The 57,671-nt window shown below is 71.7% G+C and carries 38 protein-coding genes (1 of these 38 running past the window's edge); 23 read left to right on the top strand and 15 right to left on the bottom strand.

The annotated features are described in order from the left end of the window. From ACIPN7_RS14060 to ACIPN7_RS14050, 3 genes are all read left to right on the top strand, one after another. Window positions 1-8,592 carry the 3' portion of a DNRLRE domain-containing protein gene (locus ACIPN7_RS14060; RefSeq protein WP_400542897.1) on the top strand. Its footprint begins 567 nt before the window's first position, so the window shows 8,592 of its 9,159 coding nt (coding positions 568-9,159); its start codon lies beyond the left edge, outside the window; it ends in the stop codon at window positions 8,590-8,592. Between the two features lie 56 nt (window positions 8,593-8,648). After that, window positions 8,649-9,029 (top strand): DUF5959 family protein, encoded by a 381-nt coding sequence (locus ACIPN7_RS14055; RefSeq protein WP_400542894.1) that lies wholly within the window; start codon window positions 8,649-8,651, stop codon window positions 9,027-9,029. Window positions 9,030-9,500: 471 nt separating this feature from the next. Beyond that, complete coding sequence (locus ACIPN7_RS14050; protein ID WP_400542891.1) at window positions 9,501-10,976, top strand: M15 family metallopeptidase; 1,476 nt, start codon at window positions 9,501-9,503, stop codon at window positions 10,974-10,976. A 105-nt stretch (window positions 10,977-11,081) separates the two neighbouring features. On the opposite strand, the gene ACIPN7_RS14045 is transcribed toward ACIPN7_RS14050, so the two are convergent. Both ACIPN7_RS14045 and ACIPN7_RS14040 read right to left on the bottom strand, forming a co-directional pair. Beyond that, window positions 11,082-11,705: a hypothetical protein gene (locus tag ACIPN7_RS14045; RefSeq protein ID WP_400542888.1), complete on the bottom strand. Its 624-nt coding sequence runs from the start codon at window positions 11,703-11,705 to the stop codon at window positions 11,082-11,084. Between the two features lie 79 nt (window positions 11,706-11,784). Next, window positions 11,785-13,041 carry a DUF4241 domain-containing protein gene (locus ACIPN7_RS14040; RefSeq protein ID WP_400542885.1) on the bottom strand — a complete coding sequence of 419 codons (1,257 nt, stop codon included), beginning with the start codon at window positions 13,039-13,041 and terminating at the stop codon, window positions 11,785-11,787. Between the two features lie 294 nt (window positions 13,042-13,335). Here ACIPN7_RS14040 and ACIPN7_RS14035 point away from each other — a divergent pair, with 294 nt between their 5' ends. Beyond that, window positions 13,336-13,686 (top strand): hypothetical protein, encoded by a 351-nt coding sequence (locus ACIPN7_RS14035; protein ID WP_400542882.1) that lies wholly within the window; start codon window positions 13,336-13,338, stop codon window positions 13,684-13,686. A gap of 7 nt (window positions 13,687-13,693) precedes the next feature. Here the strand turns inward: ACIPN7_RS14035 and ACIPN7_RS14030 are convergent, their stop codons facing one another. Next, window positions 13,694-14,296 carry a VOC family protein gene (locus tag ACIPN7_RS14030; protein ID WP_400542879.1) on the bottom strand — a complete coding sequence of 201 codons (603 nt, stop codon included), beginning with the start codon at window positions 14,294-14,296 and terminating at the stop codon, window positions 13,694-13,696. A 10-nt stretch (window positions 14,297-14,306) separates the two neighbouring features. Further along, window positions 14,307-15,038 (bottom strand): TMEM175 family protein, encoded by a 732-nt coding sequence (locus tag ACIPN7_RS14025; RefSeq protein ID WP_400542876.1) that lies wholly within the window; start codon window positions 15,036-15,038, stop codon window positions 14,307-14,309. Between the two features lie 161 nt (window positions 15,039-15,199). On the opposite strand from ACIPN7_RS14025, the gene ACIPN7_RS14020 reads away from it, so the two are divergent. The 4 genes from ACIPN7_RS14020 to ACIPN7_RS14005 all read left to right on the top strand — a co-directional run bounded on the left by ACIPN7_RS14020 (window position 15,200) and on the right by ACIPN7_RS14005 (window position 20,799). Then, window positions 15,200-16,492, top strand: coding sequence for an ABC transporter substrate-binding protein (locus ACIPN7_RS14020; protein ID WP_400542873.1), 1,293 nt, complete (start codon window positions 15,200-15,202; stop codon window positions 16,490-16,492). Further along, window positions 16,489-17,412 (top strand): carbohydrate ABC transporter permease, encoded by a 924-nt coding sequence (locus ACIPN7_RS14015; RefSeq protein ID WP_400542870.1) that lies wholly within the window; start codon window positions 16,489-16,491, stop codon window positions 17,410-17,412. The genes ACIPN7_RS14020 and ACIPN7_RS14015 overlap by 4 nt, the downstream gene beginning before the upstream one ends. Before the next feature lie 65 nt (window positions 17,413-17,477). Beyond that, complete coding sequence (locus ACIPN7_RS14010) at window positions 17,478-18,308, top strand: carbohydrate ABC transporter permease (RefSeq protein WP_400543264.1); 831 nt, start codon at window positions 17,478-17,480, stop codon at window positions 18,306-18,308. 25 nt (window positions 18,309-18,333) lie between these two features. After that, entirely contained in the window at window positions 18,334-20,799 is a 2,466-nt protein-coding gene (locus tag ACIPN7_RS14005) for a TIM-barrel domain-containing protein (protein WP_400542867.1), read from the top strand. A gap of 551 nt (window positions 20,800-21,350) precedes the next feature. On the opposite strand, the gene ACIPN7_RS14000 is transcribed toward ACIPN7_RS14005, so the two are convergent. From ACIPN7_RS14000 to ACIPN7_RS13980, 5 genes are all read right to left on the bottom strand, one after another. After that, window positions 21,351-22,370, bottom strand: a complete 1,020-nt coding sequence (locus ACIPN7_RS14000; protein WP_400542864.1) for a LacI family DNA-binding transcriptional regulator — start codon at window positions 22,368-22,370, stop codon at window positions 21,351-21,353. 82 nt (window positions 22,371-22,452) lie between these two features. Further along, window positions 22,453-24,480 carry a glycogen debranching N-terminal domain-containing protein gene (locus tag ACIPN7_RS13995; protein WP_400542861.1) on the bottom strand — a complete coding sequence of 676 codons (2,028 nt, stop codon included), beginning with the start codon at window positions 24,478-24,480 and terminating at the stop codon, window positions 22,453-22,455. Continuing rightward, entirely contained in the window at window positions 24,477-25,355 is an 879-nt protein-coding gene (locus ACIPN7_RS13990) for a carbohydrate ABC transporter permease (RefSeq protein WP_400542858.1), read from the bottom strand. The genes ACIPN7_RS13995 and ACIPN7_RS13990 overlap by 4 nt, the downstream gene beginning before the upstream one ends. Continuing rightward, window positions 25,352-26,497, bottom strand: a complete 1,146-nt coding sequence (locus ACIPN7_RS13985; protein WP_400542855.1) for a carbohydrate ABC transporter permease — start codon at window positions 26,495-26,497, stop codon at window positions 25,352-25,354. Before ACIPN7_RS13985 ends, ACIPN7_RS13990 begins: the two co-directional genes overlap by 4 nt. Window positions 26,498-26,503: 6 nt before the next feature. After that, complete coding sequence (locus ACIPN7_RS13980) at window positions 26,504-27,763, bottom strand: extracellular solute-binding protein (RefSeq protein WP_400542852.1); 1,260 nt, start codon at window positions 27,761-27,763, stop codon at window positions 26,504-26,506. Between the two features lie 289 nt (window positions 27,764-28,052). Here ACIPN7_RS13980 and ACIPN7_RS13975 point away from each other — a divergent pair, with 289 nt between their 5' ends. Next, entirely contained in the window at window positions 28,053-29,111 is a 1,059-nt protein-coding gene (locus tag ACIPN7_RS13975) for a LacI family DNA-binding transcriptional regulator (RefSeq protein ID WP_400542849.1), read from the top strand. 24 nt (window positions 29,112-29,135) lie between these two features. Here ACIPN7_RS13975 and ACIPN7_RS13970 read toward each other — a convergent pair whose 3' ends face one another. Together ACIPN7_RS13970 and ACIPN7_RS13965 are read right to left on the bottom strand one after the other, a co-directional pair. Further along, a complete protein-coding gene (locus ACIPN7_RS13970) occupies window positions 29,136-30,170 on the bottom strand; it encodes a zf-HC2 domain-containing protein (protein ID WP_400542846.1) in 1,035 nt (344 codons plus the stop codon). Then, window positions 30,167-30,730: an RNA polymerase sigma factor gene (locus tag ACIPN7_RS13965; protein ID WP_285104148.1), complete on the bottom strand. Its 564-nt coding sequence runs from the start codon at window positions 30,728-30,730 to the stop codon at window positions 30,167-30,169. Before ACIPN7_RS13965 ends, ACIPN7_RS13970 begins: the two co-directional genes overlap by 4 nt. Window positions 30,731-31,030: 300 nt before the next feature. Here ACIPN7_RS13965 and ACIPN7_RS13960 point away from each other — a divergent pair, with 300 nt between their 5' ends. Together ACIPN7_RS13960 and ACIPN7_RS13955 are read left to right on the top strand one after the other, a co-directional pair. Continuing rightward, a complete protein-coding gene (locus ACIPN7_RS13960) occupies window positions 31,031-31,507 on the top strand; it encodes a hypothetical protein (protein WP_400542843.1) in 477 nt (158 codons plus the stop codon). Next, window positions 31,494-32,210, top strand: a complete 717-nt coding sequence (locus ACIPN7_RS13955) for a cytochrome b/b6 domain-containing protein (protein ID WP_400542840.1) — start codon at window positions 31,494-31,496, stop codon at window positions 32,208-32,210. Before ACIPN7_RS13960 ends, ACIPN7_RS13955 begins: the two co-directional genes overlap by 14 nt. Before the next feature lie 115 nt (window positions 32,211-32,325). Here the strand turns inward: ACIPN7_RS13955 and ACIPN7_RS13950 are convergent, their stop codons facing one another. Next, window positions 32,326-34,062, bottom strand: coding sequence for an L-aspartate oxidase (locus ACIPN7_RS13950; RefSeq protein WP_400542837.1), 1,737 nt, complete (start codon window positions 34,060-34,062; stop codon window positions 32,326-32,328). Window positions 34,063-34,188: 126 nt separating this feature from the next. Continuing rightward, on the bottom strand, window positions 34,189-34,845 hold the full coding sequence (locus tag ACIPN7_RS13945; RefSeq protein WP_400542834.1) for a heme oxygenase (biliverdin-producing): 657 nt from the start codon (window positions 34,843-34,845) through the stop codon (window positions 34,189-34,191). Window positions 34,846-35,007: 162 nt separating this feature from the next. Here ACIPN7_RS13945 and ACIPN7_RS13940 point away from each other — a divergent pair, with 162 nt between their 5' ends. The 3 genes from ACIPN7_RS13940 to aspS all read left to right on the top strand — a co-directional run bounded on the left by ACIPN7_RS13940 (window position 35,008) and on the right by aspS (window position 38,339). Then, window positions 35,008-35,982 (top strand): alpha/beta fold hydrolase, encoded by a 975-nt coding sequence (locus ACIPN7_RS13940; protein ID WP_400542831.1) that lies wholly within the window; start codon window positions 35,008-35,010, stop codon window positions 35,980-35,982. Window positions 35,983-36,014: 32 nt separating this feature from the next. Next, a complete protein-coding gene (locus ACIPN7_RS13935; protein ID WP_400542828.1) occupies window positions 36,015-36,680 on the top strand; it encodes a phosphotransferase in 666 nt (221 codons plus the stop codon). 234 nt (window positions 36,681-36,914) lie between these two features. Beyond that, window positions 36,915-38,339 (top strand): aspartate--tRNA(Asn) ligase, encoded by a 1,425-nt coding sequence (aspS, locus tag ACIPN7_RS13930; protein WP_400542825.1) that lies wholly within the window; start codon window positions 36,915-36,917, stop codon window positions 38,337-38,339. Between the two features lie 116 nt (window positions 38,340-38,455). Here the strand turns inward: aspS and ACIPN7_RS13925 are convergent, their stop codons facing one another. Further along, entirely contained in the window at window positions 38,456-38,962 is a 507-nt protein-coding gene (locus ACIPN7_RS13925) for a GNAT family N-acetyltransferase (protein WP_400542822.1), read from the bottom strand. Window positions 38,963-39,160: 198 nt separating this feature from the next. Between ACIPN7_RS13925 and ACIPN7_RS13920 the strand changes: the two genes are divergently transcribed. The 9 genes from ACIPN7_RS13920 (at window position 39,161) to ACIPN7_RS13880 (ending at window position 56,647) form a co-directional block, all read left to right on the top strand. Continuing rightward, window positions 39,161-43,018 (top strand): DUF4132 domain-containing protein, encoded by a 3,858-nt coding sequence (locus ACIPN7_RS13920; RefSeq protein WP_400542819.1) that lies wholly within the window; start codon window positions 39,161-39,163, stop codon window positions 43,016-43,018. 195 nt (window positions 43,019-43,213) lie between these two features. Continuing rightward, window positions 43,214-43,636, top strand: a complete 423-nt coding sequence (locus ACIPN7_RS13915) for an ArsR/SmtB family transcription factor (RefSeq protein ID WP_400542816.1) — start codon at window positions 43,214-43,216, stop codon at window positions 43,634-43,636. Next, window positions 43,633-44,136, top strand: a complete 504-nt coding sequence (locus tag ACIPN7_RS13910) for an SRPBCC family protein (RefSeq protein ID WP_400542813.1) — start codon at window positions 43,633-43,635, stop codon at window positions 44,134-44,136. The genes ACIPN7_RS13915 and ACIPN7_RS13910 overlap by 4 nt, the downstream gene beginning before the upstream one ends. Further along, window positions 44,133-44,759 carry a dihydrofolate reductase family protein gene (locus tag ACIPN7_RS13905; protein ID WP_400542810.1) on the top strand — a complete coding sequence of 209 codons (627 nt, stop codon included), beginning with the start codon at window positions 44,133-44,135 and terminating at the stop codon, window positions 44,757-44,759. Before ACIPN7_RS13910 ends, ACIPN7_RS13905 begins: the two co-directional genes overlap by 4 nt. A gap of 162 nt (window positions 44,760-44,921) precedes the next feature. After that, window positions 44,922-48,770, top strand: a complete 3,849-nt coding sequence (locus ACIPN7_RS13900) for a DUF4132 domain-containing protein (RefSeq protein WP_400542807.1) — start codon at window positions 44,922-44,924, stop codon at window positions 48,768-48,770. Between the two features lie 140 nt (window positions 48,771-48,910). Beyond that, window positions 48,911-50,059 (top strand): AAA family ATPase, encoded by a 1,149-nt coding sequence (locus ACIPN7_RS13895; protein ID WP_400542804.1) that lies wholly within the window; start codon window positions 48,911-48,913, stop codon window positions 50,057-50,059. Window positions 50,060-50,175: 116 nt separating this feature from the next. Next, window positions 50,176-53,316: a DUF5682 family protein gene (locus ACIPN7_RS13890; protein ID WP_400542801.1), complete on the top strand. Its 3,141-nt coding sequence runs from the start codon at window positions 50,176-50,178 to the stop codon at window positions 53,314-53,316. Beyond that, window positions 53,313-54,584, top strand: a complete 1,272-nt coding sequence (locus ACIPN7_RS13885) for a VWA domain-containing protein (RefSeq protein WP_400542798.1) — start codon at window positions 53,313-53,315, stop codon at window positions 54,582-54,584. The genes ACIPN7_RS13890 and ACIPN7_RS13885 overlap by 4 nt, the downstream gene beginning before the upstream one ends. Beyond that, on the top strand, window positions 54,581-56,647 hold the full coding sequence (locus ACIPN7_RS13880; protein ID WP_400542795.1) for a hypothetical protein: 2,067 nt from the start codon (window positions 54,581-54,583) through the stop codon (window positions 56,645-56,647). Before ACIPN7_RS13885 ends, ACIPN7_RS13880 begins: the two co-directional genes overlap by 4 nt. 95 nt (window positions 56,648-56,742) lie before the next feature. On the opposite strand, the gene ACIPN7_RS13875 is transcribed toward ACIPN7_RS13880, so the two are convergent. Further along, on the bottom strand, window positions 56,743-57,671 hold a 929-nt coding region (locus tag ACIPN7_RS13875), incomplete at its 5' end, for a DUF222 domain-containing protein (protein ID WP_400542793.1).

The following is a 57,671-nucleotide window of genomic DNA, read 5'->3' as shown; positions in this document are numbered from 1 at the left end:
CTGTCCGCGAAGGCGGGCAAGGCCGCCACCTCCGAGGGTTGGTCCCACGCGAGCGTGGCGAACACGGCCCGCGCGTACTTCGGCCAGCGGCCGGACCGGGTGGTGCGGGTGGAGGACGCCGCCGGCCGTGGTGTGACCGTCGGGCTGCCCGACGCCGAGGCGGGCGATCTGTCCTCGCCGCGGGTCGACGGTGACACGGTGACCCACTCCGAGGTGGCGGCGCTGGGTGGCGCGGACCTGTCGTACGAGGTGCTGCCCGGCCGCGTCAAGGAGTCGATCGTCCTGGCCGAGGCCCCGGACGGCGCCGACCCCGCCGAGTTCACGTTCACGCTGTCCGACCTGGGCGACCTGACGCCACAGGTCGAGGACGACGGCTCGATCGGCTTCTACAGCGAGCTGAACCCGGAGCCGGTGGCGTCGATCCCCGCGGGCGTGATGTGGGACTCGCGCGAGGCCGAGACCACGCAGGACGGCAAGCTGTCCGCGCCGGACGATCAGGGCGCGGCCGTCTCGACGGACGTGGCCTACGAGCTGGAGCGTGCGGGCAAGGGTGCCTGGACGCTGACCGTGACGCCGGACCAGGAGTGGCTCGGCGACGAGGCGCGGGTGTGGCCGGTGACGGTGGACCCGACGATCATCATCTCGCCGACGCAGAACTTCTCGAAGGACACGATGATCCTGTCGGAGGCGCCGACCACCAACTACTACACGTCGTCGCGGCTCTCGGTCGGTCGTACCGAGGGCGGGGTCGCGCGTTCGATGGTGCAGTTCCCGGAGCTGATCGGTGACGACGGCGTGGTGCCGGAGGGTTCCAACGTCACGCACGCCGACCTGCAGCTCTACTTCGACCAGGCGCACACCGACTGGGCGACGCGCGTGCCGCTGGAGGTGCGCGAGGTCACCGCACCGTGGACGTCGTCGACCGCCACGTGGAACAGCGCGAACGGCCTGATGGGCGCGGTCGCGGGTACGCGCCGCACCCTGAACAACGTCTCGCCGTACGCGTCGTCGACGGGCGCCTGGCCCGCCTCGGCGACGGGCGCGGACGGCTTTGGCGGCGACTACCAGTTCAACCGGGACACGGTCGCGGGCGACATCTTCACCTGGACCCCCGACCTCCCGGCCTCGGGCCTGTGGCAGGTGTGGCTGCACAACGTGACCGGGAGCAACCGGTCCACGCAGGTGCCGGTGCGGATCACGCACGCCACCAGCAACCCGGTGCACACGTACATGGTGAACCAGCAGGCGGCGACCGGATGGAGCCAGGTCGCCGCGCACACCTTCGACGCCGGCACCGGCGGCAAGGTGGAGATCCTGGACACGCCCGCTACGTCGACGACCGCGGTGATCGCGGACGGGGTGCGGTTCATCAAGGACGCCACCGAGGTCCGGACGGCCGGCGAGATCGGCAAGTGGCACACCTACGACGTGAGCGGCACGGTCGGCGAGTGGGCCAAGAACCCCGCGCTCGACAACGGGTTCATGATCAAGGCGACCGACGAGACCAGTGCTGGTCCGCTGGGCGGTCCGCGGTATGAGGCGGGCGAGGAGGATGCGTACAACGGCGAGACGCGCAACTTGCCGCGGCTGACGGTCACCTACGGCCAGCCCGGTGTGGTCATGGACATCCCGGACACGATCCACGCGACGGGTGCGGAGCTGTCCTGGTCGGCGTACAAGGACCCGTCGACGAGCACGAGCGACAACCTGGTCGAGTACCAGGTGCACCGCTCGGTCTCGCAGACTTTCCAGCCGTCGGCCACCACGCTGGTGTCGCCGGTGGCCCCGGGCACGACGTCGTTCACCGACACGACGGCGGTGCCAACCGCTGCCGACGCGACCGGGCTGGGCAAGGTGTACTACTACCAGGTCGCGGTCAAGCGCAAGGACGGGACGATCGTGCCGTCCTCGACGCAGATCGTGCGGTTGCCCAAGGCGGGACACACCACGAAGATCCTGGTGGCTTCGGGGGATACGTCGCTGTCCTCGGGGGAGCCGACCACGTCGCACGACACGGTGCAGGACATCAATACCCAGTACTGGGACCTGGTCGGTAACGCGTCTCCGAGGTACGGGGATACGCGGACGGTGATGGAGTGGGACGCCGCCGCGTGGGACATCCCCGCGGGCGCGGTGGTGACCGACTCGAAGCTGCACATGTGGCAGGAGACCACCGAGACAACCCGGTTGGACGGGAACGGGGACATGGTTTACCCGACGCAGGGCGTGTACAACCTGCACCGGGCGACGGTGGACTTCAACGAGACGACCGCGACGTGGAACGACCCGGACGGTTCGGGGACCGGGACGTGGAACCCGGGTGGCACCTACTCGAGCGTGGCCCAGTCGGCGGTATCCAGCGTGGGCGAGGGCCCGTCTCGGCTGTCCTGGGACGCGAAGGCGGTGACTCAGGCGTTCGTGGACAACCCGGCCTGGCACAAGTCGCTGCTGGTGAAGATGTCTGACGAGTCCGCGTCGCAGGACCGGTCGCTGTTCGCGTCGGGCGAGGCCGAGGACCACAACGGCCTGGAGCGTTCCGGCCCGCGTCTGGCGGTGACGTACCTGTCCACGGCTCCGGAGGACACGTTCTACGCGCCGGACACCCCGGAGCGGATGACGCCGGGCACGAGCTACCAGGTGCCGGTGACGGTCTCGAACACGACCCAGACCACCTGGGTCAAGGGCGCCCAGGCGCTGGTCGCGTCCTGGACGCTGCCGGACGGTTCGGTGGCGCCGGGCTCGACCTCGACGACGACGGCGCTGCCGCAGGACCTGTCCTCCGGCGAAGTCGCGGACATGACGGCGTCGGTGGTCGCGCCGCCGGTGAGCGACGGGAACCTGCGCTCGGACTACTCGCTGTCGTGGGCGATCGCGAACACCGCCTCGGCGGCGCAGGCGAAGACTGCCCGCCAGGACGCGCAGGCGGCGGGTGAGGACTCGGTCGAGGCCGCGGCGTCGGCGCAGGGCCTGGACACCACCGCGACCAGGGATGCTGCCGAGCAGACCGAGGCGGGCGTGCTGGCCGAGGCCGGCATCGCGGCGCTGCCCGCGGGCCAGCTCAAGCAGAACGTCGCGGTCGAGGACCCGACGTCCGACCAGCTCGGCCTGGAGAGCTTCTACACCTACGCCGGGAAGAACACCGGCGCCGGGGCCACGGTGATGAACAACGTGGCGGCGGGCAACGCCGTCTGGTCGTACGACGCGTTCAGCAACCCGGGCCGCGGGCTGTCGACGTTCGCGCGGTTCTCGTACAACTCGCAGGACACCTCCGACACCGTCTCCGGCTTCGGCTGGTCGGCACAGGTGTCCGGGCCGATCCGGCTCGGCGCCCCGCTCGAGTTCCACCCGAACAACTCGCCGCGTGAGGTCATGTTGCCCGACGGCGACGGCACGACCCACGTCTTCCGGCTGAACACCACCACCGGCGCGTGGGACGCGCCCGCGGGCGTCAACTACCGGCTGACGCAGAAGGCCGGTGTGGACTGCCGCGCGTCGAACAAGGACCCGGACCCGGACGCCTGGACGATGCTGCGCCCGGACGGCACGAAGTTCGTGTTCGGCTGCGACGGCTACCTGAACCAGGTGATCGACAAGAACGGCAACACGCAGCAGTTCACCTACGCCGAGCGGCAGTCGAACAACCAGCCGCGTAAGTTTCTGCAGTACGTCACCGACCCCACGGGCCGGCAGACCCTGACGGTGAACTACTGGAACAAGGGCCAGACCGGCTGGCAGTACGTGGACGAAGCCACCGGCAACCTGGTGAGCGGGTCGGGTGGGCTGAACAACTCGAAGATCTACGACCACGTGCGGTCGATCACCGACGTCTCCGGCCGGAAGATCGAGTTCTACTACACGGTCAAGGGCCTGATGGGCCGGATGATCGACGGTGCGGGCGCGACGGACGCGTCGGGGGCGTCGATCGCCAAGACGTTCAAGTTCACCTACGACGCCGACCAGGGCAACAAGAACGCGAAGCTGACGCGGATCACGGACCCGCGGGGCAACGACACGGAGCTGTCGTACTTCTACCCGTCCGAGGGCGACGACCCGAAGGACCACTGGTCGGTGCAGACCATCACCGACCGTAACGACGGGGTGACGACGTTCGACTACGCGCCGCACACCACGCAGGGGTGGTGGAACTCGACCGTCACGGACGCCGAGGACCACGTCACGAAGTACGTCTCGGACGACTTCGGCCGCCCGCGGTCGGTGACGAACGCGAAGGACGAGACCGTCGCCCTGACCTGGGACACGGACAACAACGTCCGGACGCTGACCGAGGCGAACGGCGCGGTGACCGCGTACTGCTACGACCCGAAGACCGGGTACCCGCTGTGGCAGCGGGACGCGGAGCAGAACGCGGCGCGGGGTGGTGCGCCTGCGGCGTCGGAGTGTGTGCCCGGTGAGACCGCGGAGCAGGCACCGGCGGGTGCGCAGGTCATGGAGTACCAGCCGTGGGAGGGCGGGTATGTCGCGCAGATCGCGAAGACGACCTCGCCGCAGGGGCGGAAGAACCAGTTCACGTATGACACCAAGGGCAACCTGCTGACCGTCACGGACGGTAAGGGCATCGCGACGACGACGGCGGGTGACTACACGACGTCGTACACGTATGACACGTTCGGGCAGCTGCTGACGGCCAAGGACGCGAACGAGAACGTGACCGAGTACCGCGAGTACACCGACGTGGGCTACCCCGTGGTGACCGAGGACGCGCTGGGCAACGTCTCGCGGACCACGTACTCGAACGACGGGCGCGGCCTGGTGACGCAGGTCGAGGACCCGCTGGACGGGCTGGTCACGCAGGCGTACGACGCGTTCGGACGGCCGCTCGCTTCGACGGTACGCAAGTCGGCGGACGAGACGATCACGACGCCCGCGCCGGTGTACGACGCGAACGACAACGTGACGACCGCCACGGCGCCGAACGGGGCGGTGTCCACGGCGACGTACGACAAGACCGACCAGGTCACGAAGTCGACGATGCCGAAGGACACGCCCACCGGTCCGGAGCGCGCGAGCGTGTACGCCTATGACACGGTCGGCAACCTCGCCACGGTCACCGAGCCCAAGGGCGTGGCCACCACCGGCGACGCCACGGACTTCGTCACGACCTACGGGTACGACGCGATCTACCAGCAGACGTCGGTGACCAACGCCGACGGCGACGTCATCAGGTACAGCTACGACGAGGTCGGCAACCTGGTCAAGACGGTCGACCCGAAAAAGGACGCCACGGCGGACCCGGACGATTTCACGTCCACGACTGAGTACGACCTGAACCACCGGCCGGTCTCGGCGACGGACGCGGCCGGTAACTCGAGCGCGACGGAGTACGACGCGGACGGCCTGACGGTCTCCTCGACGGACCCGGACGGCAACACCTCGTACGTCACCTATGACGAGCGTGGCGCCCAGGTGGAGACCAAGTCCCCGCACGAGACCGTCGGCGGCGTGGTGCAGTACCGGACCACGAAGGTGGAGTACGACGAGGTCGGCAACACCACGCGGGTGATCACGCCGCGAGGTGTGGCGACGGCCAACGCGGACGACTTCGCGTCGCGGACCGAGTACGACGCATTGAACCGGCCGGTGCGGTCTTTCCAGCCGTATGACCCGGCCGATGCCCGGTACAACGACGCGAACGTGTTCACGGAGACGACGTACGACGCGGCGGGGCGCGTGGTGAAGACGTCCATGCCGGCGTCGGAGGGTCAGACGGCGCGCAACGAGTCGACCACGGAGTACTTCGACAACGGGTGGATCAAGAAGTCCGATGACGCTTGGGACATCTCGACGACGTACGAGTACGACGACCTGGGTGCGCAGACGGCGCGCACGCTGACGTCGGCGGACGGTTCGGCGAACCGGACGATGACCTGGTCGTACTTCCCGGACGGGAAGCTGAAGACCAAGGCCGACGACGGTGTGCCGGTGGGGTCGCACTCGGTGGTGACGGACAACGACACGGCCGGGCTGGCCACGGCGACGGGTACGTGGGCGACCGGGTCGGTGGCGGGCGAGCAGGGGACCAACCACCGCACGCACGCGGCGGCGACGTCGAGCACGGACAAGTTCACGTGGACCCTGGACGCGCCGGCGGACGGGACGTACAAGGTGGCGGTGACGTACCCGCAGGTGACGGGCGCGGCCACGGACGCGAAGTTCGAACTGACGCACGGGAAGGACGGCGACGGTCACGGCGGTGTGGTGACCGAGCCGGCCTACACGGTGAACCAGACCACGGGCGCGGCCGGGTGGAAGGACGTCGGCCAGGTCGTGCTGCGCAAGGGCGACCCGGTGACGGTGAGCCTGAAGCCGTCGGCGACGGGCAAGGTGATCGCCGACGGGGTGCGGCTGGTGCGGGACAACGCCGCCGACAACGACACGGAGGCGCGGGCGTTCGCGTACTCGTACGACGTCAACGGGAACCTCACGGGGATCAACGACACCTCGTCGGGTGCGCGGGCGGATGACTACCAGGTCACCTACACCGGGCTGAACCAGGTGGCGAGCGTCAAGGAGGCGCTGGCGGGTCAGGACACGGCGACGACGTCGTACACGTACGACGTGCTGGGGCAGCCGCTGACGGTGGCGCACCCGGACCAGCGGTCGGAGTACACCTACGACCTCGCGCTCGACGCGCGCGGACCGCTGACGTCCCTGTCGGTGGATGATCTGAACGACACGGCTGCGGCGAAGGTGACTCGGTATACCTACGACGCTCTCGGTCGTCAGGCTACGGAGACCAAGGCCAACGGGAACGTCGTCACCAACGGCTACTTCCTGGACGGTGCGCTCAAGTCGCTGCGTGAGGAGAAGTCGGGCGGTGCGCTGGTCGCGTCGCACGCCTACACGTACGACAACAACGGCAACAAGGCCACCGACGTCGCCTCCAAGGCGAACGCCGATGTGGCGGGTGCGTTCCTGAACAGCACCACGACGTACTCGTATGACCCGGTGGACCGGCTCTCTCAGTCGGTGAAGACCGGCAACGGGGCGGGGACCGAGACGTACGTGCATGACGACAACGCGAACGTCATCAACCAGGACGTGGGCGGGACCGCGACGACGTACGCGTATGACCGTAACCGGCTGCTGACGGCAACGGCTGACGGTGCGACGGCGTCCTACCGGTACGACCCGTTCGGCCGGCAGACGTCGGTGGTCTCGGCGGGGTTGACGATCAGCCGGACGACGTACGACGGGTTCGACCACATCGCCGCGTCGGAGAAGCTGAACGAGTCCGGTGGGATGGACTCGACGACCTACGCATACGACCCGCTGGACCGGACCGCGTCCAAGACTGCCGACGGCGAGACGACCGACTACACCTACCTCGGGTTGACGTCGGAGGTGCTGGGCGAGGAGGTCGCTGGTGAGCTGACGAAGTCGTACCAGTACTCACCGTGGGGTCAGCGGCTGTCGCAGATCACGCACCAGGCCGACCCGGAGGCGGGTGTCGAGGCGGGGGAGAGCGCGTACTACGGGTACAACGCACACACCGATGTCGAGACGTTGACCGACGATGCCGGTGACGCGGTCGCGACCTACGGGTACACCGCTTATGGCAACGCCGACGAGTCCGAGTACTCGGGGATCGACAAGCCCGAGGCCGGCGCGCCCGAGGATGCGGAGCCGTATAACTCCTACCGGTACAACTCCAAGCGGTGGGACGCGGGCTCCGGGACGTACGACATGGGGTTCCGTGACTACGCGCCCGGTTTGAACAGGTTCACGACCCGGGACATGTACAACGGGGCCCTCTCGGATATGGGCCTGGGTTCCGATCCGTACACCAGCAACAGGTACGCGTTCGGAGCTGGCAACCCCGTCTCTATGGTCGAAGTAGACGGCCATGAGCCTCGGCCGATTCACGCTGATGCACAAGGAGGGCCATACGAGGGCTCCGCGCCGACACCCTGCTGGAGTTCAGCCTGCATTCCCCAGCCCGTGGAATCGTCGGTTGTCGAGGATTCGAACGGGGATTCAGGCTTGCCTCCGGGGATGGCATCGTGTGCTAGCAGGCCAAACCTTATGCTCTGTGGCCTGTCGACAGTCTTGAGCCAAACCGGAAGTACGCCGCAGTCGGTGGAGCGGGAGCTGGACAATGAGGCACTTGCAGCAGACTGCTTCGCAAATTCCTCTTCGGCAACTTCAATTAGCTACTACAATTGGGACGATCAGTTCCGCGCGACGGGCGCCTCGGCTTGTCTTAGCCCCGTTCACACGGCGAAAATCGACTGGCAGGACGCGGAGGACCCGGTTGGCTATGTGAGCAACATGGGCTGGGACCGCTCACACCTCATTGCTAGAGAATTTGGCGGAACGTCGGAGGCTGCGCTGAATATCGTCCCTCTCTCGTCATCTGCGAACAAGGGTAGGACTCCTAATGGAATGCGATACTATGAGAACCTGATCGAGGACATGGTCTGGCCGAAGTCGGGTTCTGGCACTACTGTCTATTACTCATCGGTGCCGGTATACTATCCAGGCGAAGTTTTGCCGCTGGGTGTCCGAATGTATGTTCGGTCCGAGAATGGTCTGATTGTTGACGACGCATTTATCAGCAGCGGGCTTAGTTGAGGTAGCGCTCATGAGGCCCTGCAGAGAGGTGGCTACCAATGGTTGGTTCGGCCGACGTGCCCGTCGACATCTTCCGGGTGCCGTTCGGCGCTGGGGGTGTGGCGGCTCGGTTTGCAGGTCATCCACGGAGAATGGTTGGCGAAATTTCCATCGACGTCGGTGGGCTCGTGGGTAGGATTCCGACCGAGATCACCCGGGACGATTTGGAAGAATGGCAAGGTGTTCTTGATAGCCTGGACGGAGGGTATGAAGCGCGCTGGCGGTCGGATGAAGACGCTCCCGCGGTTTCGTTTCATCGCGCAGATTGGGGTAAGTGGCGCGTGACGGTCAGGGCTTCTGAGTTCTCCTTAGCCTTCACAACCTCGCTTTCCGACGAGTGGTTCGAAACTTCATATCGGCAGATCGCAAAGGTCTTCGAGCTGTTCGAGACGAGTTGATCCCGGCTCGTCCTGGTTGGGCTTTGGGCGTAGTGTGTCAGTGGATCCTCAGATATTGTCTGCTGGGACATCTCGAACGACGGCTCCGATTCGTGGGCGACGATCGTGTGGGACCGGACCGCGTCTGAGTGGGCCCGCGCCTTTCGTCGGCGGCAATCCGGAATTAATTCGGCGCGGTCGTGCCTGCCGCCCGGCCGCGAGTGTAGTGGTCGCTCATCCGCTCCATGCCACAGATAGCGGGCACGGCGTCTGACGGCGTCGACTTCATCGAGATCTGCCATGATCTTGCAGAGGATCTGCTCGGTGAGCTCCGATCGCACAACCAACCGCTGGCTGTTCCGATGCTTGAGGGAGCTTCCGAGCGAGTGAAGCTCTTTGGTCCTGGCATATAGCCGAAGCTGGTGAGGTAGGAACAAGAATTCACCCCAAACGACCTGAGCGCCGGCCCCGGATCGGCGGTAGATTCCGTCGGTGCTGACCCAGACCCCCCTCTGGCCCGAGCCGCCGGCGCCTCCAACGTCGCCGCGGCCCCGGCGGGGCACGCGCGCCTCGGAGCGGAGGCGCAAGCGGTGGACGATCGGCATCGTCGCGGCCGTGACAAGCCTGGTCGTCGCTGCCGGAAGCGCCTACGCGTTGGACGTGTTCGAACCAGAGGCGGCCAAGCCGTCGTCCGTGGTGGCCGAAGTGCAGGCGGCGATCGCCGAGAGCGTGTCGCTCCAGAGCGCCCTCACCACTGACCTGGACGACGCCCGGGCCGTGCTGAAGAGCCCGGACGGCAAGGCCGCGGCCAAGTCCACACGTCGTGCGCTCAACACCGCGATCGAGGACGCCGAGCGGGCGGTGACATCCCTGAAGTCGGTGACCACACTGGCATCGGGTGCAGAGGTCGATGCCACCGCGGTGCTGAAGGCGAGCGACGCGCTCGACGACGACGTGCCCGCCGTGACGGCCGCGCTGCGTGAGGCAACCGGTGCGGTCGTCGCCTCGGGGCGGCAGGCCCGGTTGGCCCGCGCCGTATCTGGGCTGGAGACGGCCCGGGATGCTCTGAAGGCGGCGGTGGTGGACGGCGAGCAGGTTTACGCGGAGTCGGCTGCGGACGGCGTCGGGCGGGATGCGCTGCGTGCCGCGCTGGACGACACGGGCGATCTGACCACCCAGGCGGACAAGCTGATCGCACGGGCGGCGGAAGCCCAGACCACGGCGAATGCCCAGGCGGACGCATCTCCCGCTGCGACGGCCCAGGCCGGCAGCGCTCAAGCCGGCAGTGCCGAGGCCAGCGCGGCATCGGAGGCGAGCGCCGACGTGCTCGGCGACGCCGGCCGGCTGACCAAGGCCCTGGCCGAGGCGACGGCCGGTATCGAGGAGGCCGCCGCCGTGGTGTCGGCGGCGGCCGCAGACGACGCGGCAGAGGTCGAGGCCGACGCCACCGACGCGGGTGCGGACGACACCGGCGCCGACCCCGGCGACGACACGGGCACCACCGACGACACCGACACCGCTCCGGCCGGCACGTGCCCCGAGCCCGACCAGGTGTGGTCCGCCGAGAACGGGCACCTGTCGTCGTCCGAGCTGGCTCAGATCCCGTTCTCCTCGGGGCACTACGTGCGCTCCGACGTCGTCGGCGGCCTGGCCGAGCTGAACGCCGCCTACGCGGCGGAGTTCGGCGTGAACATGACCATCAATTCCTCTTACCGCACCTACGCGGACCAGGAGGCGCTGTACGACCCGTCGTCCAAGACCGCCGCGCCGCCGGGCTGCTCCAACCACGGCACGGGCCTGGCGATCGACATCGGCGGCGGTGTGGCCGCGTTCGGGTCGGCGCAGTACGACTGGCTGAAGGCAAACGCGGAGGCCTACGGCTGGGTGCACCCGCCGTTCGCCGAGCCGTCCGGGCGCAACCCGGAGCCGTGGCACTGGCAGTCGGTCAAGGCGCCGAACAGCTACTGACGCGCTCAGGGTCCCTTCGATGGTCACGGCGATGAGGTCTCTGTGGGCGCGGGTCCGGATCAGGCGGTCGTGGACGACAACGAGCCCACACCGGCCGCTGTCTCGTCAGCTCTCCGCCACGTCCCAGCGCCAGCTGACTTCGCCGTCGTCGAAGACGATGATCCGGTAGGCGGGCACACTGGCGCCGGTGTGGTCGTGCATCGTGAGCCCGGGAACGGAATCGATCCGTCGCTTGTCAGTTAGGTGTTCGCTCCATCGGCTGAACAGGTGCGTCGGATCCATCTGACCAGCTAGACCGGGGTAGTCCAGCTCCGTCGCGATCAGTCGCGCGACCACACCGTCGTTGTCCCGCAGAGTCCACACCACAGATTCAACCGTTCTGTGCGGCAGGTTGTCGAGCTCGTCGCAGATGATCGCGAGCGCCTCGTCGTCGGTCTCGGCGGTGTGCCAAGGACCCCACGGCCCCCACGGGTCATACAGCTCGTCCGGGGCCGGGACGAGAACCTGAGTGCGGCCCGTCGGTTCGCTTGCGGAATACTCGCGCCGGACCAGAACCACGTCGCGTGCTCCGCGGCCGTCATGGGACCAGAAACGGATGACGCCCATGCTGCATCCCGGTGAGAGGTCTTTCGTTCGCGGTTCAACGCAGAGCAGGTCGAGCAGAGAGGCCGCCCAGACGGCGCGCTCGTCGCTCCTCGTCCGGTTCCATGACTGCTCATAGCGGACCATGCGCGGACCCTAGCCGAACTGTCCTGGTCAAGACCGACGCCAAGGCTTAGGGGGTCTGCGCAGACGTGCCGGCAGCCGATCAGGGTCCTGCGGTCGACCCGTCCGGTCCGTCGAGGATGAGCATGTCGGCGACGAAGGCCGCAACTGCGCCGTCGCTGTCGCGGCCCACCCACACGGGGTACGACCCGTCGCCGTACCCTGCGTGCCACATCACCAGGTCGCCGTCGTCGACGGTTCGGTACCCGTCGTCCAGGGAGCCCAAGACCTCCTGGGCAGCGTCCGCGACGGCGGGGATTGCCTCGACATCGGTGAACGATGCGGTTCCTGTGTCGACGCCGAATCCGAAGAACTCCTCGTCGCGGAGATCGGCTTCGCTCTCGCCCTCGCGAAGTCCGAGCTCCCAGGACACCACGGGTTCGTCGGACACGACGACCCGCGCCCCGGCGACCGTGCCCCAGTCGTTCTCCAGGTACTGAGCGATGCTCAGCTCCACCGGGTAGGAGCCCGGCGCGACCCGCGCCGCGAGCGGTCCTTCGTCGGGCCGGAGATCCCGTGTCAGGTACCCGGGGTCGGTGGCCAGGAGCCGGCCCGACGGGAGGCTGACCTCGCCCGCGTCGACCACCTTGATCTCCACGGGGTCGCCCGACTCGCGGGCGCGCGCGCCCGGAGTGAACATCGCCTCAAGGTCGCCGGGGCGCAACGGGTGACCCGGTGCCCACCGGTCGCCGTCGTCGTTGACCGGGAGCGGAGGTGGTCCGGTTGTGCCGGACAGGTCGGCGCCCTCGATACCTGCGATCGCGAGAACCTCCTGCCAGGTGCCGAAGGCCGGACGATCGGTATGCGGGCGGTCGATCTCGGCCGACGTCTGGAGAAAGCCCCCGTCATCCAGCCCGCAGACTGCCTGGCCGTCCCGCCCGTAGCTCACCGTCCGCACTACATGCTCCTCGGAGGGCGCGACCGAGATCGGCTCACCGTCGGTGTGGTGCAGCAGGAAGAGCGACCCGTCGTCGTCGACCCGGAACTCGTCCATGGACGTCGGCTCACCGGCGTCGTCGAGCACGTCGATCTCCGCCCGGCGCTCCGCCCAGGCCACGCGGACCACGGCGCGCGCGTCCCCCTCCGCGTGCAGCACCGCCACGTACGGGAGCCCGGTCTCGTCGCGGTGGCTCGCCTGTTCGGGACTCAGCGGGCCGACCAGCCCGTCGTCCCAGCCCAGGGCGTACGTCGCGGACAGCCCGGCGGGTACCGGATCCCGCTCTGCCGCGCAGGGGTCGCCGGCGGGACTCTCAGGCAGCTCTATGAAGGCCGGTGGCAGAGGGTCTTCACCAGGAACCACGGTGCTGGCAGTACCGAACCTGGCTCGGACGGCGTCAATGCCTGCGGGAAGGAAGGCCGCCAGCAAGATCGCACCTGCGACGACAGAGGTCATCACAACGATTGTCGCCGTCCGCGGCCCGTTCCCGTCCATGAGCCGAAACTGTACATCTCGGGCATTCACCGGCGACCATGGCGGTCGCCTGCGCGCGCGAGAGCGTGGGTGCTGGGAACGCTGCTGGCGCCAGGCATGAAGTGAGGCACCTGCCCTGCCGTCGGTAGCCGCATGTTTCAGAGGATGATCGAGGAGGACGCAATGGGGTATGACCTGCACATCACGCGAAGCAGCGCTCCGGACGGCGGCGGCCCGCGGATCGGCGCCGACGAGTGGCGTGCTCTCGTCGAGACCGATGCGGAGCTCCGCCTCCATGACGGGATCACCGCCGCGCTTCCCGGTGGGCACGTGCTCACGATCCCCAGCCCGGACCTCGCGGCGTGGAGCGGGCACCCGCAGCACGCCGAGGTCCCGTTCCGCTTCCACGACGGTCGCGTGACAGTACGGAACCCCGATGAAGCGGTTCTGGCGAAGATGATCGATCTCGCCGGCGCGCTCGACGCCAGGGTCCAGGGTGACGACGGCGAGTTCTACCCGCCGACGCCGGCGTAGCCGTCGCTCACGCCCACCCGAACCCGTCCGGGTCCGTGACCTCACCGAGGTCGCCGCCCACCGTGAGCCGGTGCGAGCCCGTGCCCTCCGGCGGCACCCCGGCGTCCTTGGCCAGCGCGGCGCGCTTGTAGAGGCCGAAGCCGATGGGGCTGGAACCCATCTTGAAGTCGACGTAGGAGCCGAAGCTCTTGCCGACCGTCAGGCCGTGCCCCACGTAGAACTTCTTGCTGGCCGAGACGTCCTCGGCGCCGATCAGGAGCACGATCTCGTCGAACCGCCGCTCGGCCGGGCGCGTGTCCTTCTTGGCGGACGTCGCCATCTTCCAGATCGTGCCGTCCGGCGCCTGGACCACGCCGCCGTGACCCCACATGGACTTGGCCAGGGGCTTGAGCACCGTGGCGCCCGCGGCGACCGCGGAGTCGAACAGCGCGTGGACGTCGCCGGGCTGGTCGGAGACCAGCGAGATGTGGAAGCCGCGGAACCCGGTGCTGGGCGTCTCGCCGGCGCGCAGGTCGAGGCGGTCCTCGCCCAGGCCGAAGGCGGCGTCGTAGAAGGAACGGGCGGTGCTGGGGTCGGCCACCTCGAGGGTGACGGAGTCGATGTTTGCCATGCCCACCACGTTAGGGAGCGGACGGCGGGGGGCGCTTCTCGATTCCTGACGGGTGCTCGGCGGCGGCGCCGGCCGGGTCGTCGGCTGCGTCGTTGCCCACCCCGTCGGCCGGCCGCTCCCGCCCCACGACGCCGAGCCGCACCAGCACGGCACGGACCAGACCCGACAGCGCCATGAGGAACAGCCACGAGTACGACGGGACGAGCAGCGCCAGCAGCAGGGTCACCGTGAACAGCAGCGCGACGGCCAGCGGCGTCGCCGGGAGCGTCGCGGCCACGGGCAGCCCCGCCGCCGTCCGGTCACGGCGCTCGACGAGGGCGATCACGAACAGCAGCCACGCGCTCACGGCCAGGTTGCCGATGTACGACGCCACCAGCGGCCGGTCCGCGTCCAGGCCGCCCGTCAGCGCCGTGACCACGGGCATCACCGTGATGGTGAACAGCCACGCGAGCTGCAGCGTCAGGTGCGGCTGGGTCAGGGGAGTGTTGGGCGCCTGGATCCCGTGGTGCATGCGCCAGAACATCGCGATGATCACGAAGCTGAGCGCGAACGCCAGCAGCTGCCAGCTGTGCTCGGCGGCGTAGTCGCCCAGGGTCTGCTGCTCGTCGACCGCCTCCGACACGCTCTCCATCAGCGGCAGGATCAGCAGGGTCAGTGCGATGGCGATCGCGGCGTCGAGGAACGCGATGAGCCGCTCGCTGGTGCGCACGGGAGCTGGTGCGGTTTCCGTCCGAGCTTCCATCGGGACCTCCCTGGACCGGCCTGGACCTTCGTCGGTGATCCTGCCACGTCGAACCGGACCGGCGAGGACGCCGAACCGCCGGATGTTTGACGGATCATTTACAGCGCTGTAAATTCCGACGGTCGCAGCGAGCAACGGAGTTCGAGCATGGGAGATGCAGCGTGAGTCCAGGTTCAGGTCGTCCCTCATCGCTGAGCCGACGGTCCTTTCTCACCGGCTCGGCCGCACTGGTCGCGCTCGGCGTGGCGGGGTGCGCGTCGGCCTCGGCGGGGTCCGGTGGGGGCGCCACCCTGCGCTTCTACGAGCAGAAGCAAGAGGTCATCGCGTACTTCGACGAGCTGCTGCGGCGGTTCGAGAAGGAGCGGCCGGGCCTCACCGTGGTGCACGACAGCACCGTCGCCATCGCGCCGCAGTTCGTGCGCAACGAGCCCGCCGACGTCGGCTGCTTCAACGACAACCTGGAGCTGGCCCGCTACATCAAGCGCGGCGTGCTCGGGGACCTCTCCGACCTGCCGTCGGCGCGGACGGTCCGGACCGACATCGGCGAGCTCACCGACCAGTACGCCACCTACCCGGGCCGCACCAGCGTGCTGCCCTACTCGCTGGCGGCCGCCGGCGTCATCTACAACAAGAAGATCTTCGCGGAGCAGGAGCTGCCCGTCCCGGAGACGTGGTCGCAGTTCGTCGATGTCTGCGACGAGCTGACCCGCGCCGGGATCACGCCGATCTACGCGACCGACCGCGACACCTGGACGCTCTGGCAGGGCCTGTTCGACTACTCCGTGGGCAGCCTTGTGGCTCCGGGCGAGTTCTTCCGCCGGCTCAAGGAGCTGGGCACAGACGTCGGGCCGGACTCGGCGGTCTCCTTCGAGAAGGACTTCGCCGTGCCGATGGAGCGCGCGAAGACCATCTCGTCGTACTTCAACAAGGACCACGCGGTGCGGGCCTACGCCGACGGCAACCTCGCCTTCGGCAAGGGCGAGGCCGCCATGTACCTGCAGGGTCCGTGGGCGCTCAGCCAGATCGCGCTGGTCGACCCCGACCTGGAGATCGGCACCTTCGCGCTGCCCGTCTCCGAGAACCCCGACGACCGGCAGGCGCGGGTCAACATCGACCTGGGCCTGTGGATCCCGACGGCGTCGGCCCACCAGGACGAGGCGCGCGAGCTGGTCGAGTTCCTCATGCGGCCCGACATCATCAACGCCTACAACAGCGACAACCTCGCGTACTCGACGCTCAAGGACGCCCCGCCGCAGCAGGACGAGCGGCTGGCCGGGCTCCAGGACTACGTGGACCGCGCCGCCTTCTACCAGGGGGCCGGGACGTTCGTGCCGACGTCGATCCCGCTCGGCAACTACCTGCAGTCCGCGATCCGCAGCGGCAACTTCCAGGGCATGCTCCGCCAGCTCGACGCCGACTGGCGCCGGCTCGCCGGACGGGAGGCCACGGTATGACTGACACAACGATGTACCAGAGCACGACGACGGGGCGCCGCACCATCCGGCGAACGACCGGACGGCGGGTCGAGCCGCTGTACTACGTGTTCCTGGTCCCGACGCTGCTGATCTTCACGGCGTTCGTGATCGTCCCCGCGCTGATCGGCATCTTCTACAGCCTCACCGACTACGTGGGCTTCGGTGACTGGTCGTTCCTGGGCCTGCGCAACTACGCCGCGCTGTTCAGCGACCCGCGCATCCTCGAGTCGTACGGGTTCACGCTCGGGTTCGCGCTGGTCACCGTCGTCGTCGCGCAGACCGTCGCGCTGGCGCTGGCCGTGGCGCTCACCCGCCGCATCCGGTTCGCGACCACGCTGCGCACGGTCTTCGTCATCCCGATGGTCGTCTCCGGGATCGTCGTGGCGTACGTGTTCAACTTCCTGTTCTCCAACTCGCTGCCCGCCCTCGCGACGGCGGTGGGCTTCGGGCCGCTGGAGGAGAGCATCCTCGGCAACCCGGACCTGGCCTGGCTGTCCATCGTGATCGTGTCCGCGTGGCAGACGATCCCGGGCGCACTGCTGGTCTACACGGCCGGGCTGACATCCATCCCGAACGACCTCTACGAGGCGAGCGCCCTGGACGGCGCCACGCCCTGGCGGCAGTTCCGGTCCATCACCGTGCCGCTCATCGCGGGCTTCATCCTGATCAACACGATCCTCGGCGTGAAGGGCTACCTCGGCGTGTACGACGTCATCGTCGGCCTGACCGGCGGCGGGCCCGGGACGGCCACGAGCAGCGTCGCCATGACGATCTTCGGCGGGTTCACCGGCGGCGACTACGCCTACCAGATGGCCAACGCCACGGTGTTCCTGATCGTCACCGCGCTGATCTCCGTCGCCCAGATCGTCGCCACCCGTGGAAGGGCGGTCCAGCTGTGACCACCGTCGAAGCACCCCGCGCGGCCGGCCCGCGCCCGTCCGCCCGACTCGCTCGCCCGGCCCACGTGGGCCGCGTGCACCGCACCAACTGGCCGCTCACGATCCTGCTCGGCCTCGCGACGCTCACGGTCTTCGTGCCGCTGTACGTGACGCTGTCGATGGCGTTCAAGACCAGCGCCCAGTCGGCCGACGGCAACGCGTTCTCGCTGCCCGCGCCGTTCAACCCCGCGAGCTTCGCCGAGGCCTGGTCGCTCACGCGGTTCCCGGTCTCGTTCGGCATCTCGCTGGCCGTGGCGGCGATCGCCGTGCTGCTCACGCTGTTCCTCAGCTCGCTGGCGGCGTACGCCATCGCCCGGAACTGGTCGCACCGGTTCTTCCGGTGGTCGATGATCTACCTGCTCGCGGCGCTGTTCCTGCCGTTCCCCGTCGTCGCGCTGCCGCAGATCCAGCTCACGGCGCTCACCGGCCTGGACAACCCGCTGGGCGTGGGGATCCTGCACGCGATGTTCCAGCTCTCGTTCAGCGTGCTGCTCTACACCGCCTACCTGCGCTCCATCCCGATCGAGCTGGAGGAGAGCGCGCGCATCGACGGCGCGAGCACGTGGCAGATCTTCTGGCGGATCATCCTGCCGCTGCTCGGGCCCATGAATGCGACGGTCGGTATCTTCGCTTTCCTGGCGTCCTGGAACGACTTCATGATGCCGTCGCTCATCATGTCCGACCCCACGCTGCAGACCCTGCCCGTGGTGCAGAACATCTTCCAGAGCCAGTTCGGCACCAACTACAACGTCGCCTTCGCGTCGTACCTCATGGCGATGGCGCCGACGATCATCGTGTACCTGTTCGCGCAGCGCTGGGTGATCAGCGGCGTGACGCAGGGCGCCGTCAAGCACTGAGTTGAGACAAGCACTGAGGAGTTCCATGTCAGAGATCGTCGACAGCCTGTCCGTCGTCCGGCCCCTGCCGGAGGCGGCGCCCCGCGCGCGCAGCGAGCAGCAGGTGCACGGCGCCGGCTGGCGCATCACCGTGCTGAGCGACGGCGTCTTCCGGATCGAGCGCTCGGCGGACGGCGGGTTCGAGGACCGCGCCTCCACGTTCGCGATCCGGCGCGACCTGCCGCCCGCCGACTTCGCCGTCGAGCGGGTCGGCGAGGGCGTGGTGCTCACCACGGCGCGCGCCCGGCTGCGGTACGACGGCGGAGCGTTCTCGGCGAGCGGTCTCGTGGTCGAGATCCTGGGACGCGACTCGGGGCGCTGGCGGTACGGCGAGCCCACGTGGGACCTGGGCGGCACGGCCCGCACGCTGGACGACGTCGACGGCCGCGCCGACCTGGAGCCCGGCATCGTGTCGCGCGACGGCATCGGCGTGGTCGACGACTCGGCGTCGTTCCTGTTCGAGGACGACGGCTGGGTGGGCTCGCGCGTTCCCGGCCGGCAGGACCTGTACGTGTTCGCGTTCGGCCGCGAGTATGCCGACGCCGTCCGCGACCTCTACCGCGTCTCCGGGCACCCGATGCGGCTGCCGCGCTGGGCGCTCGGCAACTGGTGGAGCCGGTACCACCCGTACAGCGACGAGTCGTACCTGGCGCTCATGGACCGGTTCGCGGCCGAGCGGATCCCGTTCTCCGTCGCCGTGATCGACATGGACTGGCACCGCGTGGACTCCGTGCCGGAGCGGTTCGGCAGCAGCTGGACCGGCTACTCCTGGGAGCCCACGCTCTTCCCCGACCCCGCCGCGTTCCTCGGCGCGCTGCACGAGCGCGGGCTGCGCACCACGCTCAACCTGCACCCGGCCGACGGCGTCCGCGCCTTCGAGGACGCCTACCCCGCGATGGCCCGCGCCCTGGGCGTGGACCCGGACACCGAGCAGCCCATCCCGTTCGACCCGACCGATCCGGCGTTCCTCCAGGCGTACTTCCGGGAGCTGCACCACCCGCTGGAGGAGCAGGGCGTCGACTTCTGGTGGATCGACTGGCAGCAGGGACGCACCTCGGGGATGGCGGGCGTGGACCCGCTGTGGGTGCTGAACCACTTCCACCACCTCGACGCCGCCCGCGACGGCAAGCCGGGCATGACGTTCTCCCGGTACGCCGGACCCGGCAGCCACCGGTACGCGGTCGGCTTCTCCGGCGACGCCGTGGTCTCGTGGGAGTCGCTGGCCTTCCAGCCGGAGTTCACCGCCACCGCCGCCAACATCGGCTACGGCTGGTGGAGCCACGACATCGGCGGGCACACCCGCGGCGTGCGCGACGACGAGCTCGCGACCCGCTGGGTGCAGTTCGGCGTCTTCTCGCCGATCATGCGGCTGCACTCGGCGAACAACCCGTTCATCCGCAAGGAGCCGTGGGTCTTCCCGCCGGAGCACCGGGCCGCGATGGACGACGCGCTGCGGTTCCGGCACCGGATGGTGCCCTACCTGCACACCATGAACCACCGCGCCGCCGCCGGGGTGCCGTTGGTCCGGCCGATGTACCACCTGGAGCCGCGGCGCGGCGAGGCGTACCGCGCGCCCAACCAGTACGCCTTCGGCAGCGAGCTCGTGGTCGCGCCGATCACCTCGCCGCGCGACGCCGCGTCACTGCGGGGGAGCGTGCGGGTCTGGCTGCCCGAAGGGCTGTGGACCGACATCTTCACCGACGCCGTCTACCAGGGCGGACGCACCGTCGAGATGCACCGGACCCTGGGGTCGGTCCCGGCGCTGCTCCGCGAGGGCGGCATCCTGCCGCTCGACGCCGGCCCCGACCTCGACGCGACGCGTAACCCCGAGGCGCTGCAGGTGCTCGTGGCGCCGGGGGCGTCGGGGGAGTTCGTGCTGGCGGAGGACGCCGAGGACGGCGCCGCAGCGGATGACGCCGCGTCGGTGGACGGCGTGGCGTCGGTGGGCGGCCTTGCCTCGGTCAACGGTGTACCGACCGGCGGTGCCGGTCCCGCCGCGACGACCGTGCTGCGGTGGGACCGCGAGCGCGGCGAGCTCCGGATCGAGCCGGTGCGCGGTGATACGACGGCGGTGCCCGCGCACCGGGAGTGGACGGTGACGTTCCTGGCCGGGCTCCCGGAGGGGCCGGTGACGGTGAACGGAGCCGTGGTCGGGGTGGACGGCGTCGACGGCCGGTGGAGTGTCAAGGTCTCAGCGCCGCCGACGGCGGAGATCGTGGTCGAGGTGGCGGGCGGCCCGCTGCGCATCGGCTCCGACCGGACCGAGGCGGCGCGCGTGATCCTGGAGAGCGCGCAGTCGGGCAACCCGGAGAAGCTCGAGGCCTGGGACGTCGTCAGCGGCACGCACACGGTGGCCGAGAAGCTCGCGGAGCTGTCCGCCGTCGACCTGCCGGAGTCGGTCCGGTCGGCGCTCGTCGAGCAGCTCGCGGCGGTGGACCCGACACGCCCCTGAGGGCGGTCGTCGTGGGCGGGCGTCCCGACGCAGGATTCCCGGGCGGGCGTCTCGGGCGGGACCGTCTCGCGCCGGCCGACCGGTGCGGGCCGGTGAGTACGGGCTGACTGGTGTGTGCTGTGCGGTGTGGGCGATATGTCGGACCGGCTGGAGGCAATGTGAGGACAGGCGAGGGGTGTCGGCTGGGCTGAACTCCGTCCGGTTGCGCCCCGCGTGTTCTGGCTGAGCCGGACTGTCCAGCCACGGTGAACTCCGAGCGGCTGCGGTGCCAACCAACTGCCGAGCCCTCCGGACGTGGGCTTCAGGTGGGGTGCGACGTCGGCAGGCCGCATCGGCGTCGGCAGTTGGCATCGAGGTCGGCACAGGCCTGGACCGATCTCGATGCAGACTGCCGACTTGGATCAGGGGACTGCCGACCTGGCTGAGGAAACTGCCGACCCGGCTGAGGAGACTGCCGTTCTGGGCAGGAGAGTGCCGACCTGGCTGAGGCTGCCGACCTGCGTGAGCAGGCTGCCGACCTGGCGGCCGCCGGGCCAGGGGGCGCCTCGTGCCTACCGCATCAGCTCCGGGGCGCTCTCGCGGAACTCGATCCTGTGGCCCACCGTGACGTGGCGGCCCGGGCCCGCGTAGCCCTCCAGGCGTTCCAGCAGCAGGTCGAGGGCCTGCTCCGCGAGCGCCCGGGTGTCGGGCGCGACCGACGTCAGGCTGGGCGCGGTGCTCGCGCCCAGCTCGATGGCGTCCCAGCCGATCACGGCGACGTCGCCCGGGACGTCGAGGCCGTGCCGGCGCAGGGCGCGCAGGGCGCCGATCGCGGCGAGGTCGTCGCGGCACAGCAGGCCGTCCAGGTCCAGCCCGGCGTCCAGGGCGGCGCCGAGGGCCTCCTCGGCGTCGCGGGCGTCGCCGTCCTGCCGCCGCGCGACGAGCAGCGACGGGTCGGCGGGCAGGCCCGCCTCGGCGAGCGCGGCGCGGTAGCCCTCGATCCGCAGCGTGGAGGTCCACGAGATCCGGTCGGTCTCGTGGCCGAGGAACCCGATGCGGCGTCGTCCCGAGCGCACCAGGTGCCCGACGGCGTCGCGGGCGGCGGCGACGTTGTCGATCGCCACCTGGTCCGCGCCGGCGGGCTGCGGGTCCTCGCCGAGGAAGACGATGGGCAGGCCGTGCCGTTGGTCGTCCAGGTCCCGGGCGGTCAGGACCTGCGGCTGGAGCACCATCCCGTCCATGATCCCGGCCTCGGGGTCGCGCAGCACGGAGCGCTCGCCGTCCGCCGTCGCACCCGTCTCCGCGAGCAGGAGCCGGTAGCCGCGCGCCTCGGCGACGCGGGCGAAGACGTGCGCGAGCTCCGCGAAGTACGGCCGCCGCAGGTCCGGGAAGGCGAGCCCGAGCATGCTCGACCGCCCCGTCGCGAGGCTGCGGCCGGTGCGGTTGGGCCGGTAGCCGAGCTCGTCGATCGCGGCCTGCACGCGCTCGCGCATCTGCGGGCTCACGTGCTGGTAGCCGCGCACCACGTTGGACACGGTCTTCATCGAGACCCCGGCGTGATCCGCCACGTCCTGCAGGGTCACCCGGTTCATGACGAAAGATTACCTTTGGCATCCCGGAGCACGGGACAGGTCCGCCGCGCGACCCCCGCGGCGGACCTTCGGGCGGTCCGCGTCAGACGGCGACGACGTCCGCTCGCGCGCCCGATACCGCCAGGCACGTGATCGCCGCCGCCGCAGACCACGCCTGCGGGCGGCAGGCCGCCGGGTACGGCGTGGGCACGCCGGCGCGCGTCGCGGGGTCGCCCCCGTGCAGCTCCGGGACGCGGTAGGCGAAGCCCTCGGCCGCGGCGAGCAGCCCGACCACGGCACGCTCCGCCTGGTCGGCGAGGCCCGCGCGGTGCATGCCGTGCACCGCGATGGCGGTGTCGTGCGTCCAGACGCTGCCCCCGTGGTACGACAGCGGCCAGAACCCCGCCGCTCCGCTCGACATGGTGCGGATGCCGAACCCGGTCGACATCGTCGGGCCGAGCAGCAGGCCTGCGACGTGCTCCTCCTCGGCCGGGTCGAGGATGCCGGTGCCGAGCAGGTGACCGATGTTGCTGGTCAGCGTGTCGACCGGACGCTTGTCCCGGTCCAGCGCCACGGCCGGGTACCGGCCCTCCGGCGTCTCGACCCAGTACGACGCCGCGAACCGGGTGCGCAGGTCCGCGGCCCAGGCACGCAACCCGGCCGGGTTCAGGCCGTCCGACGGCGGGTTGCCCGACGCTGCCGGTCCGGACGCCGCAGGCTCGGACACCGCCGCACCCCCGGCCGAACCGAACGCCTCCAGCAGCTCGGCGCCCGCGAGCGCCGCCTCGTACGCGTAGCCCTGGACCTCGCAGAGCGCGATCGGGCCGTCGGCGAGGGCGCCGTCGCGCCACTGGATGGAGTCACCGGAGTCCTTCCAGCCCTGGTTGGCCAGCCCGCGCCCGGACCGGTCGATGTAGTCGATGAACCCGTCGTCGTCGCTGTCGCCGTGCTCCAGCAGCCAGGTCAGTGCGCCGCGCAGCGTGGGCAGCAGGGCGGCCACCTCGTCGTCGGGCATGCCGGCGCGCCAGGCGTCGGCGAGCAGGCACACCCAGAGCGGCGTCGAGTCGACGCTGCCGTAGTAGAGCGGCGGCAGGACGACGCCCTCGCCGGGGATCTCGAGCGGCGTGGCGCGCAGCTCATGCAGGATCTTGCCGGGCTCCTGGGCGGTCTCGACGTCGTGGGCGGTGCCCTGCAGGCGTGCCAGGACGCGCAGCGTGGAGGCCGCGATCCGGACGTCGAGCGGGAGCGCGAGCCGGGCGGCCCAGATCGCGTCCCGGCCGAACAGCGTGAAGAACCAGGGCGCGCCGGCGGCGAAGAACTCGTCGTCGGGGTGGCCGGGCAGGGTCAGCCGCAGGGCGTCGAGGTCGTCGAGCGCGGTGTCGAGCCAGCGGCCGAGGCGGGGGTCGGCATCCTCGGGGACGGCGATCCGGGCCGTGCCGGGCCAGACGCCGTCCGCACCCCGGACGACCATCGTGTCGTCGTGCAGCGCGAGCGACCAGGCCGCCTCCGCCTGCCCGCGGGCCGGCACGTCGAGCGACCAGACGGCCTCAATCGCGCCGTCCGGGCCGGAGGTCACCGTCGCGCGGTCGGCGCTCAGCGTGAAGGAGGTGTTGCCGGAGCGCGCCGTCGCCGCACCCGGTGCGACCGTGACGGCGAGCGCGTCGCCGTCCGACCCGGTCCGCCCCGCGATCCCCGCGATCCCCGCCTTCACCTCGTGCAGGGTCGCGAAGTCCGGCCGCAGGCGCAGCCGCAGCGTCACGCGCGTCGGCTCGGTCAGGTGCGAGGCGACGGTCCAGCTCTCGGCGAGCACACCGTCGGCGACCCGCCGGTCGCGCGCGAGTCGGACCTTCGGGTCGGGCGTCGCGTCGTCCGACCCGCGCAGGAGGCCGCCGAACACGACGTGCGAGGCGCTGTCCGGGGCGACCGAGATGTACTCGACGTTCGACTCGGCGCACTCCAGCACCAGCTCGCGCACGTGCCGGACGTCGCCGTGGTAGACGCCGTCGATCGGCGCGGCGCCCAGGTCGCCGTCCCGGCCGGACCAGACCTGGGTCGGGGCGCGCAGGGCGATGACGGCGTCGCTGAGCAGCGGCTGCAGGGGCGGGGTGGTGGGCGTCATGCTCGTCGTCATTCCTTGACGGCTCCTTCGCTGGTGTTCATGATGCGTCGCTGGAACACGAAGAACACGACCGCCACGGGGATGGTCATGATCGCCGCGGCGGCGAGCTTGATCGGGTACTGGCTGCCCTGGCTGAGCTGGCCGCTCGCCAGCGACGCGACGCCCTTGGTGAGGGTCGTCAGCTCGGGGGACTGGGCGGCGACGATGAAGTGGCTCAGCTCGTTCCAGGAGCCCTGGAACGACAGGATCACGATGGTCACCAGCGCGGGCCGGGCCATGGGCAGCACCACGGACCAGAAGATCCGGAACGTGCCGGCCCCGTCGATGCGCGCCTGCTCCTCGACCGACCTGGGGACTGACTCGAAGAAGTTCTTCATGATGAAGACGCCCGCGGCGTCCACCAGCAGCGGCAGCACCATGCCCGCGTACGAGTCGTAGATGCCGAGCTGGTTGATGACCAGGAACTTGGGGATCAGCAGCACGACGGTCGGTACGGCCATGACGGCGACCAGCGCCGCGTAGACCACACCGCGTCCGCGGAAGTTCAGGCGGGCCAGCGCGTAGCCCGCCAGGGAGTCGAAGAACACGCGCCCCGCGGTCACGAGGATCGTGACGACGGCGGAGTTGGCGAACCACACCGGGAAGTCGGAGCGCAGGAACAGTCGGCCGTAGGCGGCCCAGGTCAGCGGGTCGGGGACCAGCGAGACCGGGTCGGCCGCGGCGTCCGCCTCGGTCTTGACCGATGTCGCGAGCTGGACCAGGAACGGGTAGACGTAGACGAGCGCCAGCAGGACGAGCAGGGCGTAGAGGCCGAGCTGCCAGGCGAGCGCCTTGCGCGGCATGCGGTGTCGCGTGCGGAGCGGCGGACGGCGGGAGACGCGACTCATCGGGCGTCCTCCGTCGTCGAGGAGGTGATGGCGGAGGGAGCCGCGGCCGCACGGCGCCGGCGTCGGGCCCGCCGCGGCACGTCGGGACTCTCGCGCAGGACCCAGCGCTGCAGGATGGTCAGCAGCACGATGATGACGAACAGGATGAACGCGATCGCCGCGCCCTGGCCCCACTCCTGGGACAGGAAGGCCGACTGGTAGCTGAGGTAGGCGGGCGTCAGCGTCGTCTTGCCGGGGCCGCCCTGCGTGCCGGTGTAGATCTGGTCGAAGACCTGCCAGCAGCCGATCAGGCCCAGGGTCAGCACGGTGAAGAGAGTCGGCTTGAGCTGGGGGAGCGTGATGCGCCAGAACCGTTGCCAGGCGTTCGCGCCGTCGACCATCGCGGCCTCCTCGACCTCGGGGGTGATGTTCTGCAGGCCGGCGATGAACAGCAGCATGAACGTGCCGCTGGTCGTGAAGATCGCCATGAGCACGAACGCCGACATGGCCACCGACGGCCCGGCCAGCCAGTCCCACCAGGTCACACCGAGAAAACCGTGCTGGGTCAGCGCGTCGGGGCCGCTCTGCACACCGAGCGCGGCCAGCAGGTTGTGCAGCACGCCGCTCGGCTCGTTGAACCAGTTGGGCCCGGCGATGCCGACCCGGGCGAGGACCGTGTTGACCACGCCCGACGTCGAGAAGAGGAACAGCCACAGCACCGTGATGGCCACCGAGCTCGTGACGGACGGGAAGTAGAACGCGGTGCGGAACACGTCGCGGCCCCGCAGCACCGCACGGTTGACCAGGACCGCCAGGAACAGGGCCAGGGCGGTCTGCAGCGGCACGACCAGCAGCACGTACCAGGCGTTGTTGCGCAGCGCGACGCCGAAGTCGCGCTCGGCGAGGCCGCCGCCCGTGGTGACGGCCGCGTAGTTGTCCAGCCCCACGAAGCCGACGCCGGACGACAGCGGGCTGCCGCGCCCGGACCAGTCCGAGAAGCTGACCCAGAGCGCCATCAGGACCGGGACGAGCAGGAACACGCCCAGGATCACGAGCACGGGCAGGGTGAAGAGCCAGCCGGCCACGGCCTCGCCGTGCCGGATCCCGCGAGGGGACCCGGCACGGCGCGGCGCGGCGTCACGCGGCGACGCGAGGACGGACATCTGTGCCTACTCGGCGATCGCTTCGAGGTTCGACTGCGCTGTGTCGAGGATCGCCTGCGGGTCACCCGACTCCAGCGACTCGAGCTGCGCGTTGAGGTCGGTGATGACGTCGGTCGCGCCGGCCCAGTTCGGCGGGAACTGCGCGTACGCGGCCCCGTCGAGGAACGCGGTGAGGTCCGGGTTGGCGCTGGTCCAGTCGGCGGCCGCCGACTGAGAGGACGGCATCGGGCCGAACGCCTCCGAGAACGCAAGCTGCTGCTCGGTGCTCGTCAGGTGCTCCACCAGGCTCAGCGCGGCCTTCTGGTTGGGGCTGTCGGCAGCCATGCCCCAGCAGTTGGTGAACTGCAGCGTGCCCTGGCCGGCAGGCCCGGCGGGCAGCTCGGCGACCTTGTACTCGACGTCGGGGAAGTCGTTCGTCAGCGCACCGGTGACCCAGTTGCCCTCGATGACCATGGCGGCCAGCCCCTTGCCGAGGGCCTCGCCGCCCCAGCCGGCTCCGAGGTCTGCGGCGTACGCGAACGTGCCGTCCTTCAGGTGGGACTGCACGTAGGTCAGGCCCTCGACGCTGCCCTCGCTGTTGGCGACCGGCTCGCCGTCGACCACGAGGCCGCCGCCGGCCTGGGCCATGAAGGTGCCCACACGCTGGTACTCCGCGCCGAACGAGAGGCCGACCTGGTCGTCGGTGGTCAGCTTCTCGGCCACTGTGGCCAGCTCGTCCCAGGTGGTGGGGAGGTCGGCGTCGGTCAGGCCGGCGTCCGCCCAGAGCTGGGTGTTGATCACCAGGCCGAGCGTCGAGAAGTCCTTGGGCGCGCAGTAGAACGTGTCGTCGACCGTGAAGTTCTCCACGAGCGACGGGTAGAAGTCGTCCTTGTTCGCCAGCAGGTCGCCGTACGCCTGGAGCGAGCCGTTGTCGGCGTAGCCGGCGATCGCCTCGGGCGCCAGGTAGAACAGGTCCGGCGGCGAGCCGGCCGCGAAGCCCTGCGAGAGCTGCTGGGGCAGGTCGCTGGCGACCTGGACCTCGGCCTCGACGCCGGACTCCTCGGACCACGCCGCGACGGCGTCGGTCACCGCGTCGGTCTCTGCGTCGCCGGACGAGCCGATGAGGATCGAGAGCGCGTCGTCGGAGCTGGTCAGCTCCGCGGCGCCCGCCGTCGGCTCCGCGGCGGTGTCCTCGAAGCCGGAGCCGCCGCAGGCGGTGAGCGTGAGCGCGCCGGCGACGAGCAGGGCGCCCGCTCCGACGAGCTTCCGCGAGATGGGCCGTGTCATGTCTCTTCTCCCTTGATGAGGCACGTGGTGGTGACGTGGTGCAGAGTTTGAACGATCAAATTATGCTGTGCAGGAGGTTATGGAGCGCTCGGGTGCGGTGTCAAGGTGGACGACCCCGCGGACGACGCACCTAGGATGACGTTCCGGACATCACGTTCCGGATATTCACAGAGGCACGCCGCCTCACGACGGCAGGCGGTCTCACGAACACACCACTCACGGACCCACCACTCACGAACACACCTCTCACGAGCAGACCAAGGCCCAGGGCGAACGGAAGGGGAGCGCGATGACCAAGGCCCCCACCGTGGAGGACGTCGCCCGCGCCGCGGGCGTCTCCCGCCAGACCGTCTCCAACGTCCTGAACACGCCGGACATCGTGCGCGCGCCCACCCGCGAGCGCGTGGAGCTGGCGATCGCCGAGCTCGGCTACCGCCCGCACGCCGCCGCGCGCCGCCTGCGTACCCGGCGCAGCTCGACCATCGGCGTGCGGCTCGACCCGTACGCGGGCGGCATCTCCGGCGTGGTGCTCGACCGCTTCGTCCACGCCCTGACCGAGCGTGCCAGCGAGCGCGGCATGCGCATCCTGCTCTACGCCGCGCGCACGCCGGCCGAGGAGATCGAGCGCATCGGCGACCTCGTCGACGGCGGCGAGATCGACGCCGTCGTCCTGACCGGCACGTCCCACGAGGACACGCGCACCACCTGGCTCCACGAGCGCGGCGTCCCGTTCGTCTCGTTCGGCCGCCCCTGGCGGTCTGGCGGCGCCGGCACCGGCGACGGGGCCGGCGACGGCGCCGGCCAACACTCCTGGGCCGACGTCGACGGCGCCGCCGGTACCCGCGCCGCCACGCGTCACCTGCTCGACCAGGCAGGCCCCAAGATCGCGTTCCTCGGCTGGCCCGAGGGCTCGGGGACCGGCGACGACCGCGCCCGCGGCTGGAGCGAGGCGATGACCGACGCCGGGTCCGCCGGCCCCCGCTGGCACACCGAGGAGAGCGTCGGCCTGGCCCGCGAGCTGACCGGGGCGGCGCTCGCGGCCGACCCCGCCGTCGACGCCGTCGTGTGCGTCAGCGACTCCCTGGCGATCGGCGCGCACCTGGCGGCCACGGCGCTCGGCCGGCCGGACCTGCCCGTGGTCGGGTTCGACAACACGCCGGCCGCCGAGGCCTTGGGCATCAGCAGCGTGGAGCAGCTCCCGGAGCAGGTCGCGGCCGGGGTGCTGGACCTGCTGATGGGCCCCACGGGCGGCGTCGTGCTGAGGCGTGACCAGCGCGACTCGACGGAGGAGTCCGCGTACGTCCTGGTCGAACCGCGCCTGGTGGTCCGCGGGGGCCTCACCGCATAGTTCTCACCGCATAGTTCCGGGGCGTCACGGTGTCGCCGTGGCCCACGTCTCGCCGTCCGGGGCCGTCAGGCGTACCGAGACGACGTCTCGCACGGCGACGTCGAGGACCCCGCCCGCCGAGCACGTGTTCGTCGTGATGACGCACGAGCCGAGGGAGATCTCGCGGGTGTCCTCGTTGGCGGGGCGGATGGCGCCGGTGCTGCGGGGGTTGCCTGCGCCGGGCGGGGTGCCGGCTTCCGAGGCCCTGCGGTCGAAGGTCGTGTGGCCCGGCTCCGTCGCGTGGATGCCCCTGCCATACGGGGACGGGACGACGGCGTCCGGGTCGTCCGTGCTGTCCGTGCCCGCCGTGTCGTTCGCGACCACCGCGGTGACGTCGTAGCTGGTCGCCGGTCCCGCGTCGCGCACCACCACGTACGCCCAGGAGGGATCGCCCTCGTAGAGGAAGACGGTGCCGACCGACTGTGCTGAGCCGTCCGCGACCAGGTCGACGGCGGTGAGGTAGCGGCCGTGCGCCGTGTCGAGCGTCGTGCGGTACGACGCGGCCAGCTCCCGGTCCGGCGCCGTGACGACCCACACGCTCGCGCCGCCCGCCACGAGCAGACCAGCCCCGAGGGCGGCGGCGAGGACAGCGCGCCGTGCGCCGTGCCGCCGGACGGTCGCGGGTCCGGCTGCCGCGGGGCCTTGTGCTTCGGAACCGTGTGCTGCGGACTCGTGTGCGGCGGGTCCTTCTGCTGCGGACCTCTGTGCTGCGGACTCGTGTGCGGCAGGCCCCGGCACGAGCCGGGCCAGCACGCGTCCCTCGAAGTCGGCCGGGGGCTCGCGCTCCGGCACCAGGAGCAGCAGCTCGTCGGCGGCGTCGGCCAGCGACGACAGCTCGTCGCGGCAGCGGTCGCACGTCGCCAGGTGCGTCATGACGGCTGCCCGCGTGGCGCCGTCGGCGACCCCCAGCGCCACCTCGGTGAGGGCGTCGCGCAGCTCGGCGCAGCGTTCGCCGTTCCGGTCCGGCCCGTTCCCGCCTGGCCCGTTCCTGCCCGGCCCGCTCCTGTCCGCTCCGTTCATGGCCGTTCCTCCTCCCGGCTGCTCGCCAGCTCGTCGCGCAGGTGCCGCAGCCCCAGCCGGATCCGCGTCTTGGCCGTCCCCAGCGGCACGCCGGTCCGCCGCGCGATCTCCGCCCCGCTGAGCCCGAAGACCGCCGCGAGCACCACCGCCGTCGCCTGTTCCCGCGGTACGTGCGCCAGCGCGGCGTCCACCGTGGTGCCGGTCGCCACCCGGTCCGCGAGCAGGTCGGGGTCGGCGACCGTCTCGGCCGTGATCCGCTCCGCCATGACCACGGGGTCGACGGGCACGTCGCGCCGCACCCGGAGCACGTCGATCGCGGCGTGCCGGGCGATCGCGAGCAGCCACGTCGTCGCGCGACCCCGCCGCGGGTCGAACCCGTCGGCGTGCCGCCACGCGCGGACGAAGGTCTCCTGCGCCACCTCCTCGGCGACCGCGGGGATGCCGACCACGAAGAGCGCCAGCCCGTACACCCGCGCCTGGTGCCGGCGCACGAAGACGGCTGCCGCGTCCGGGTCGTCCGCGGCCATCCCGGCGAGGAGCGCCTCGTCCGATGCCGTCATGTCCTTCCCTACGTACCGGGACCCGTCTGTGGATCTCGTGGAGCCGGATCTCGTGGAGCCGGATCTCGCGGAGCCGGATCTCGTGCACGGGATCTTGCCGGCGGGATCTTGCCGCGCACCATCTCGCCGGCCGATCTTCGGCTCGAAACCTGCCGCGCTTCGGAGCCCGAGAGATCCGTAGGGCGCTCCGCCACGTAGGGACAGGTGACGGGCGTCGTCGGCGACGCCCGGAACAAGGAGGTCACCATGTCCAGACTACGAGGAGCGTCGAGACCACGAGGAGCGTCCGGGCCACGAGGGGTGTCGGGTTCGCGTGGGGCGCGGCTCGCCGCCGGGGCGGCCTTCACCGTCCTGCTCCTGGCGGGTTGCGGCAGCGGCGGTGGCAGCGGGGGCGGCTACGGCGGAGGCGGCTCGGACGACACGGGCGACTCGGGCGGCGCGGCCGGCGGCATGACGCTGGAGATCACCTCGCCCGACGACGGCGGCTCGGTCGAGACGCCGTTCACCGTCGACCTCTCCTCCAGCGAGGAGCTCGGGCCCACCGAGTCGGGCAAGCACCACGTGCACGTGTACTTCGACGGGGACGACCAGGAGTACATGGTGGTCGAGGGCGACAGCGTGGAGGTCACCGACCTGCCCGAGGGCGAGCACGAGATCGACGCGTCGCTGCGCAACGCCGACCACTCGGCGGCCGGGGTGGAGACGCACATCGAGGTGACCGTGGGGTCCGGCGGCAGCACGGGTGACAGCACGGGTGACGACGGTGACAGCTACTGAGCGCCACGACACCGGGCCACAGGACACCGGGCGCCTCGACACCCGCGCGGTCGAGCGCAACCGCCGTCCGGCACGCTGGTTCCACGCCGGTGTGTACGTGACCGTCATCGTGCTGCTGATCACCGGCTGGTGGCTGCTGCTCGGGAACGAGGGCAGCCCGAGCGTCGTCGCGCGGGTCACGGGCGTGTCCGACGCCGACGTGCACACCGTCACGGGCTGGGTCCTCGCCGGGCTCACCGTGCTGGCCGTCGTCGTCGGCGTCCGGGGCTGGCGCACCTTCTGGCGCGAGACGTTCCGGGTCGAGCACGGCGACGGAGCCTGGTTCCGGACCTGGCCCGCCGCGATCCTCACCGGCCGGTTCGGTCGGCACGAGGGCCGGTTCGACCCGGGGCAGCGCATCGCGAACCTCGTGCTCGTCGCGACACTGCTGGCCCTGGTCGTGTCCGGCGTGGGGCTCGCGCTCGTCAGCGGGGGTCCGGCGTTCGTGTGGTTCGCCGCGGTGCACCGCTGGTCCACTTATGTGGTGACCCCCGTCGTCCTCGGGCACGTGATCATCGCCTCCGGCATCCTGCCCGGCTACCGCGGTGTGTGGCGGGCGATGCACCTGGGCGGCAAGCTCCGCGAGCGCGACGCGCAGCGGGTCTGGCCGGGCTGGACCGAACGCACCACGGGCCACGTCCACAACCCCCGCCACCGCCGCTGACCCCGAACCCCGTCGTCGGGTGCTGGGTATGTGTCGGGCTACGAGGCCGTGACCACCACATACCCAGCATTCACAAATACCCAGCACTCGACGAAGCCGGGAGGCGCGGGAGGGGCTACTCGACCAGCTTGCCCTCCGTCGAGACCTCCTGTGCCGCGATCAGGGTCGCGATCTCCGCCGGGACCTCCGGGATCTCCTCGCGGACGATGCCCGTCTTCGGGGACCAGACCAGGTTGACCTGGAGCGTCGGGTCGAGGTCCGGGTAGTCGCTCCGGTTGTGGCAGCCGCGGGTCTCGCGGCGCTCGCGGGCGGCCTCCAGCGTGGCGCGGGCCGCGATGAGGGAGGCCTTGAGGTCGAAGGCGTGCGCGAGGTCCTGGAACCCGGCGATGTCGGGGTGCACGCCGATCTCCTGGGTGCGCGCCTCGATCTCGTCCAGCTCGCGCAGGCCGGCCACCAGGCCCTCCTCGTCCCGGACGACGCCCGCGTGCTCGGTCATCGTGTTGCGGATCGCCCGCTGCAGGGCGCGCACGTTCTCGTGCCCGTCGGCGGTGAGCAGGTCGGCCACCTCGGCGCGGGCGTAGGCCTCGGCGTCGTGCGAACGGCGCTGGGCGTCCAGCCCGGCGGAGTAGGCCGCGGCGGCGCGCCCGACGATGCGGCCGAAGACCAGCAGCTCGATCAGCGAGTTGCCGCCCAGGCGGTTGGCGCCGTGCAGGCCGCTGGACGCCTCGCCGATCGCGTACAGACCGTCGACCTCGGTGCTGTGGTCCTCGGGCCGCACCCACACGCCGCCCATGGAGTAGTGCGCGGTCGGCGCGATCTCGATGGGCTCGGCCGTGATGTCGAGCATCTGCAGCTCGAGCATCGTCTGGTAGACGCGCGGCAGGCGCGTCATGATCGTCTCGCGCGGCAGGTGCGAGACGTCGAGCCAGACGCCGCCCTTCTCGGTGCCGCGACCCTCCTTGATCTCGGTGTACGCGGCGAGCGCCACCCGGTCGCGGGTGGACAGCTCCATCCGCTCGGGGTCGTAGTTCTGCATGAACCGTTCGCCCAGGGCGTTGCGCAGGATGCCGCCCTCACCGCGCGCGGCCTCCGAGATCAGGGTGCCCGCGGCGTTCTCGGGCTCGAGGATGCCCGACGGGTGGAACTGCACCAGCTCCGGGTCGCGCAGGCGGGCGCCGGCCTCGACGGCGAGGCGGAACGAGTCGCCCGTGTTCTCGTCGCGGCGGGACGACGTGCGCCGCCAGATGCGGTTGTGACCGCCCGCGGCGAGGATCACGGCGTCGGCGTGGATCAGGTACGGCGTGCCGTCCGTGAGGTCGAACCCGTAGGCGCCGAACACCGCGCCGTCGTGGGTCAGGATCCGGGTGACGTAGACCGAGTCCAGGATCGGGATGTCGAGCTGCGTCGCCCGGTTCACGAGGGACCGCTGGATCTCCAGGCCGGTGTAGTCGCCGGCGAACGCGGTGCGGCGGTAGGTGTGCGCGCCGAAGAACCGTTGGGAGATGCGCCCGTCGTCCTCCCGGGCGAAGGCCATGCCGTACCGCTCGAGGTCGGCGATGCCCTGCGCGGCACCCTGCGCGACGATCTCGGCCGTGTGCGGGTTGGCCAGGAAGTAGCTTTCCTTGATGGTGTCCGCGGCGTGCTGCTGCCAGCTGTCCTCCGCGTCCATGGTGCCGAGGGCGGCGTTGATCCCGCCGGCGGCGAGCGAGGTGTGGGCGTCCATCCGGGGCCGCTTGCCCAGGGCGAGGACGTCCACCCCCTGTTCGGCGAGCTCGATGGCGGCGCGCAGGCCGGAACCGCCCGTACCGATGACGAGCGCTGTCGTGGAGATGCGACGTTCGGTGGTGTTCATACTCCATCTGACAACGCACGACCGCGGAACGTGACGCCTCGGGCTGTGACAAGTCAGACGATGTGACATGTCAGACGCCGAGGCGTCAGGACCAGCGCCGTGACCAGCGGCGACGTCGCAACCGGGTCAGCAGTGGATCTCGGCGAGCTCCGTGAACACCGCGCGGTTGAGCGTGAACGCGAGGTGCGTCTCGGCGAGGGTGGCGGCCACCTCGTCGTCGTCCAGGTCGAGCTCGTCCAGTGCCTCGCGGTAGGCGTCCTTGAACACCTTGACCTTGGGGATGTCGGGGAAGGTGTAGAAGGCCAGCCCCTCCTCGTCGAGGCCGTAGTGCTGCTTCATCATGCGCTTGACGATCTGCCCGCCGGACAGGTCGCCCAGGTAGCGCGTGTAGGAGTGCGCGGCGTACTGCGGCAGGCTGCCGCCCACCGCGCGGACGTGCTCGGCGTACGCCCGGGTGGCGGGCAGGATCCGGATCTCGTCGCGCCAGGCCGGTCCGTACAGGAAGGCCAGGTCCCGCTCGATCGCGGGGACCCGGGTGAGCTCCGTGAAGACGAGGCCGGCACCCCGGTCGTCGCTCCCGAGGGCGGCGCTCGCCTCCTCCAGGGCCTCGTAGACGACCAGCAGCTGCGCCGTGAGGTCGGCGTGCGCGTCCCGGGTCAGCGCTCCGGACAGGAGCTCCTCGATGAACAGTTCCGAGTTGGCACCGGCATGGGCGTCACGGGTGCCCTGACGGAGCACGGCGGACAGGGGGACGGGGGCGATTTCCTCGACGGGCAGGCTCACGGGGTCTCCTCCGGTGCGGTGCTGACGTGCTGACAATGTGTCATCACGAGCCGATCATAGCAACAGAAGTAAGGCTAGCCTCACCTTATTCACCCGTGGATTTCGGGGGGCTCGGCGCCCGCCGCCACGGGGCGTGTCGGAGGCTCGGGATAGCGTCGGGGGATGCCTGGTCGCGTCTCCGCCCCCCGCCCGTCCGCCCTGCCCGAGCCGGTGTTCGTCGAGGTCGAGGTCGACGGCGGCGGTGTCGGTGTGCGCGAGCGGATCGCGACCTACGTGCAGCCCGATGAACCGGAGCGGTCCGAACGGGAGGTGAGCGGACCGGAGGCGAGCGGGTCGGAGGCGGCCCGCCGACCGCCGGCCCGTGACGTCGTGCTCTGCCACGGCACGCCGTGGTCCGCGCGGGTCTGGGAGCCCGTGGCCCGCGCGCTGTCGCTCGGCCCGGGCTGTCGCGTCTTCCTGTGGGACATGCCCGGGTACGGCGCCTCGCCGAAGGGGCCGGGGATCGCCGTCGACCTGGTGACCCAGCGCAGGCGGCTGGCCGCGCTCCTGCGGCACTGGGGACTGGACCGCCCGCACCTGGTCGCGCACGACATCGGCGGTGCGGTCGCGCTCGGCGCCCATCTCCTGGAGGGCACGGACCTCGCGAGCCTGTTCCTGCTCGACATCGTGACCCTGGATCCCTGGGGGTCCCCGTTCTTCCGTCTCGTGGCCCAGAACGAGTCTGTCTTCGCCGCGGTGCCCGGGCCGCTGCACGGCGCCCTGGTGCGGGAGTACATCGCGGGCGCCGCCAACCACGGGCTCGCGGACGACGTCGTTCGGATGCTCGCCGAACCCTGGCTCGGTGACGTCGGCCAGGCTGCCTTCTACCGCCAGATCGCCCAGCTCTCGCCTACCCACACCGCGCCGATCGTGAGCCGGCTCGGCGAGGTGCGCTGCCCGGTCCGCATCGGCTGGGCCGAGGACGACCCGTGGATCCCGTTCGAGCAGGCGGAGCGGCTGCGCACGACGCTCCCCGGCGACCCGGAGGTCGTGGTGTTCCCGGAGCGGGGCCATCTCGTCCCGCTGGAGGACGCCGACGCCGTCGCCTCCGCGGTGCGGCGGTGGCTCGCCGACGTCGTGCGAGGGCATGACCGCTGACGTCCGAGGTCGAGCGCGGCTGGGGTCCCGGCATGGATCAGATCGCGACCGGCCGAGACTGCGACGTCTACCTGCTCGATGACGGCCGCGTCCTGCGACGCATGCGCCGCGGCGCCTCCACCGAGGCCGAGGCCGGGACCATGCGGGCACTCGCCGACGCCGGCTACCCGGTGCCGCGGGTCTTCTCCGCCGTCGGGCAGGACCTGGTCATGGAGCGGATCGAGGGGCCGAGCCTTGCCGAGGCGGTCTTCGGTGGCGCGCTCTCCGTTTCCGACGGCGGCGACCTGCTCGCCCGGCTGCACCACGATCTGCACGCGCTGGCCTGGCCGGGTGGGGAGTCGCTGCTGCACATGGACCTGCATCCGCTGAACGTCCTGATGTCGGACGACGGTCCGGTGGTGATCGACTGGACCACGGCCCGGCCCGGGCCTGCCGGTCTCGACGTCGCGTACAGCGCACTGGTCTGTGCGCAGGTCGTGACCACACCCGGGATGGTGCCCGGTATCGAGGGGGCCGAGCGGGTCCGGCTGGGCGAGTTCCTCGAGGCGTTCACGGCTGCCTCTGCGCCGTCGTGGCGGGACTTCCTGCCGGAGGCGGTCGAGCTGCGACGCCGGAACCCGAACACCACCGAGGCCGAACGCGCAGCCCTCGACCGCGCGCGGGAGTTCGCCGAGAGCGTGGGGCAGAGCGCCGGTTGAGCCGGTGCCCGGCCGGTGCGTCGGGAAACGGTGTGGCGGGCAGCCCGCCGCCGGGCATAACGTGTGCCGTGGTGAGCGTGAGGCGTGACGACCCTCGGCCCGGATGACCGGGTGAACGCCCTGCCCGCGCGTGCGGCGTACCGACGAGAGGCCGGGACCTCCCGGCAAAGGAGTGGTGGCACCGCGACCTAGCCCCCGCCCGCTCCTCCAGGGCCTGCGCTCTCTGGAGGACTGATGAGACCACCTTTGCCATCCCCGAGCACGACGCTCAGCACGCCCGCTCCCGTGCCTGCCCGTACCCTCGCCCGCGACCTACCGACCGTCCCGCCGGGGTCGGTCGTGCGGCTGCAGGGCTGGGTCCACCGGCGCCGCGAGCTGGCGACCGTGACGTTCCTGGTGCTGCGTGACCGCACGGGCCTCGCCCAGGTGGTGGTGCGCCCCGCCGTCGGACAGGAGATGCCGGGCGTGCCGCCCGAGGAGACCACCGTGGAGGTGACCGGAACGGTCACCGCGAACCCGCAGGCGCCGGGCGGCGTGGAGGTCACCGGGCTGGGCGGTGCCGGACCAAGCGACGCCGGACCGAGCGGTGCCGGACCGAGCGGTGCCGGACCGCTGATCACGCCGCTCACGGACGCCGCGGAGACCCCGCCGGTCGAGCTGTGGCGGCCTGCCCTGAGCGCCGCCCTGCCCACGGTGCTCGACCACGCCGCCGTCGCCTGGCGGCACCCCGCGCAGAAGGCGCGCTGGGAGGTCGCGGCGGCGAGCCTGCGCGGGTTCCGCGCGACGCTGGACGCGGTGGGCTTCACCGAGATCTGCACGCCCAAGCTGGTCGGCACGGCCACGGAGTCGGGGGCGAACGTGTTCCCCGTCGACTACTTCGGGCGGCCCGCCTACCTCGCGCAGTCGCCGCAGTTCTACAAGCAGCAGATGGTCGGCGTCTTCGAGCGGGTCTACGAGGTGGGGCCGGTGTTCCGGGCCGAGCCGCACGACACCGTGCGGCACCTCGCGGAGTACCGCTCGCTCGACGTCGAGCTCGGCTTCGTGCGCGACCACCGCGACGTGCTGGCCGTGCTGCGCGACGTGCTCGCCGGGATGGCGGACGCCGTCCGCGCGTCGGGGGCGGCCGAGCGGCTGGGCGTCGAGGTGCCGCAGATCCCGGCCGAGTTCCCCGTGCTGCACTTCGCCGACGCCCTGGAGCTCGTCGGGGCGCCGTCGGACGAACCTGACCTGGCGCCCGAGCACGAGCGCGCCCTGGGGGAGTGGGCGCGGGCCGAGCACGGGTCGGACTTCGTCGCGGTCGAGGGCTACCCGATGGCGAAGCGGCCGTTCTACACGCACCCTGAACCCACACCCCACAGGTCCGGCTCCGACGCGGGCGAGGCTCGGTGGAGCAACAGCTTCGACCTGCTGTTCCGCGGGCTGGAGCTCGTCACGGGCGGGCAGCGTCTGCACCGGTACGCCGACTACGTGGCGGCGATCGAGGCCCGGGGCGAGGACCCGGCGTCGTACGCGTCCTACCTGGAGGCGTTCCGGCACGGGATGCCGCCGCACGGCGGGTTCGCGATCGGGCTGGAGCGGTGGGTGGCGCGCCTCGTGGGGGCGGCCAACGTCCGCGAGGTGACGCCGTTCCCGCGGGACCTGCACCGGCTGCAACCGTAGGACGGTGTGCCGGGCGGGCAAGGGAACGGGGCCCCGTCTGGTGTCGCAGGGCGTTGAGTCGGCCGGTGTCGTGACGATGTCGTGGCGCCGGCCGACGCTCCTGCGCCGGTAGCTGTTCAGGCCAGCTCGGTGCCGAAGATCACCACCTCGTGTCCGTGCGCCTCGACGCGCGCCCACTCGGCAAGCCCGATCTTGCGCGCTACGCGCTGTGAGGGGAGATTGTCGGAGCGGACGTTCGCGGTCAGCCGCTTCACCCCGGCTTCCCGGGCGGCATCACGGCATGCGGCGGCCGCCTCGGTCGCCAAGCCTTTGCCTTGCCACACGGCGCGTACGTGGTACCCCACCTCGATCTCGCGCGCCCCGCTGATGTCTTGCCAGGTGAGGCCGCAATCGCCGACGAACTCACCATCGTGCGTCTCGATGGCCCACAGCCCGAAGCCGTGCTCGGCGTAGTTGCGCAGGTTCCAGTCGATCCATGCCTGCGCCTGTTCGCGATTCTTGGGCGTCGGGTAGTAGCGCATCACCTCGGGGTCACCGAGCAGCGCAGCCACGTTGTCGAGATCGTCGGCGCGCATCTCACGGAAGCGTAGGCGCGGGGTCGGACTCGGCAGTACGGGGATCATCTGGGCAGCGTAGGGCAAGCGTCGCCCAGCTGCCGTCAGCCGCCGGGACGCAGGCCGGCGGCAGGGCCACGACCCCGGCAACCACCCGAACATCATCACTGTCAGTGGCCACCGCTACTTTGTGCGCGTGCTGCTGAGAGCGGCACGATCCAGGGGCGAGCTCTGCCCCGATGGCCGACGACGACGTGATGGGGCGAGATGCTGCAGGAGCTGATGGACCGGGTGCGGGGCGGCGACGAGACGGCGCGAGGCGTGGCGGATGCGCTGGCGCCGTTGTCGCTGCTCGGCACCGGTTCGTACGAGGACGCGGTGGGCTATGTGCTGGCGGGCACGACGCCGGAGATCTTGACGAGCCTGGCGTCCGCCGCCACGGAGGACGTCGACCGGCTGCTCGACCAGCCGGGCCGCACCACCTACTGGTCGGCCTGGGTCTCGCCGGACCTCGTCAAGCAGGTCGCCGCCGTGCACAAGAGCTGGACCACCGACAAGGGCGTCAACGGCCGCCGCCGCTTCTACGCGACCGCAGGCACGGCCCAGGCCGTCCGCTTCGCGCGGCTGCTGGCCCAGATCTGCGAGACCGTCGAGATCCCGGGCGTTCCCGAGTGGCTGTCCCTGCTCCTGCACGACGTGGGATACATCGGGACGCCCGGGCAGAGCCGGTCGGGCACGGGGAACCCGGCCGTGCGGACGCGCTGGACGCCGGCAGAGTTCGAGGCGGCGGCAGCAGAGGGCGGGGTGCCCGCCGCCGACGCCCCGCGCGTCGTCCTGGGCGGTGTCCTGCACCGTTCCGCGAAGAGCCGCTCCTGGTACTCGGACGCCCGGGAGGGCTTCTTGAGGACCACGGAGTTCGGCGAGTACCTCGGCCGGCACGCGGCACTGCTCTCCGACGTCGTCCCGACGCTGACCGCGGCGGGCAAGGAAGTGGTGCTCGACCGCATCGGCACGCGCCTCGCGACCCAGGAAGTCGCGAGCGACGAGTTCGCGGTGATCGTCGCCGCCCTCGCCGTCGATCCCGCCAAGGGCGTGCGCGTCGCGGCCCTCAAGCACCTCGCCAGCCTCCCCGACGAGCGGCAGGTGGCGCTGCTCGCGCTGTACCTGGCCACGGCGCCGTCCGGCCGCCTCACCGAGGCCGTGACGCGGCTGGCCGCGCTGGACGGCGGCCTCGCCGCGTGCGAGGCGGCGCTCGCCACGCTGCGCGACGAGAGCGGGAAGGTCGCGGCCGGGCAGGGCGCACGCGTCAAGCTCCTGGACCAGACCGTGGAGCGTGCCCGCGCGCTGGAGACGCCCGCGCAGGACGTCGTCATCGACCTCCCGGACTGGGCGCCGCTGCCCGACCCGGTCCTCGACGACGCGTGGGTCAAGCAGCTCCGCACCGACGTCGAGCAGGCGACCGCCCGGGCCCGGACCAACCTCGACGAGGCCCGGAAGGACGCGAAGGCCGGCGGCAACGGCTGGGTGCTCAAGTCCGCCCAGAACAACCTCGAGCAGCTCGAGAAGATCACCGCCCAGGACGTCGACGCCCTCCCGCGGGTGCTCACGGCGAAGGCTCCGGCTCGAAAGCTCGGCAGCTCGCCCCTGGTCGCCTGGCTCACGGACCGCCGCCGCGACCCGTTCGCCGACCAGGGCCTGATGTTCCACGTGCGCCTGCGGGCACTGGTCCACGGCGGCCGCAGCGACGGCAACAACCTGCTGTGGAGCCTGCGCGGGCACCTCGACGAGATCACCGACCTGCGCCAGCTCCACGACGGCCTCGAGCGTGCCGGGATCCCGGACGTCGAGCGGCTCGTCATCGATCTCGTCCTGAACCGCTGGTGGGGGCACGAGGAGATCCCGGCGTCGGTCGCCTGGCCCTGGTTCGCCGAGCGGCCCGAGATCCTGGAACGCACCCTGGGGACCGGGGACGGCAGCGAGCGCACCGGCAAGGTGCTCGCGATGCTGCGCGAGTTCCCCGCCCTGCCGCCGATGCTGCTGCCCCAGCTCACGGCGCTCGCGCTCGGTGCGGGCAAGACCCACCGCGTCGCGGCACAGCAGGTCCTGGAGGCCCACGCCGGGGCGCGGTCCCTGGCCGAGCAGGCGCTCGCGGACAGCAAGGGCGAGGTGCGCGCGTCGGCCGCGGTGTGGCTCGCCCGCATCGGTGACCCCGCCGCGGTGCCCGCGCTGCGCGCCGCCCTGAAGAAGGAGCGCCGCGAGGCGGCGCGGGCCGCGCTGCTCTCGGCCCTGGAGACGCTCGGCGATGACATCTCTGCCGACCTCGCGCCGGAGATCCTGCAGGCCGAGGCCACCAAGGGCCTCAAGGCGAAGATCCCGGCGAGTCTCCACTGGTTCCCGTTCGAGCAGCTCCCGGAGGTGCGCTGGGCCGGCGGTGCTGGTGCCGAGCCGGGCGGCGTCGTGCCGCGGGACGTCGTGCGCTGGTGGGTCGTCCTGGCGACCAAGCTCAAGGTGCCCAGCGGCGAGGGCCTGATCGCCCGGTACGTCGGCCTCCTGGACCCGGCATCGCAGGCCGCGCTCGGCTCGTTCGTGCTGCGCGCCTGGGTCGCCCAGGACACGCGCAACCCGTCCGTCGAGCACTCCCGCGAGTACGCCGACCAGCACGCGCAGTCCCGGTGGGACAACCTGCAGGCCTCGATCAAGCGCTACCCCGAGTACTACGCGGACCAGGCCGGGCAGACCGTCGAGGACTTCTGGAAGCGGCTCTACCGCGAGGACCAGGCCACCTACCTCGGGTCGGCCACGCAGGAGAAGGGGCTCCTCGCGCTGACCGTCGGGATGCCCGGGGCAGGGCTCGCGACGACCGCGCAGCACTACTTCGCCGCGCACAAGGGCCGCCGTGCTCAGGCCGAGTACCTGGTGCGGGCGCTCGCCGCCAACGGCGACCGGGCCGCGGTGCAGCAGCTGCTCGCGGTGTCGCGCCGGTTCAAGCAGCGCACGGTCCAGGAGACGGCCGGGGTGCTCGCCCAGGACATCGCCGACCGCAACGGCTGGGACGGCGACCAGCTCGCCGACCGTACGGTCCAGACCGCCGGGTTCGACGACGACGGCATCCTGCGCCTCGACCTCGGCGGGCCCTCAGGTGGCGGGGACGGCGGCGAGGTGCGCGTGGTCACCGGGCGCATCACGGAGGCGTTCACGCTCGAGCTGCGCAATCCCGCGGGCAAGGTGGTCAAGGCCCTGCCGGCCAAGCGCGCGTCCGACGACGACGAGGTGTACGCCGAGGCGAAGCGGCAGCTCAAGGAGTCGCGGGCCGAGCTCAAGGCCGTCGTCGCGCTGCAGACGCAGCGCTTCGCCGAGGCCATGGTCACCGGCCGCACGTGGAGCGCCGCCGACTGGCGCGAGTTCGTGCTGGGGCACCCGCTGATGTCCCGCCTGGCCGCGCGCCTGGTGTGGGCGGCGGAGCTGCCCGGCGCGGACGGGGCTGCGGGTCCGGGCGCGGACGGCGCCGGGCCTCGGACCGTGACGTTCCGGCCGGGCGACGGCGGCGCGCTGATCGGCGTCGACGACGAGGACGTCACCCTCCCGGACGACGCCCGCGTCTCGCTGGTGCACGCCGCCACCCTCGGGGACGACGACGAGACCGGCGCGCCGGCCTGGCGCGGCCACCTCGGCGACTACGAGATCACGCCGCTGTTCGACCAGGGCCTGGGCGCCGAGGCGGACGCCACCGGCGGGCTGCCGGACCTGCTGGGCACCGCCACCGTGATCGACACCCGCAAGGGCTGGCTCAGCGACTCGTTCACGATCCGCGGCCGTGCCACCAAGCTCGGGTACTCGCGGTCGCAGGCCGAGGACGCCGGATGGTTCTCCGCCTACCGCAAGGAGTACCCGACGCTCGACCTCACGGTCGAGATCGAGTTCACCGGCGCGTTCCTGCCCGAGGAGAACATCACCGCGGCCGTCCAGGAGCTGGTGTTCCGCCGCACGGGGACGTGGGACGACCGGGGCCGGCTCAAGCTCGAGGACGTGCCCAAGGTGCTGCTCGCGGTGTCCTACCGGGACTACGTCACCGTGGCCGAGGGCGGGGCCTTCGACCCGGACTGGGAGAAGAAGAGCCAGTACTGAGCGCATGACCGACCACGTACCGGGCTGAGGCCCGGACCGCTTGCCGGCGTCGGCTCCTCGGGAGCCGGCGCCGGTTCGTCGTCCGCGCCGGGCTTTCTGTCCGGGCGGGCCCCTTGTCCGTGGAGCCGGCTTGTCCGCGCGCGCGCCAGACACTTAGCCCTTGCGCTTAGTTTTCGCGCGAGCTAACTTAGCCGCATGGCTCAGCATTCGGTCCTCGACGGTACGTTCCAGGCGCTCGCCGACCCGACCCGGCGCGCCGTGCTGGGCCGGCTCGGCGCGGGTCCGGCCAGCGTCGGCGAGCTCGCGGCGCCGTTCGACATGGCGCTGCCGTCGTTCATGAAGCACATCCGCTATCTCGAGAGCACGGGATGGATCAGGTCGCAGAAGGTCGGCCGGGTCCGCACGTGCACGCTCGAGCGGGAGGCGTTCGACGCCGTCGAGAGCTGGCTCGGCGAACAGCGGAGCATCTGGGAGGGGCGCACGGACCGGCTCGAACGGTTCGTCACCGCGGCGCGGCCCGGCGCTGATGAGGGGCACGACGCCGACGGGCACGACGCCGACGACCCCGAAATCGACACGCACGACCACCACACCGACAACAGGGATGTTCTCTCATGACCACGTCGCACGGAGCTTCACCGGACAGCCGGTCCGGCCGGCCCGACCTCGACCTGACGGTCTCCCGCGTCATCGGCGCCCCGCGCTCGTCGGTCTGGAACGCCTGGGCCGACCCGGCGAGCTTCGAGCAGTGGTGGGTCCCAGCACCCCAGATCTGCCGCGTCGCGGAGATGGACCTGCGCCCGGGCGGTTCCTTCCGCACGGAGCTGAGCGAGGACGGCATCGAGTTCGGCCCGCACATCACGGGCTGCTTCCTCGCCGTCGACGACCTCGAACGCATCGTCTTCACCGACGCGCTTGTGGCCGGCTGGCGTCCCGCGGCGCAGCCGTTCGTCACCGCGGTGATCACGATGCGGGACCACCCGGACGGCACCGAGTACCGCGCGACCGCGATGCACCGCGACGTCGCCGACCGCGACCGGCACGAGCAGCTCGGCTTCCACGACGGCTGGGGCACCGTCACGCGGCAGCTCGCCGAGCTGGTGGAGTCGAGATCGTGAGGCTGATCCTGACGGAGTTCGTGAGCCTCGACGGCGTCTCGCAGGGGCCGGGCTCGCCGGAGGAGGACACCAGCGACGGGTTCACCCGAGGCGGTTGGCTCGTGCCCCACATCGACGAGGTGTTCGTCCGCCGGACGGTGGAGTGGCTCGGCGAGGCGGACGGGCTCCTGCTCGGTCGCCATACCTACGCCGCCTTCGCGCGCGACTGGCCGCAGATCACCGATCCGGCCGACCCGTTCACCGCGCTCATGAACAGCCTGCCCAAGTACGTCGCGTCGCAGACGTTGACCGAGGGCACCTGGCACCCGACCACGGTTCTCTCGGGCGACGTGGCGTCCCAGGTCGCGGAGCTCAAACGACGGCCAGGTCGCGAGCTCCAGATCCACGGCAGTGCCCGGCTCGCCCAGTCGCTCCTCGCCGCAGGAGTGATCGACGAGCTCCGCCTCGTGGTCGCGCCGGTCGTCGTCGGCAGCGGCAGGCGGCTCTTCCCGGACGGCGGCGCGCCCGCGGGGCTCCGGCTCGTCAGCAGCGAGTCGACGCCCGGCGGGCTGGTGATCCAGGTCTACGCCTGGGCCGGCGAGCCGGCCGTCGCGACGTATGCCGGGGTCTCGGACATCGTCTGACGGGCCTCTGTCCCGAGGACGCTGCGTCCGGAGGAGGCCGGGTCCCGAGGGCATCGCCGCCGTGTCGGTGACCCCCGCTACGTTGATGGCGCGCCCCACCGAGCGGCGTGGTGAGGGCGCCAGGTGTGCCTCTGACCTGGGACGAGGCGAAGAGGCCGTACCGTGCAGCACGCGCAGGACCCAGCAGCAGGACCGGCTCAGGGGGATGAGCTGCTCACGGCCTACCAGGAGGCGCTGGCGCCGCTGAGAGCGATCCTGCCGGACACCTTCGAGCAGGCCCTCGGGTACGTGCGCGACGGGACGACGCCGGAGGTGCTGGCAACGCTCGACGCGGCGACGACGCACGCCGTGTACCTGCTGATGGCCGAGCCCGGCGCCGTCGGCTACTCGTATCACGCCGCGGACAAAGGGATCGTCCACCGCGTCAGGCGCGCACGTGCCGGGTGGGCCGTGCACGAGGGCGTGCGGGCCCGCATGACGGTGCATACCACGGCTCCGGCCGCTGCGGTCGCGCGGCTGGGGCGCCTGCTCGCCACGATCGGCGACGTGGACCGGGTGTCGCCGCCAGCGCCCGGCTGGCTGACCGCCCTCGTGAACGACGTCGTGAGCGTGCGACCCCAGAGCTCCCGCGCGACGCGCCGGGCGGTGTTCGCACGCTGGACTCCCCAGTTCCTCGCGACTGTCGCACGTGAGGGCGGGGTGCCCGAGGCGGAGGTCGTCCCCGCGGTGCTCACCGCCCTGCTGCACCGCGCCGCCGACGTGCAGCCCGGGGGACTGAAGCAGCTCACGAAGTGGGTCGCATCAGTGCCGATGGACACGTTCCTCGCGGAGCACGCGGCCGCCTTGCCCGACGTCGTGCGGCCACTCACCGCCCCGGGCAAGGCCGCGTTCCTCGACGTCGTCGGTCGGAACCTGACCCCGCATGCCGACCTGGTCGCGGCGCTCGCCGTCGACCAGGCCAAGGACGTGCGGGCGGGAGCCGTGAACCTGCTGGCGTCACTGGAGGCGGAGAAGCAGCGTGGCCTGCTCGCGCCGCTCCTGAGCACCGCCACGCCCAACAGGCTGGGCGAGGTCCTGGCACACCTCGCGGGAACGCCGGACGGGCTCGACGCCGTCCGGGCGGCTCTCGCCGCCGCGGGCGAGGCCCGGGGCCAGGTCGCGCGCGTCGGCGCGCTGCGAAAGACGCTCGATCGTGCGGAGGCCCTGGTCAGCGTGTCAGGGACCGAGGCCTTGACCGAGGTGCCCTCCTTCGGGGCTCCGAACGAGCCCACGCTCGGGTACGACTATGTGATCGCCGCCCTCGAGCTCCTGGGCCGCCATCGGGCGATGGCTGCCGAGGAGGTCCGTCAGGCGACGGCGGGCGACGGACCGCACTGGGTCGTCGAGCGGGCGCAGAAGCACCTGACGAGACTGTCCGCGATCACCGAGGACGGCCTGCGCGCCGTCGTCCGGCTGATGAACGGCGACACGTACCGCGTGGGCGTGCGTGCCGACGGCGAGGAGGGTAGACCGTCGGAGGCCACCGCGGAGTGGTGCTCGTGGCGACGCCGCGACCTGCCGACGACGGCGCCCGGGCACAAGTTGCGGCTCTGGCTCGCGCTGGGGCGGGAAGATGTGTCGCCGCTGGTCGAGGAGCTCCTGCCCGGACTCGGTGACCTGCGGGCCGTCGAGGAGCTCTTTGTCCGGCTCGGTGTCGCGGACCCGGCTGCCGCCGTGGACCAGTTCGTGTTCCGGGAGCACTGGTACTCCTCGCAGCAGGCCCTGGTCGGGCTGTTGTGGCCCTACTACGCCGAGCGCGTCGACCTCCTCGTGCCGCACCTGACGCCGCGCGACGGCGACGACACTCACGCCTTTTCCCGCGCGCTCGACATCGTGGCGGCCTTCCCCGTGGCGCCCGCCGCCACGCTGCCGCTGCTGTCGGGCCTCGCCCTGGGCCAGGACAAGCACCGGAGAGCCGCGCAGGACGTACTGTCGACCAACCCCGGCGTCCGCGGGCTGGCCGAGCAGGGTCTCGTCGACGGCAAGGCGGGCGTACGGGTCTCGGCGGCGGCGTGGCTGGTGCGGATCGGCGACTTGGCGGCGGTACCGGCGTTGCGTGCTGCCCTGCGGAAGGAGCGCCAGGAGGCGGGGAGGGCCGCGCTGCTGTCGGCGCTGCAGGCGCTGGGGGACGACATCTCGGCCGATCTGGCGCCCGAGATCCTGCTGGCCGAGGCGGTCAAGGGGCTCAGCAAGCCGGTTCCGGCAGACCTGGAGTGGTTCCCGTTCGACGGGCTGCCCCGGCTGCGGTGGGCAACCCAACAGGGCACCGTGCCGCCCGAGGTGGTGCGTTGGTGGGTCGTCCTGGCCTGCAAGCTCAAGGATCCCGGCGGCGCGGGGCTGTTCGCCCTGTACGTGTCCCGGCTCGACGCGGCGTCCCGGGCCGCGCTCGGGTCCTTCGTCCTGAGCGCCTGGGTAGCGCAGGACACGATCCACCCGGCGGTCGAGGAGTCGAAGGCGCACGCGGAGGCCGGGGCGCAGTACCGGTACGACGAGTACCAGCGGATGCTGCAGTACTACCCGGGCCATTACGAGGCACTCGCCGCGCTGTCGGTCGAGGACCACTACAGGCACCTGTACCGAGAGCACCAGGCGGAGTATCGCGGCTCCGCGGTGAAGGAGAAGGGCCTGCTCGCGCTGACCGTCGGGATGCCGGGCGGCGACCTGGCCGCCGCGGCGCAGCACTACTTCAAGGCCAACAAGACGCGGCGCGCCCAGGCCGAGGCCCTCGTGCGGGCCCTGGCCGCGAACGGCGACCGCGCCGCGGTGCAGGCGTTGCTGGCGGTCTCGCGCCGGTTCAGCATGTCCACGGTCCAGGAGGTCGCCACCGCGCTGGCCAAGGATCTCGCCGACCGACGTGGCTGGGACGCCGACCAGCTCGCGGACCGCACGGTGCAGACCGCCGGGTTCGACGACGACGGCGTCCTGCGCCTCGATCTCGGCTCGCCCGACGGCGGCGGGCTCGAAGGCCGTTCGCCCGAAGACCGCGTGTTCACCGGGCGCATCACGGAGAAGTTCACGCTGGAGCTGCGCGATCCCACGGGCAAGGTCGTCAAGGCGCTGCCGCCCCAGCGGGCGTCGGACGACGGCGACTCCTACGCCGGGGCGAAGAAGCAGCTCGGTGCGAGCCGCAAGGAGCTCAAGGCGGTGATCGCCGTGCAGACGCAGCGGATCGCCGAGGCCATGTGCTCGGAACGCACGTGGGGTGCCGACGAGTGGCACGAGTTCGTGCTGGGACACCCACTCATGTCGCGGCTCGCTGCCCGGCTCGTGTGGGTGGCGAGGCTGCCTGGCGGGAGCGGGGGCCGGGGTGGAGGCGAGGGTGGCGCGACGCCGGGCGTGGGGACTCCGGACGCCGTCGCCTTCCGGCCCGGCGACGGCGGCGTGCTGATCGGGGTCGACGACGGCGACGTCGTGCTCCCCGAAGGAGCGCGGGTGTCGATCGCGCACGCCGTCACGCTGCCGGCTGCAATAGCCATGGTGGATGCGGGGACGGCCAGCGCCGGCGAGGCCGAGGCATGGCGGAAGCACCTCGCCGACTACGAGGTGACGCCGCTGTTCGACCAGGGCCTCGGCGCCCACGCCGTCGTCCCGCCGGAGCTGGAGCCCGGGGCCAGGGAGATCGCGGACCACCGGGGCTGGTTGACCGACTCGTTCTCGATCCGCGGCCGGGCGACCAAGCTCGGGTACCGGCGGGCGGCGTCCGAGGACGGCGGCTGGTTCGACGCCTACACCAAGGCGTACCCGCGCCTCGGCGTCACCGTGGAGATCTCGTTCACCGGCGCCTACCTGCCCGAGGAGAACATCCCGGCCGCGGTCACGAGCCTCACGTTCCACGGCGCCCAGAGCTGGGACGGCGGTCAGAAGATCGAGGACCTGCCGGCCGCGCTCGTCGCGGTCTCGTACCAGGAGTACGTGACGGTGGCGCAGGCGGGGTCGTTCGACCCCGACTGGGTGAGGAAGAGCAGGTTCTGAGCCGGCCGGCGGCGGTGTCAGTGGCTCCCGCTACCTTGATCGCACGCTGACCGCAGCGGCCCTGACCAGGGCCGTCGGGGCATTACTCGCACACCATCATTCGCACGTCATCACTCGTAACGCACGCACCGAAGGACGTCATGACCACGGACACCACCGTCTCGGCAGGCACGACTGCTGGAACCGAGACCAGCCAGGCCGCCGAGATCCGCCCGCCCGCCGAGATCCGCTACGCCGCCGAGCTCGCGACGCTCGACTCCTGGGACGCCGAGCGCGGGCACGAGCGGCCCCCAGGCTGGCGGCTGAGCCCGCGGGCCGTGCGGGCGTTCGTCGTGGGCTCCGAGGAGCTCGGCGTGACCCGCAAGTTCTACGGCGACGACCCGCTGGTGGACCGCGCCGTCGTCTCCCTGATGGGTCGGCAGGGCCTGATGCTGGTGGGCGAGCCCGGTACGGCCAAGTCGATGCTGTCCGAGCTGCTGTCGGCGGCGGTCTCCGGCAGTTCGACCCTGACCGTGCAGGGCACCGCGGGCACCACCGAGGACCACGTCCGGTACTCGTGGAACTACGCGCTCCTCGTCTCCGAGGGGCCGAGCGAGCGGTCGCTGGTGCCGTCGCCGATCTGCACGGGCATGCGCGAGGGGCGCGTCGTGCGCTTCGAGGAGATCACGCGCTGCGCGCCCGAGATCCAGGACACGCTCGTGTCGATCCTGTCGGAGAAGCAGCTCATGGTCCCCGAGCTCGGTCCCGACGCGCGCGTCGCCGCCCGGCCGGGCTTCACCGTGATCGCGACCGCGAACCTGAAGGACCGGGGTGTGCACGAGATGTCCGCGGCGCTCAAGCGCCGGTTCAGCTTCGAGACCGTGGCCCCGGTGCGCGACCGCGCGTTCGAGATCGAGCTGGTGCAGCGCCAGCTCGCGGCCGAGCTGGGACCGGAGGGCGACCGCCCCGAGGTGCCGCGTGACGTGCTCGAGGTGCTGGTCACCGTGTTCCAGGACCTGCGGACGGGCAGCACGCGCGAGGGCGCGCCGGTGAAGCGGCCGGAGACGGTCATGTCCACGGCGGAGGCCGTCAATGTCGCCGTCGCCGCCTCGCTGGAGGCCCGATACCTCGGCGACGGCACGGTGACCGCGGCCGAGGTCGCGCGGCAGGTCGCAGGCGTCGCGCTCAAGGGCGAGGAGGAGGACGCGCGCCGGCTGCGGCACTACGTGGACAACGTGGTGCGCGAGCGCGCCCGCACGGACGCGCGCTGGAAGGCGTTCTTCACCGCGGCAGAGCCGCTGTGGCGGTGAGCGGCGGGGCGGGCGCGGGCACAGTGGTCGCAGGCTCAGCGGGTACAGGCTCAGCGGGTACAGGCTCAGCGGGTACAGGCGCAGCGGGTGCAGGCACAGCGGGCACAAGTGCGGTGGTGAGCGACGACGGCGCCGTCGCGGCGCCGGACGGCGCCACGAGCCGGCGTGCGGACGCAGTCTGGGACCTTGCTCCGCAGCGGCTGCGCACGGCCGCGGACGCCGTCGCACGGCTGCGGACCGAACGCGGCGTCTACTTCGCGCCCGTGCGGCACCACAGCCCGGCGTGCGCCGTGGCGGTGCGGGCGGCGATCGAGGAGCTGCGGCCGTCGGCCGTGCTCATCGAGGGACCCGAGGAGTTCACGCGGCTCATCCCGGACCTGCTGCACGAGGCGACCCGGCCGCCCGTCGCGGTGCTGAGCCTCGGCGGCTCGGGCTCCGGCTCGGGTTCTGGCTCGGGCGCGAGGTCCAAGGCGGAGGCGGGCGACCGCGAGCCCGGGGAGGGTGCCGGCTTCTACCCGCTCGCGTCCTTCTCCCCGGAGTGGGTCGCCCTGCACGCGGGGCGGGACGCCGGCGCGGAGCTCAGGTTCATCGACCGCTCGTTCGGCGAGCGGTCGGCGGCGGAGCGCGCGGTCTCGGGGCCGGGATCCGAGGATTCGGGGGCCGGCGGTTCGGGGCCGGACCCTGCGGGGCTGGACTCTGCCGAATCAGGTGCCGGGTCGGGTGCCGGGCCGAACTCCGCCGGCGAGCCGGACCCCTTCGCGCGGACCCTCATGTCCGAGCGCTACCTGGCGCACTCCGAGGCGGTCGCGACGCTCGCGCGCCGGCTCGGGTGCCGCGACCACGACGAGGTCTGGGACCACCTGTTCGAGTCCCGGAGCAGCGCCGAGCTCGCGGACTGGCGCGCCTTGTTCGACGACGTCTTCGCGTGGGCGGCGCTCGCGCGCCTCGACTACGAGGAGAGCGTGCTCGGCGCCGACGGGTCCCTGGATCGCGAGGCCCGGATGTCGGCCCGGATCGCCGAGGCGATGGCAGGGCCGATGGCGGGAGCAGTGCCGGCGGCGGGAGCAGAGCTGGCGGCCGGAACGGAGCTGGTGGCGGGAGCAGGGCCGCTGGCAGGAACGACCGCGGAGGCCGGCGGACCGGTGCTCGTCGTGACCGGGGCGTTCCACACGCTCGCGCTGGTGGAGGCGCTGTCCGGCGCGCCGGAGGGCGCCCCGGTGCGCGACCGGCAGCCCGCGGGCGGCTTCGGCCCGATCGCGCAGGGTGAGGCCTGGCTGGTGCGCTACGACCACGAGCGGCTCGACGGGCTGCGCGGGTACGGCGCGGGCATGCCGTCGCCCGGCTACTACGAGCGCCTGCACGCGGCGCACCTGCGGGAGCTGGCAGCCGACGGCGCGGATGCTTCGGCGTCCGGCCCCGTCGGCGCCCGCGCCCTCGCCGCGGAGATCCTGGTCGACGTCGCCCGTGGCGCCGTCGACCGGGGGCACGCGGTGAGCCTGCCGCAGGTGGGCGCCGCGGCGGCGTCCGCGACCCGGCTCGCGCACCTGCGCGAGCGTGCTTTCGCGGGCCGCACCGACCTGCTGGACGCGATGCGTTCGTGCTACGTGCAGGACGACGGCGGCGTCGGTGGACCGGGCGAGCCGGAGCGGCCGCTGGGGCTGGCGATCGCGGAGGTGTTCGGCGGCCGGGCCCTGGGCGACCTGCCGCCCGGCAGCGCGTCGCCGCCGCTCGTGCGCGATGTGCGCGAGCGGGTGCGCGCGGTGCGGCTCGTCGTCGACGACTCGCTGCCGCGCACGGCCCGCCTGGATGCGCGGCGGACGGCGTCGCACCGGGCCAAGCGTCAGGTGCTGGCGCTGCTCGACTTCGTCGGCGCGGGCTTCGGACAGCTCGTCTCGGGACCGGACCACGTGGCGGGCCGAGGGCTCGGCCTGATCACGGAGGAGTGGCAGTACTGCTGGACGCCGCTGGTCGAGGCGCGGCTCGTGGAGATGGTGCACCTCGGCGCGACGCTGGAGGCCGTGGCGGTCGCCCGGCTGTACGAGGCGGAGGCGCGGCTCGCGGGCGGCGGGACCGGCGCGGGATCCGGCAACGGGCCTGGGTCACCGTCTGGTTCATCAGCTGCTTCGTCGGCTGGTTCGTCGTCGGGGCCGGCGTTCGGTGCCAGGGCAGCCTCTGTCGACGCCCTCGCGCGGCTCGTGGCGCAGGCGCTGGTGATCGGGATGGGCTCGCACCTGCCCCGGATCGTCTCCCTGCTGCGCGTCACCCTCGATACCGACCGCGACGTGGACTCCGTCGTCTCGGGCGCTCGCCGGCTGCTCGGCCTCTGGCAGGCCCGGGTCGAGCTGGGCGCCGAGGAATACGCGGGCGAGCTGCTCGACCTGGTGAGCCAGGCGCTCGCCACCGCGGCCTACCTGGTCAGCGACCTGGGGAAGGTCCGGGCCGAGGACGAGGACGCCGCCATCGGCACCCTGATCGGCCTGCGCTCCCTGCTCCGGGACGCGGCGGCGGCGGACGGCGGCGCGGTCCCTCGTGGTGCGGACTCTGGTGGTGCGGTCTCTGGCGGCGCGGCGGACGGCGGTGCGCCCGACGCTGCCGTGCTTGACGGCGGTACGGCTCACGGCGGTACGGCTCACGGCGGTGCGGCTCACGGCGGTGCGGCTCACCGCGGTGCGAACCGAGCCGACGGTGCCGTCAACCGCATCGCCGTCGCGCGCGAGCTCGCGCGCCTGCGCGACGACGAGGCGACCGCGCCCGCCGTCGCGGGCGCGCTGCTCGCCCTGGGGTTCACCGACGGTGAGGTGGCCGACGACGTCCTGGTCACCCGGGTGCGCGGCGCCCTGTCCGCGGGCGCGGACCCAGGGGCGGCCGTCCGGTTCCTGGGTGGCGTGATGCGCGCCGCTCCCGACCTGATCCTGCACACACCGGAGATGTTCGACGCCGTGGACGACGCGCTGCGCACGCTCGACGGCGACGCGTTCCTGGCGGTGCTGCCCGACCTGCGGCGGGCCTTCACGTGGCTCCGGCCCACCGAGACGCACCGGCTGGCGAAGCGCGTGGCGGAGCGGACCGGGGCGCGGGTGGACCAGGTGGACGTGCGGGTCGCGCTGTCGGAGGAGGATCTGGCGACCGGCCTGGTCCTGGACCGGGAGCTGGTCGCGGTGCTGGAAAGGGACGGGCTGGCCCACTGGGGCCCGACGACCGCAACGACGAGTGCCGTGGGCGCCGCCGGCGTCGGCACCGCAGGAGGAGAAGCATGAGCGCGACCGGTCGGACGGCGTCCGATCTCGGGGTGCCCGATCTCGGGGCGCCCGATCTGGGGGTGCCTGAAGAAGTCGAGGCGTCTGACACGCCGCCGTCGGTCTCCGACGACGAGGCCGCCCGGCGCTGGCGCCTGGTGCTGGGCCGGTACGCGGCCGACGAGCTGCAGGTGGGCCAGCAGGACCAGGGGCTGGAGCGGTCCCTGCGGTATCTGTACGACCGCGAGTACACGGCCCGCGGGCATCGCGTCGGGCGCGGCACCGGCCCGGGTGAGGGCGGCGGCGCGCGCGGCGGCGGGGGCGCGGGACTGGGCGGGTCCCAGCCGCACGGCGTGGACGTGACCGCGCTCGGCTGGCTGAGCGAGGCCGGCAGCCTGTTCCCGCGGGAGACCTTCGAGCGCATGCAGGTCGACGCCGTGAGCCGGTACGGCCTCACGGAGCTGCTGCAGGACGAGACCGCGCTCGAGACCCTCGAACCGTCCCGTGAGCTCGCCGTTGCGATGCTGCAGGTCCGGGGCGCCCTGGGCGACCAGGCCGCGGCGGGCCTGCGGCGGATCATCCGCCGGGTCGTCGACGACGTCGTGCGGCGGCTGCGGCCTCGCTTCGCCACGGCGGTGAACGGCCGCATCGACCGGTCACGCCGGTCGATGCACCGGGTCGCGCGGAACTTCGACTGGAAGCGCACGCTGCGCGCCAACCTCGGCCGGGTCGACGCCGAAGGCCGGATGACGGTCCAGGACGTCCGCTTCTCCGCCCGGGCCAAGCGCACCCTGACCTGGGACGTCATCCTGCTCGTCGACCAGTCGGGCTCGATGGCGCCGTCGCTGCTGTACTCCGCGGTGTGTGCCGGGATCCTGTCCGGCCTGCCCGGTATCAATGTGCAGCTCTACCTGTTCGACACCTCGGTGGTGGACATGTCGCACCTGGCCGCCGACCCCGTCGAGGTCCTGATGACCGCGCAGCTCGGGGGCGGTACCGACATCGCACGGGCCGTGCGGCACGCCGAGCAGCAGGTCCGCAACCCGTCGCGGACGGTCGTGGCGCTGGTCAGCGACTTCTACGAGGGCGGATCGGTGTCGAACCTGCTGACGACGGTGCGCCGCATGGCGTCCTCCGGCGTCACCATGCTCGGGCTCGCCGCCCTGGACGAGGCGGCCGAACCCGTCTACGACCAGGGCACGGCCCGGCACCTGGCGGAGTGCGGCATGGAGGTCGCCGCGCTCACGCCCGAACGGTTCGCCGAGTGGTTGGGAGAGGTGCTCTCATGAGCGACCGGAGGACCTACGCGTGGGCGGCGCCGTACGCGGGCCTGGACGACGACGCGCTCAAGGCGCTCGGCAACGCGGGCCTGCTGCGCCGGGCCCGCAAGGACACCGTGACCGAGGTGTCGTACGACGCCAAGGGCGCGGTGCTCGACGTGTCCGGCGTCTCGGTGCGGGTGGACGGCCGCGGCCCGGCCGCGGTCGCGTGCGACTGCCCGACGGCGGGCGTGTGTCAGCACGTCGTGGCCGCCTGCCTGTGGGCGACCGGGATCGCGCCCGACGTGGCGCAGGCGGGCGCTGAGACCGGCACTGCTGCGGCTGTCGCGCAGTCCGTGCCCCGCTCGGCGGGATCTGCGGCAGGACCGGGTGGGATGACTGCGGCTGGTGCGGCTGGTGCGGCTGGTGCGGGTGCGGCGGTTGGTGCGGAGGCGGCGGCCGGTGCGGGGGCCGCGGGCCGCGCACCGTCTCCGGCGGTGCTGAAGCGTCGCCGGGAGGCGCTCGCGGAGGTGCGCGACGTCGTCGGACGGCTCATGTCGGGCGGCTTGTCCCACCTCGGGTCGGACGACGCCGAGTCGCTCACCGCGTTGGCCGGCCGGGTGCGGGTCGCCGGGTTCGACCAGGTCGCGCCCGAACAGGTCGGCAGTGTGCGGTTCGACGGTCTCGTCCGGGTCGCCGGCGGCCTCGTCGCGGGACTCGCCGGTCGCGACGACGCGGTCACGGAGTCCGACCTGCTCGACGCCCTCGCCGAGATCTGGGCGATGTGCGAGGTGTTGGAGCGGGCGTCCGACCCGGCCGGCGCAGCAGCTGCGATACCCGCGCTTGCAGCAGGTGCTGCTGGAGCTGTGGGCAGTGCTGCTGCAGCTGTGGGCAGTGGTGCTGGAGCTGCTGGAGCTGCGGGCGGTGCCGTGGGCAGCTCGTCGGGCGCCGCCGCCAACCCGTCGGGCGGAGCTGCCGCCAACCCGTCGGACGGAGCCTCTGCCGGCCGCGGGCGGGGGACCGGCAAGGGCTCCGACGACGAGATCGACCTCCCGCGCTGGGTGCCGCTCGGAGCCCGTTGGTGGACGTCGCAGAGCGGGTCGCGCGGCCTGGCCTACCTGGGCTGGGACACCGAGACCGAGGCGGGCGCGCCTGCCACGACGGACGCCGGCCACGTGCGGCAGGTCGTGACCGGCCGCCCGGCGGGCGGCGACCCCAGGTTCCAGCGGAGCTGGACCAGCCCGCTCCTGTGGAACAGGTCCCTGAGCACCCTGTGCGAGGGCGCGTTCGCCCTGACGAAGGTGCGGACCAGGCCCGACGGCGGCCTCGGTGCAGGCGGAACCCCGGTGCTCCAGAGGCTGGAGGGAGACGGGTTCGACCTCGAGGAGCTCCGCGTGATCGCCGCGCGCACGGGGGCGGGCGTGCGGCCGCGCGACGTCGTCGGGTTCGGCCGCCGTCCGGCGAACGTGCGGCTGGTGCTGGTCCGCGACGTCGGTGAGGTGGGCATCGACGAGGTGCGGCAGGAGCTCACGCTCGCCGTCGTCACCTCGGACGGCGAGACGCGGCAGCTGCGTCTGCCGGCCGCGGGGGAGCAGGCGGTCCAGACGCTGCTGTCGGTGCGGTCCAGGCTGGTCGCGGTGACGATCGAGCGCCGCGAGGAGCGGGACGAGCCAGTCGGCCTGTTCGTGCGCGACAAGGGCGCGATCCGCCTGGTCAGTCCCACCATCACGCCGGCCTGGTCGCTCGAGAACAGCTACTGGGACTTCTGGCGCAAGCGGATCCGCAAGCTCAAGGCTCAGGCGTCGTCGGCGAAGGCCGTCCGGCCGCCGGCGGCACCCCCGCCCCCGGTCCGCCGCGTGACGTTGCTGCTGGGCGACGTCCTGCTCGCCGCGGCGGCCACGGGTCGGCCGGCGCTCACGGTGCGGCAGCGGTCCGACGTCGAGCAGGCGCGCGTCCTGGCCCGGGACCTCGGGCTCGCGACGCTGGAGCGGACGGCCCAGGGCCTGCTGGCCGGCGAGCTGACGCCGCCAACGGTGCTCCACGCCGCCTTCGTCGTGGGCCGGGCCCGAGCCGTGGCGGACGTCGCAGGCTGACCGAACTGCCTGCCCCGGCCGGTGCTCCGGCCGGGGCAGGGCAGCGGTGCACGCCCGCGCGGGGTTCGTGCCCTGTGCGGGTGGTTCGGGCCGCTTCATCTCCGTCCCCCGATCGCTCGGGGCGGGCTGCCCGCGGGCTTGATCTCCTTGCCGTGCCGGTTGACCAGGGTCCAGCCCGAGTGGCGGGCGCCGTCGGGATTCCCCGTCCAGCGCATGGTGATGCCGGTGGTGTCGACCAGGTCGTGGTGATGCCAGCACAACAGTGCGGCGTTGCGCGCGCTGGTGTCGCCGCCGTCGGCCCAGTGGCGTTCGGCATGGTGGACCTCGCATCGTGCGGGCGGCTGGGTGCAGTCCGCGTAGACACAGTGTCTGTCGCGGGCGATCACGGCCCGGCGTATCTGCCCGGTGACGGTGCGCTGCGCCCGCCCGACGTCGAGCACCTGGCTGTCCGCCCCGAAGACGACCCTTGTCACGGCGGAGTCGCACAGCAGACGTCGCAGCGTGGCGGTCGGGACCAGTGACGCGGAGATCCCGAACCGTGCGGGTGCCGCTGTGACGTCGGTCAATCCGGTCGGCTCCTCGATGGTGTGCCTGCCGAACTGTCCGGTCAGGCGGGCGAGCTCTGTCCACGACACGGTCACGGTGACGTGCGGCCGCACAGCCGCACCGGTTCCCGTAAGGCCGTTGTCGAGCACGGTGCGGGCGAGGTCGGCGAGTGCCTGGGCACGACGCTGCGCGGGCGTGCGCTCGTCACCCGGTGTCGGGGCTCCCATCACCGAGTCCATCGCGGCCCGTAGAGCCTCGCCGTGCTCGTCGGTGAGGAAACCGTTGACGTGGTAGCCCCCGAAGGTCTTGGCCACGTCGAGGTGTTCGCGCTCCGCCGCCTGCTTGTATCCGCGGTCGTCGGACTCCGGGTCGGCGACGCGTGCGAACCGGTCGACGAACCGGCGGAACACGAGAGGGCCGTGCTGGTCGGCGAGGTCCAGGAGCAGCTCCTCTCCGGTCGGGGCGCGGACAGTGCCCT

The organism is Promicromonospora sp. NPDC090134, assembly GCF_044746965.1.
Lineage (GTDB): Bacteria > Actinomycetota > Actinomycetes > Actinomycetales > Cellulomonadaceae > Promicromonospora.
The sequence above is the reverse complement of the archived record's forward strand: the minus strand, read 5'-3'. Positions and strand labels throughout refer to the sequence as shown.

What these genes read in the sequence shown, in the direction of transcription:
- ACIPN7_RS13885 (WP_400542798.1), top strand. Translation starts at nt 53,313, where the DNA reads ATGAGCGCGACCGGTCGGACGGCGTCCGATCTCGGGGTGCCCGATCTC.
- ACIPN7_RS14030 (WP_400542879.1), bottom strand. Translation starts at nt 14,296, where the DNA reads ATGGCAAACATCGACTCCGTCACCCTCGAGGTGGCCGACCCCAGCACC.
- ACIPN7_RS13920 (WP_400542819.1), top strand. Translation starts at nt 39,161, where the DNA reads ATGCTGCAGGAGCTGATGGACCGGGTGCGGGGCGGCGACGAGACGGCG.
- ACIPN7_RS14045 (WP_400542888.1), bottom strand. Translation starts at nt 11,705, where the DNA reads ATGGTCCGCTATGAGCAGTCATGGAACCGGACGAGGAGCGACGAGCGC.
- ACIPN7_RS13995 (WP_400542861.1), bottom strand. Translation starts at nt 24,480, where the DNA reads ATGACGACGAGCATGACGCCCACCACCCCGCCCCTGCAGCCGCTGCTC.
- ACIPN7_RS14035 (WP_400542882.1), top strand. Translation starts at nt 13,336, where the DNA reads ATGGGGTATGACCTGCACATCACGCGAAGCAGCGCTCCGGACGGCGGC.
- ACIPN7_RS13915 (WP_400542816.1), top strand. Translation starts at nt 43,214, where the DNA reads ATGGCTCAGCATTCGGTCCTCGACGGTACGTTCCAGGCGCTCGCCGAC.
- ACIPN7_RS14000 (WP_400542864.1), bottom strand. Translation starts at nt 22,370, where the DNA reads ATGAACCGGGTGACCCTGCAGGACGTGGCGGATCACGCCGGGGTCTCG.
- ACIPN7_RS14015 (WP_400542870.1), top strand. Translation starts at nt 16,489, where the DNA reads ATGACTGACACAACGATGTACCAGAGCACGACGACGGGGCGCCGCACC.
- ACIPN7_RS13940 (WP_400542831.1), top strand. Translation starts at nt 35,008, where the DNA reads ATGCCTGGTCGCGTCTCCGCCCCCCGCCCGTCCGCCCTGCCCGAGCCG.
- ACIPN7_RS14005 (WP_400542867.1), top strand. Translation starts at nt 18,334, where the DNA reads ATGTCAGAGATCGTCGACAGCCTGTCCGTCGTCCGGCCCCTGCCGGAG.
- ACIPN7_RS13985 (WP_400542855.1), bottom strand. Translation starts at nt 26,497, where the DNA reads ATGTCCGTCCTCGCGTCGCCGCGTGACGCCGCGCCGCGCCGTGCCGGG.
- ACIPN7_RS13950 (WP_400542837.1), bottom strand. Translation starts at nt 34,062, where the DNA reads ATGAACACCACCGAACGTCGCATCTCCACGACAGCGCTCGTCATCGGT.
- ACIPN7_RS13980 (WP_400542852.1), bottom strand. Translation starts at nt 27,763, where the DNA reads ATGACACGGCCCATCTCGCGGAAGCTCGTCGGAGCGGGCGCCCTGCTC.
- ACIPN7_RS13880 (WP_400542795.1), top strand. Translation starts at nt 54,581, where the DNA reads ATGAGCGACCGGAGGACCTACGCGTGGGCGGCGCCGTACGCGGGCCTG.
- ACIPN7_RS14025 (WP_400542876.1), bottom strand. Translation starts at nt 15,038, where the DNA reads ATGGAAGCTCGGACGGAAACCGCACCAGCTCCCGTGCGCACCAGCGAG.
- ACIPN7_RS13970 (WP_400542846.1), bottom strand. Translation starts at nt 30,170, where the DNA reads ATGAACGGAGCGGACAGGAGCGGGCCGGGCAGGAACGGGCCAGGCGGG.
- ACIPN7_RS13925 (WP_400542822.1), bottom strand. Translation starts at nt 38,962, where the DNA reads ATGATCCCCGTACTGCCGAGTCCGACCCCGCGCCTACGCTTCCGTGAG.
- ACIPN7_RS13965 (WP_285104148.1), bottom strand. Translation starts at nt 30,730, where the DNA reads ATGACGGCATCGGACGAGGCGCTCCTCGCCGGGATGGCCGCGGACGAC.
- aspS (WP_400542825.1), top strand. Translation starts at nt 36,915, where the DNA reads ATGAGACCACCTTTGCCATCCCCGAGCACGACGCTCAGCACGCCCGCT.
- ACIPN7_RS13990 (WP_400542858.1), bottom strand. Translation starts at nt 25,355, where the DNA reads ATGAGTCGCGTCTCCCGCCGTCCGCCGCTCCGCACGCGACACCGCATG.
- ACIPN7_RS13935 (WP_400542828.1), top strand. Translation starts at nt 36,015, where the DNA reads ATGGATCAGATCGCGACCGGCCGAGACTGCGACGTCTACCTGCTCGAT.
- ACIPN7_RS13910 (WP_400542813.1), top strand. Translation starts at nt 43,633, where the DNA reads ATGACCACGTCGCACGGAGCTTCACCGGACAGCCGGTCCGGCCGGCCC.
- ACIPN7_RS13975 (WP_400542849.1), top strand. Translation starts at nt 28,053, where the DNA reads ATGACCAAGGCCCCCACCGTGGAGGACGTCGCCCGCGCCGCGGGCGTC.
- ACIPN7_RS13895 (WP_400542804.1), top strand. Translation starts at nt 48,911, where the DNA reads ATGACCACGGACACCACCGTCTCGGCAGGCACGACTGCTGGAACCGAG.